This is a genomic window from Sphingobium sp. SA2 (assembly GCF_032227065.1).
Lineage (GTDB): Bacteria > Pseudomonadota > Alphaproteobacteria > Sphingomonadales > Sphingomonadaceae > Sphingobium.
This window is the reverse complement of the sequence record NZ_JAPMXX010000001.1, coordinates 552,220-605,000: the sequence shown is the minus strand read 5'-3', so window position 1 is coordinate 605,000 and position 52,781 is coordinate 552,220. Positions and strand designations below refer to the sequence as shown.

At 62.6% G+C, this 52,781-nt stretch carries 40 protein-coding genes and 1 pseudogene (2 of these 41 only partly in view); 29 read left to right on the top strand and 12 right to left on the bottom strand.

Annotation, left to right across the window (positions count from 1 at the left end; all coding sequences use genetic code 11):
* The 12 genes from OVY48_RS02995 to OVY48_RS02940 all read left to right on the top strand — a co-directional run.
* On the top strand, positions 1-1,241 hold the 3' end of the coding sequence (locus OVY48_RS02995; protein WP_313921810.1) for a TonB-dependent receptor. 1,726 nt of this gene lie to the left of the window's left edge; only the last 1,241 of its 2,967 coding nucleotides appear in the window; its start codon lies off the left edge, out of view; the stop codon is at positions 1,239-1,241.
* Positions 1,242-1,383: 142 nt separating this feature from the next.
* The gene (locus tag OVY48_RS02990; protein WP_037474257.1) at positions 1,384-2,106 is read left to right on the top strand and encodes a SapC family protein; all 723 of its coding nucleotides are present in this window, start codon (positions 1,384-1,386) and stop codon (positions 2,104-2,106) included.
* A complete protein-coding gene (locus OVY48_RS02985) occupies positions 2,099-3,127 on the top strand; it encodes a cupin-like domain-containing protein (RefSeq protein WP_313921809.1) in 1,029 nt (342 codons plus the stop codon). The genes OVY48_RS02990 and OVY48_RS02985 overlap by 8 nt, the downstream gene beginning before the upstream one ends.
* Positions 3,128-3,129: 2 nt before the next feature.
* Complete coding sequence (locus tag OVY48_RS02980; RefSeq protein WP_313922053.1) at positions 3,130-4,626, top strand: tryptophan halogenase family protein; 1,497 nt, start codon at positions 3,130-3,132, stop codon at positions 4,624-4,626.
* On the top strand, positions 4,623-5,549 hold the full coding sequence (locus OVY48_RS02975; protein WP_313921808.1) for a glycoside hydrolase family 16 protein: 927 nt from the start codon (positions 4,623-4,625) through the stop codon (positions 5,547-5,549). The genes OVY48_RS02980 and OVY48_RS02975 overlap by 4 nt, the downstream gene beginning before the upstream one ends.
* Positions 5,550-6,623, top strand: coding sequence for a LacI family DNA-binding transcriptional regulator (locus OVY48_RS02970; protein WP_313921807.1), 1,074 nt, complete (start codon positions 5,550-5,552; stop codon positions 6,621-6,623).
* Positions 6,613-7,797 carry an MFS transporter gene (locus tag OVY48_RS02965; protein ID WP_313921806.1) on the top strand — a complete coding sequence of 395 codons (1,185 nt, stop codon included), beginning with the start codon at positions 6,613-6,615 and terminating at the stop codon, positions 7,795-7,797. The genes OVY48_RS02970 and OVY48_RS02965 overlap by 11 nt, the downstream gene beginning before the upstream one ends.
* A gap of 113 nt (positions 7,798-7,910) precedes the next feature.
* Positions 7,911-10,331: a glycoside hydrolase family 3 N-terminal domain-containing protein gene (locus tag OVY48_RS02960; protein WP_313921805.1), complete on the top strand. Its 2,421-nt coding sequence runs from the start codon at positions 7,911-7,913 to the stop codon at positions 10,329-10,331.
* A 267-nt stretch (positions 10,332-10,598) separates the two neighbouring features.
* Positions 10,599-12,266 (top strand): glycoside hydrolase family 43 protein, encoded by a 1,668-nt coding sequence (locus tag OVY48_RS02955; RefSeq protein WP_313921804.1) that lies wholly within the window; start codon positions 10,599-10,601, stop codon positions 12,264-12,266.
* 12 nt (positions 12,267-12,278) lie between these two features.
* Positions 12,279-13,853: a glycoside hydrolase 43 family protein gene (locus OVY48_RS02950; protein WP_313921803.1), complete on the top strand. Its 1,575-nt coding sequence runs from the start codon at positions 12,279-12,281 to the stop codon at positions 13,851-13,853.
* Positions 13,850-16,189 (top strand): glycoside hydrolase family 95 protein, encoded by a 2,340-nt coding sequence (locus OVY48_RS02945; protein ID WP_313921802.1) that lies wholly within the window; start codon positions 13,850-13,852, stop codon positions 16,187-16,189. The genes OVY48_RS02950 and OVY48_RS02945 overlap by 4 nt, the downstream gene beginning before the upstream one ends.
* Positions 16,189-18,102 (top strand): NPCBM/NEW2 domain-containing protein, encoded by a 1,914-nt coding sequence (locus tag OVY48_RS02940; protein WP_037475523.1) that lies wholly within the window; start codon positions 16,189-16,191, stop codon positions 18,100-18,102. The genes OVY48_RS02945 and OVY48_RS02940 overlap by 1 nt, the downstream gene beginning before the upstream one ends.
* 55 nt (positions 18,103-18,157) lie before the next feature.
* On the opposite strand, the gene OVY48_RS02935 is transcribed toward OVY48_RS02940, so the two are convergent.
* From OVY48_RS02935 to OVY48_RS23835, 4 genes and pseudogenes are all read right to left on the bottom strand, one after another.
* Positions 18,158-20,062, bottom strand: coding sequence for a sialate O-acetylesterase (locus tag OVY48_RS02935; RefSeq protein WP_313921801.1), 1,905 nt, complete (start codon positions 20,060-20,062; stop codon positions 18,158-18,160).
* 210 nt (positions 20,063-20,272) lie between these two features.
* Positions 20,273-21,346, bottom strand: a complete 1,074-nt coding sequence (locus OVY48_RS02930) for an alpha/beta hydrolase (RefSeq protein ID WP_237748853.1) — start codon at positions 21,344-21,346, stop codon at positions 20,273-20,275.
* A gap of 22 nt (positions 21,347-21,368) precedes the next feature.
* Positions 21,369-22,388, bottom strand: coding sequence for a cupin-like domain-containing protein (locus OVY48_RS23840; RefSeq protein WP_037475528.1), 1,020 nt, complete (start codon positions 22,386-22,388; stop codon positions 21,369-21,371).
* A gap of 60 nt (positions 22,389-22,448) precedes the next feature.
* Positions 22,449-23,075 (bottom strand): annotated as a pseudogene (locus OVY48_RS23835) (SapC family protein); the annotation flags it as partial.
* A gap of 281 nt (positions 23,076-23,356) precedes the next feature.
* On the opposite strand from OVY48_RS23835, the gene OVY48_RS02920 reads away from it, so the two are divergent.
* Complete coding sequence (locus tag OVY48_RS02920) at positions 23,357-26,257, top strand: TonB-dependent receptor (protein ID WP_313921799.1); 2,901 nt, start codon at positions 23,357-23,359, stop codon at positions 26,255-26,257.
* Between the two features lie 64 nt (positions 26,258-26,321).
* A complete protein-coding gene (locus OVY48_RS02915) occupies positions 26,322-27,866 on the top strand; it encodes a tryptophan halogenase family protein (RefSeq protein WP_313921798.1) in 1,545 nt (514 codons plus the stop codon).
* A gap of 20 nt (positions 27,867-27,886) precedes the next feature.
* On the opposite strand, the gene OVY48_RS02910 is transcribed toward OVY48_RS02915, so the two are convergent.
* The gene (locus OVY48_RS02910; RefSeq protein WP_313921797.1) at positions 27,887-30,406 is read right to left on the bottom strand and encodes a glycoside hydrolase family 9 protein; all 2,520 of its coding nucleotides are present in this window, start codon (positions 30,404-30,406) and stop codon (positions 27,887-27,889) included.
* Between the two features lie 150 nt (positions 30,407-30,556).
* Here OVY48_RS02910 and OVY48_RS02905 point away from each other — a divergent pair, with 150 nt between their 5' ends.
* The 4 genes from OVY48_RS02905 (at position 30,557) to OVY48_RS02890 (ending at position 35,912) form a co-directional block, all read left to right on the top strand.
* Entirely contained in the window at positions 30,557-31,684 is a 1,128-nt protein-coding gene (locus OVY48_RS02905; protein WP_037478342.1) for a glycoside hydrolase family 43 protein, read from the top strand.
* A gap of 127 nt (positions 31,685-31,811) precedes the next feature.
* Positions 31,812-34,436, top strand: a complete 2,625-nt coding sequence (locus OVY48_RS02900) for a glycoside hydrolase family 3 C-terminal domain-containing protein (protein WP_037475539.1) — start codon at positions 31,812-31,814, stop codon at positions 34,434-34,436.
* 52 nt (positions 34,437-34,488) lie between these two features.
* Positions 34,489-35,415 carry an alpha/beta hydrolase gene (locus OVY48_RS02895; RefSeq protein ID WP_150125691.1) on the top strand — a complete coding sequence of 309 codons (927 nt, stop codon included), beginning with the start codon at positions 34,489-34,491 and terminating at the stop codon, positions 35,413-35,415.
* A 113-nt stretch (positions 35,416-35,528) separates the two neighbouring features.
* Positions 35,529-35,912, top strand: a complete 384-nt coding sequence (locus OVY48_RS02890; protein WP_037475544.1) for a c-type cytochrome — start codon at positions 35,529-35,531, stop codon at positions 35,910-35,912.
* A gap of 9 nt (positions 35,913-35,921) precedes the next feature.
* On the opposite strand, the gene OVY48_RS02885 is transcribed toward OVY48_RS02890, so the two are convergent.
* Positions 35,922-36,512: a TetR/AcrR family transcriptional regulator gene (locus OVY48_RS02885; RefSeq protein ID WP_313921796.1), complete on the bottom strand. Its 591-nt coding sequence runs from the start codon at positions 36,510-36,512 to the stop codon at positions 35,922-35,924.
* Between the two features lie 135 nt (positions 36,513-36,647).
* Here OVY48_RS02885 and OVY48_RS02880 point away from each other — a divergent pair, with 135 nt between their 5' ends.
* The 5 genes from OVY48_RS02880 to OVY48_RS02860 all read left to right on the top strand — a co-directional run bounded on the left by OVY48_RS02880 (position 36,648) and on the right by OVY48_RS02860 (position 40,839).
* Positions 36,648-37,493, top strand: coding sequence for a p-hydroxycinnamoyl CoA hydratase/lyase (locus tag OVY48_RS02880; RefSeq protein WP_313921795.1), 846 nt, complete (start codon positions 36,648-36,650; stop codon positions 37,491-37,493).
* Between the two features lie 117 nt (positions 37,494-37,610).
* Positions 37,611-38,738 carry a cobalamin-independent methionine synthase II family protein gene (locus OVY48_RS02875; RefSeq protein WP_313921794.1) on the top strand — a complete coding sequence of 376 codons (1,128 nt, stop codon included), beginning with the start codon at positions 37,611-37,613 and terminating at the stop codon, positions 38,736-38,738.
* Positions 38,735-39,124, top strand: a complete 390-nt coding sequence (locus OVY48_RS02870; RefSeq protein WP_313921793.1) for a nuclear transport factor 2 family protein — start codon at positions 38,735-38,737, stop codon at positions 39,122-39,124. The genes OVY48_RS02875 and OVY48_RS02870 overlap by 4 nt, the downstream gene beginning before the upstream one ends.
* Before the next feature lie 15 nt (positions 39,125-39,139).
* Positions 39,140-39,901: an IclR family transcriptional regulator gene (locus OVY48_RS02865; protein ID WP_313921792.1), complete on the top strand. Its 762-nt coding sequence runs from the start codon at positions 39,140-39,142 to the stop codon at positions 39,899-39,901.
* Between the two features lie 290 nt (positions 39,902-40,191).
* Positions 40,192-40,839: a glutathione S-transferase gene (locus OVY48_RS02860; protein ID WP_313921791.1), complete on the top strand. Its 648-nt coding sequence runs from the start codon at positions 40,192-40,194 to the stop codon at positions 40,837-40,839.
* A gap of 224 nt (positions 40,840-41,063) precedes the next feature.
* Here the strand turns inward: OVY48_RS02860 and OVY48_RS02850 are convergent, their stop codons facing one another.
* Complete coding sequence (locus OVY48_RS02850) at positions 41,064-41,900, bottom strand: MipA/OmpV family protein (RefSeq protein ID WP_313921790.1); 837 nt, start codon at positions 41,898-41,900, stop codon at positions 41,064-41,066.
* On the opposite strand from OVY48_RS02850, the gene OVY48_RS02845 reads away from it, so the two are divergent.
* Complete coding sequence (locus OVY48_RS02845; RefSeq protein WP_162182198.1) at positions 41,899-42,057, top strand: hypothetical protein; 159 nt, start codon at positions 41,899-41,901, stop codon at positions 42,055-42,057. The two genes, OVY48_RS02850 and OVY48_RS02845, sit on opposite strands and share 2 nt — an antisense overlap.
* 52 nt (positions 42,058-42,109) lie before the next feature.
* Here OVY48_RS02845 and desA read toward each other — a convergent pair whose 3' ends face one another.
* Together desA and OVY48_RS02835 are read right to left on the bottom strand one after the other, a co-directional pair.
* Positions 42,110-43,510, bottom strand: a complete 1,401-nt coding sequence (gene desA, locus OVY48_RS02840) for a syringate O-demethylase (protein WP_069064139.1) — start codon at positions 43,508-43,510, stop codon at positions 42,110-42,112.
* A gap of 43 nt (positions 43,511-43,553) precedes the next feature.
* Positions 43,554-44,285: an alpha/beta fold hydrolase gene (locus tag OVY48_RS02835; RefSeq protein WP_313921789.1), complete on the bottom strand. Its 732-nt coding sequence runs from the start codon at positions 44,283-44,285 to the stop codon at positions 43,554-43,556.
* Positions 44,286-44,383: 98 nt separating this feature from the next.
* On the opposite strand from OVY48_RS02835, the gene OVY48_RS02830 reads away from it, so the two are divergent.
* From OVY48_RS02830 to OVY48_RS02815, 4 genes are read left to right on the top strand one after another with little or no spacing between them, the layout of a single operon-like run.
* Entirely contained in the window at positions 44,384-45,253 is an 870-nt protein-coding gene (locus OVY48_RS02830; protein WP_313922052.1) for a methylenetetrahydrofolate reductase, read from the top strand.
* 26 nt (positions 45,254-45,279) lie between these two features.
* Positions 45,280-46,134, top strand: coding sequence for a formyltetrahydrofolate deformylase (gene purU, locus OVY48_RS02825; RefSeq protein WP_313921788.1), 855 nt, complete (start codon positions 45,280-45,282; stop codon positions 46,132-46,134).
* Positions 46,135-46,139: 5 nt separating this feature from the next.
* Positions 46,140-47,000, top strand: coding sequence for a bifunctional methylenetetrahydrofolate dehydrogenase/methenyltetrahydrofolate cyclohydrolase FolD (gene folD, locus OVY48_RS02820; protein ID WP_313921787.1), 861 nt, complete (start codon positions 46,140-46,142; stop codon positions 46,998-47,000).
* Positions 46,997-47,353 carry a dihydroneopterin aldolase gene (locus OVY48_RS02815; RefSeq protein WP_096062838.1) on the top strand — a complete coding sequence of 119 codons (357 nt, stop codon included), beginning with the start codon at positions 46,997-46,999 and terminating at the stop codon, positions 47,351-47,353. The genes folD and OVY48_RS02815 overlap by 4 nt, the downstream gene beginning before the upstream one ends.
* 184 nt (positions 47,354-47,537) lie before the next feature.
* On the opposite strand, the gene OVY48_RS02810 is transcribed toward OVY48_RS02815, so the two are convergent.
* The 3 genes from OVY48_RS02810 to OVY48_RS02800 form a co-directional block, all read right to left on the bottom strand.
* Positions 47,538-48,860: an MFS transporter gene (locus OVY48_RS02810; RefSeq protein ID WP_313921786.1), complete on the bottom strand. Its 1,323-nt coding sequence runs from the start codon at positions 48,858-48,860 to the stop codon at positions 47,538-47,540.
* Positions 48,861-48,945: 85 nt separating this feature from the next.
* Entirely contained in the window at positions 48,946-51,039 is a 2,094-nt protein-coding gene (locus OVY48_RS02805) for an acetate--CoA ligase family protein (RefSeq protein WP_313922051.1), read from the bottom strand.
* A 100-nt stretch (positions 51,040-51,139) separates the two neighbouring features.
* Positions 51,140-51,601: a MarR family winged helix-turn-helix transcriptional regulator gene (locus OVY48_RS02800; RefSeq protein ID WP_096062836.1), complete on the bottom strand. Its 462-nt coding sequence runs from the start codon at positions 51,599-51,601 to the stop codon at positions 51,140-51,142.
* 125 nt (positions 51,602-51,726) lie between these two features.
* Here OVY48_RS02800 and OVY48_RS02795 point away from each other — a divergent pair, with 125 nt between their 5' ends.
* A protein-coding gene (locus OVY48_RS02795; protein ID WP_313921785.1) for an aldehyde dehydrogenase family protein crosses the window boundary here: on the top strand, positions 51,727-52,781 show its 5' portion. The gene runs 364 nt beyond the window's last position; only the first 1,055 of its 1,419 coding nucleotides appear in the window; the start codon lies at positions 51,727-51,729; its stop codon lies off the right edge, out of view.

Below are 52,781 nucleotides of genomic sequence, written 5' to 3'. Positions count from 1 at the left end.
ATTGTCTGTCGAGCTTCACGGTCGATCGCCGAATCCGCGAACGCACCATCGCGCCTTACCTCCAGGCCAATCTGGCCTTCGACGTTGCCAACCGTCCGGCTCATTTCCGTGCGGGCGTGCGCTATGAAAAGACCAAGGTCCGTTCGTCCGCGCTGGTGCCGATCCCGACCGGCACGCAATGGGTGTCCGCCAACGAGTTCAACCTCACCTATGGCACTGGCAGCGACTTCACCACCTTCCGGGGTGATTATGACAATTGGCTACCCGCCATCGACGTCGATTTCGAACCGATCGAGAATGTGAAGCTGCGCGCAAGCTATAGCCATACCATTACCCGCCCGGACTATGCATCGATGCAGGGTGGTCGTACTGTCGATCAACTGTTCCGCATCGGCGGCGGCACCGGCAGCCAGGGCAATCCGGGCCTGCTTCCCTATAAATCGAAGAATATCGATCTGTCGGCCGAATGGTATTATGCGCCATCCAGCTATCTGTCAGTCGGATTTTTCGACAAGCGGGTGCGCAACTTCATTTCGAGCACCCGGATCGACACCGATGCGTTCGGCCTGACCAACCCGGCGGATGGCCCACGCTATCAGGCGGCCGTCGCGGCATTGGGCGCCAATGCCAGCACGACCGATCTGCGCAACTATATCTTCGCCAATTATCCGGCCTCGGTCATCGTCGACAGCTTCGATCCTGCGACCGGCAATTATACCGGCAAGATATTGGGGCTGCCCGAAGATGGTGCGGTGAATTTCCAGGTGTCGACCCCGATCAACTCGGATCAGAGCGCGCATCTCTATGGCTTTGAATTCGCCATCCAGCATAATTTCTGGGACACGGGATTTGGCACGATCCTGAACTACACGATCGTTCGTGGCGACGCGACATACGACAACAGTCAGCCGTCCAGCGTTCCGCAATTTGCGCTGACGGGCCTCTCGGACAGCGCCAACGCCGTCCTCTTCTATGACAAAAAGGGTATTCAGGCGCGTATCGCCTATAACTGGCGCGACAAGTTCCTGGGCGGAACAGGTCCCAACCCCTTCTATATCGAAGCCTATGGCCAGGTGGATGCCAGCGCGAGCTGGGAGTTCAAGAAGGGCTATACCGCCTTTGTCGAAGCCATCAATCTAAACGGCGCCAGCCGCCGTGGCCATCTGCGTAGCGAAAACAACGCCTTCTTCGCTTCGCCCGGCTATGCCCGATATGGCGCGGGCCTTCGCGTCAACTTTTGACGGGATGACTTGATTGAAGTCCGGCACGATGGGACAAGGCCGCACCTGAACCGGTGCGGCCTTGTCCCGCATCAGCCGGGTGGAGAGACAGCGGTGATGTGACGGGACACCGGCACCTCCGCCAAGGAGCCATTAGAGCGTCATGACCCAGCACCAGATCCTTGATTCCCTGACCCATCGCACCCTGCGTGTTCGGACCGACAGCGGAGCGGCATTGGGTGATGCCGTCATGGCCTGCCTGTTGATGCCCGCCGAATTCCGCCAGGCGCAGGCGCATTTTCCCATATTGTTCCGGCGCGACCTGGAAAGCGGCACCCTCTCGGCCGTGGCGTTGTTCGGCTTTGCCAATGGCGAAAATCTCTTTCTGGAAGCAGGTCATTGGGATGCGGCCTACAAACCACTGGCGCAGGCGGTGCAACCCTTCCTGATCGGCCGTTCGTCGGATGGCAGCAGGCCGCCGCAGGTCCATGTCGATATGGGCAGCCCCCGACTCATCCATGAAGGGAACGAAGGCGTTGCCCTGTTCGACGAGGCAGGGCAGCCCTCCCCCTGGCTGGACAGCATTGCGCAACGGCTCGGCGACCTGGATGCCGCCTTTCAGGCCAGCGCCGATTTCTTTGCTGCGCTGGAACGTCATGCGCTGCTCGAACCCTTTACGCTGGACGTGCCATTGGTCGATGGGACGCGGAACAGCCTGGTCGGCTTTCACATCATCGACGAGGAGCGGTTGCGCGCGCTCGATGCCGTCGCGTTGGATGAGCTGCACCGGGCCGGACATTTGATGCCATTGTTCATGGCGGTGGCGTCGATCGCGCAGTTCAACGAACTGGTCGCGCGCAAGAATCGTAGAGTGGCCGGTGGCTGAGGCGGCTCTGGTCGGCCTGCCTTCGGTCAGGGTGCTACAAGCCACCGACGATGCAACGCTGGATGCTTTGCTGCGGGAAGAAGATACGCCTTTTGTCGTGCGGGGACTGGTGCGCGACTGGCCGCTGGTGCAGGCCGGTCTGGAATCCGATAGCGCCGCCCGCGCCTTTTTGCTGGCCCATGCGCGTGACCGCGACTTTGTGGTGTCGATCGCGGAGCCGGATGCCAAAGGACGCCTGTTTTACGATGACGCCATGGCGGTCAATTTCCGCATGGGCAAAGGCAGGTTGTCCGACATCTTTGCACAATTGGATGCGGCCGAAGGGCGAGATGTGGCGCAAGGCCCCACCGTCTATCTCGGCTCCGTCGATATGCAGGCGTTTTTCGACGGACTGGCCGACGCACACCCCATGCCACTGGGTTCGCGCGCGCCGTTGACATCCCTATGGATGGGCAATGCCAGCCGCATCGCGGCGCATAACGACTTTCCCGATAATCTGGCCTGCTGCGCCGTGGGGCGTCGCCGCTTCACCCTGTTCCCGCCAGACCAGTTCGCCAATCTCTATCTTGGCCCGATCGACATCACCCCAGCGGGACGGCCGATCTCCATGGTCGATTTCGCGGCCCCTGATTTTGCAACCTATCCGCGTTTCCGCGATGCGCTTGCGGCCGCCCAGATTGCCGAACTGGAGCCGGGAGATGCACTCTTCATACCCTCGCTCTGGTATCATCATGTCGAAGGGCTGGCCGATTTCAACATATTGGTGAACTATTGGTGGCGCGACACGCCGCGTTATCTGGGCCAGCCCTATAATGCGCTGCACCATGCGATCATGACCATCCGCGACCTGCCCGAAGAGGAGCGCGCGATCTGGCAAGCGATGTTCGACCATTATGTATTTTCGGGCGGTGAGGCAGCCCGCGCCCATCTGCCGGAAAAGGGCCGTGGCGTGCTGGCCCCGCTCGACGCGGAATCTGCGCAACGTATGCATCATTTCCTGTTGAGGAGCCTGTCGCTATGAGCATGCTACCCCCGCCTCGTCGCATCATCGTCGCCGGTGGCGGCACGGCCGGTTGGATGACCGCCGCCGCACTCGCCCGCACGCTGGGACCAGTGGCGCAAGTCACCTTGGTCGAAAGCGAGCAGATCGGGACGATCGGCGTGGGCGAAAGCACCATCCCGCCGCTGGTCGCCTATAATCGCATATTGGGCATCAACGAAGCCGACTTCATGCGCGCGACCCAGGCGACGTTCAAGCTGGGCATCAATTTCGAAAATTGGCGTGTACCTGGCGAAAGCTATTTCCACAGTTTCGGCGGGACCGGCAAAGATCATTGGTCGGCGGGATTCCAGCATTTCTGGATGCACGGGCAAGCCCAAGGGCATGACGCGCCCTATGGCGACTATTGCCTGGAGTTGAAGGCGGCGGAGGCAGGCCGCTTTGCGCATCTGCCCGACGACCGGATGAACTATGCCTATCAGCTCGATTCGGGACTTTATGCCCGCTTCCTGCGGAGGATGGCGGAAGCGGATGGCGCCCAGCAGATCGAAGGACGCATCACCCAGGTCGAACTCGACAGCGAAAGCGGCGACATTGCCGCGCTGCTACTGGACGGCGATCGGCGGATCGAAGGCGATCTGTTCATCGACTGCACCGGCTTTCGCGCATTGCTGATCGAAGGCGCGCTGCATGTTGGCTATGACGACTGGACCCACTGGCTGCCTTGTGATGGCGCGGTGGCGATCCAGACCAGCAGCGTGCGGCCGCCCGTCCCCTATACCCGCGCCATCGCGCATGAGGCGGGCTGGCAATGGCGCATTCCGCTGCAGCACCGGCAGGGCAATGGCATCGTCTATTGCAGCAGCTTCCTGGACCCGGACGCTGCGCTTGAAAAGTTGCTGGCTTCGGTCGAAGGCGACAAGCTGGTGCAACCAAACCCGATCCGGTTCCGCACCGGAGCGCGGCGGCGGCAATGGCATCGCAACTGCGTGGCCGTTGGCCTGTCGGGTGGGTTCATGGAACCGCTCGAATCCACGTCCATCCATCTGATCCAGCGGGCCGTGCTGCGCATCCTGCGGATGCTGCCCGCAGGTGCCGTCAGCCCCCTCGATATCGCCGAATTCAACGATCAACAGATGACGGACATGGAGCAAATCCGTGATTTCCTGATCCTGCATTATAAAGCGACCGATCGGCGCGACACGCCCTTCTGGCGCCATTGCGCGGCCATGGCGGTGCCCAACAGCCTTGCCCACCGCATGGAATTATTCCGGCAGACCGGCCGCGTCTTCCGCAAGAATGAGGAATTGTTCGCTGAAAATAGCTGGGTGCAGGTCATGATGGGTCAGGGCATCATCCCACAAAGCCATCACCCCATAGCCAACAAGCTGCGCCCCGACGAACTGACCCATCTTCTGGCGTCGCTCAAGGACCAAGTGTCCCGCACCGTGGCAAACCTGCCAGAACATGCGGCCTATATTGCGCGCTATTGCAGCACGCAGGAGCCGGTGGCGGCATGATAGCGCGCCTCCTCATCGCGACGCTGCTGTGCGCCGGTGCCGAAGTAGCGGTCGCCGCACCGGAACAGCCGGGCTGGCACAAGGTCTGGGCGGATGAATTTGATGGTCCGGCACTCGACCCGCGCAAATGGAACCTTGCCGACAATTGCTGGGGCGGCGGCAATGAAGAGCGGCAATGCTACACCCCCTCTGCGGCCAACCACCGGGTCGCCAATGGCCTATTGGACATCATCGCGCGGCAGGAATCCCATGAAGGCCCGGCTTTCCCGCCGGACCAGCGCACGACGCCGGATAAGGCGCGCGCCACCCGCATCAAACCTTTCACATCGGCGCGCCTTTCGACCGATGGCAAGGCGGCCTGGCTTTATGGCAAGGTACAGGTCCGCGCGAAGCTGCCGCAGGGCCAGGGAACCTGGCCTGCCATATGGATGCTGCCCGAAGGATGGGATTATGGCGGCTGGGCGCAGTCCGGCGAGATCGACATCATGGAGGCGGTCAATCTGGGCACGCCCTGTGACACCTGCGCAGGACAGACAGAAGATCGTGTCCTGGGAACGATCCATTTCGGCGGTCTCCCGCCGCGCAACCGCTATATCGGCGACGAAACGCCCATGCCGACCCCGCTTGATGGCTTCCACGTCTATGAAATCGAGTGGGACGCCACCGGCATCGTCTGGCGCGTGGACGGCGTGGATTTTGCGCGGCGCGCGCCGCATGAATGGCACAGCCTGGGGTCCGACAAGCCAGGCGCACCGTTCGACCGCCCCTTCCATCTCATCCTCAACCTTGCCATCGGCGGCCACTTGCCCGAAGGACGCAACAGCAAGGGCGTCGATCCCACCGGCTTTCCCAAGACGATGCAGATCGATTGGGTGCGTGTCTGGCAGAAAGACGCCACTCCCCCGACGGAGAATGGGCAGTAAATGGCGCGACGGCGGCTGGCAGTCACGATCAAACATGTTGCGGCAGATGCGGGCGTATCCCTGCAGACGGTGAGCCGCGTCATCAACAGCGAACCCAATGTCCGCCCGGAAATGCGCGACCGGGTACAGGCGTCGATCGATCGGCTGGGCTATGTGCCGTCGATCGCGGCGCAACGGATGAGCGGATCGCGCTCCTACCTCATTCTCGCGCTCAATGACCGCGAACGCACGATCGCGGACTGGCGCGCGCGGCAGGGTACGGACTGGGTCGACCAGATGTTGCTGGGCGGCATGCTGGAATGTGCCGAACATGGCTATCGGTTGATCTTCGAGCTGGTCGATACCCATGCCGATCATCTGGAGCGCGAACTGGGTGCCGCCCTGTCGGCGCTGCAACCCGATGGGGCGATCCTGACCCCACCCCATTCGGACAATCCGCGCATATTGGCGACGCTCAAGCGCCACCATGTCCCTTATGCGCGTATCGGGGCGCAAGGGCGGGACGATGGCGCTCTGCCCGCGGGTATCCGCGTGTCGATGGATGACGAGGGCGCAGCGCGGCGCGCGACACGGCACTTGCTGGATCTTGGCCATCGGCGCATCGGCTTCATTTCAGGACCGGCCGAATATCGGCTGTCGGGCTGGCGCGTCGATGGTTGGCAGGCGGAAATGGCGGCGGCGGGCCTGCCTGCCGAAGCCCTGCTGGAAACGGGTGATTTCGGCTATGCTTCCGGCTTGCGGGCAGCGCAGGCGTTGCTGGCACGCGCCGACAGACCGACCGCCATCATCGCCAGCAACGACCAGATGGCACTGGCCACGATCGAGGCGGCGCGTGACGCGGGCCTCGCCATCCCCGCCGACCTGTCGCTGGTCAGTTTCGATAACACGCCGCTGGTCCGCTTCACGACGCCACCATTGACCGCGGTGGACCAGCCGATCGCCGAGACGACGGCCATGGCGGTGCGCCTGCTCATCACCGCGCCCAGCGTGACGCTTGATCCACCCGCCCCCGTCATCATTCCCATGGGCCTGGTCGAACGAGCTTCGACCGCGCCGCCGCCCGATGTCGCCTAAGCAAGTAGCAGCGGGCAGCGATCGCCGCTTCCTGCTCCTCTATGCGCTCGCTTGGGCGGGTGCCGCCATCGCCTACACCCCGCTTCTAACCATCCTGCTGCCGGTGCGCGTCGATCTGCTCGCGGGGACGGACAATGTGCGCTGGCTGGCTGCGACCACCTTCCTTGGTGCCATCGCCGCCAGTCTCGCCAATATCCTGTTCGGCTGGCTCAGCGACGTGACAGGGCATCGCCGCCTCTGGGTCGCAACCGGCTTGCTCTTGTCCAGCGGGCTACTTTGCCTGTTTTCCCATATCGAGCGATTGGGGCCACTGATCCTGCTGATTCTGGCGTGGCAAATGGCGCTGAACATGATGTTGGGACCGCTAGCCGCCTGGGCGGGCGATTGCGTCCCTGATAGGCTAAAGGGTCGGCTGGGTGGACTACTCGCCTTTGCGCCAGCGTCCGGGGCACTGGCCGGGGCCTTGGTTACAATGCCCGGCCTCGCCGATCCGCCTTGGCGCTTCGCGATGGTGGGCATGATGGCGATGGCTTGCGTCCTGCCGCCAGTGCTGTTGGGCCCATCGGGCGAGGTCGCCACACGGCGCTCGCACGGCGCGGCCATAGCCCCGCTACCCTGGTTGCGCGCGATGATCACGCGCATGTGGTGCGCCCGCCTGCTGGTCCAGATCGCGGAGGCCGCCCTATTTGCCTATCTTTATTTCTGGTTTCAGACGATCGACACACGTTTCGACGACGCCATTACGGCCCGCATCCTGACCATGGTCCTGTTCCTGGCGGCACCCTGTGCCTTGATGGCCGGACGCTGGGCCGACCGTCGCGATCGGCCGATAGCCCCGCTCTGCATCGCAGCCCTGATTGCCGCAATTGGCCTCACCGCCATGGCCCTGGCGCGTGGGCCAGTGGCGGCGATCGCCGGATTCATGCTGTTTGGCCTTTCCACCAACATCTTCCTGGCGCTGCATAGCGCGCAGACGTTGCGGGTGCTGCCCGACGATGGACGACGGGGCCGCAATCTTGGCCTGTTCAACCTCACCAACACCGTGCCCTCGCTGATCATGCCGTCGCTGACCCTCGTGCTGGTGCCGACGCTCGGCTTTTCAGGACTATTCGCAGTTCTGGCTTTGCTGTCCGCCATCGCAGCCATCTTGCTGCGCGATACAAAACGGCACTGACGACCAATCGGCGCAAAAGGCTTGATCATGCTCGCAAGCCATGACAAACATGCGTTGAGAACGTTCACAGAAAATTACGAGGAAGGATGCCGATGCGCTCAGCAGCGGGAATCATGATCATGGCGCTGGCCATTGGCGGCAATGTACAGGCGTCGGGGCAACCGCGGACATCCGCCAATCCCGTCGTTGTGCCACCGGAAGCGAAGGCAGACCCGTCAGTCTGGCCCGCGGCCCACAGCCCGGCCGCCATTACCGATCGCCAGACCGAAGCGGCCATCGACCGCCTGATCGCGCGCATGACGGTGGAGCAGAAGGTCGGACAGACGATCCAGGCCGACATCAGCGCGATCACTCCGGCCGAGCTTGCCCGTTATCCCCTGGGATCGATCCTGGCAGGCGGCAACTCCGGCCCATTCGGCAATGAGCGCGCCGACGCCGCGACCTGGATCAAGCTGGTCAGCGACTATCGCGCCGCGTCCGAAAAAGCGGGGGCTGGTGTCCCCATCCTGTTCGGCGTCGATGCTGTTCACGGTCATTCCAACCTGCCGGGCGCGACCATCTTTCCGCACAATATCGGCCTTGGTGCCGCGCATGACCCCGAACTGATCCAGCGCATCGGCGTTGCCACCGCAGCGGAAATTGCCGGGTCCGGGATAGAATGGACCTTTGCCCCGACATTGGCGGTGCCGCAGGATCTGCGCTGGGGCCGCAGTTATGAAGGCTATGCCGCCGACCCGGCGCTGGTGAAAGCCTATTCCAAGGCGATGGTGGAGGGTCTACAGGGCGACCTGCTGCCCGGCAAGCCGCTCGGTTCGGTCCAGGTCGCGGCAACCGCCAAGCATTTTCTGGCCGACGGCGGGACCGAAAATGGCAAGGATCAGGGCGATGCCCGACTGCCCGAAGCAGAGTTGATCCGCATCCATGCGCAGGGCTATCCCGCCGCCATCGACGCAGGCGCGCTCACCGTCATGGCCAGCTTTTCCAGTTGGAACGGCGCGAAGAACCACGGCAATCCGACGCTGCTGACCGATGTCCTAAAAAAGCGGATGGGGTTTGAAGGGCTGATCGTCGGCGACTGGAACGGTCATGGACAGATCCCCGGCTGCACCGTCACGGATTGCGCAGCCTCGATCAATGCGGGGCTGGACCTGTTCATGGCTCCCGATAGCTGGAAGGGATTGTTCGATGCCACGCTGCGCGATGTGCGCAACGGCACCATCCCGATGGCGCGACTGGACGACGCCGTACGGCGCAATTTGCGGGTCAAATATAAGCTTGGCCTGATGGGGCCGAACCGGATCGCGCGCGGTGACCCGGCACTGGTCGGGGCCGATGCGCATCTGGCGATCGCCCGCGAAGCTGTCGCCAAGTCGCTCGTTCTCCTCAAAAATGAAGGCTCATTGCTCCCCATCCGTCCAGGCGCGAAGGTGCTGGTCACCGGCCCCGGCGCCGACAATATGGCGATGCAGGCCGGCGGCTGGACCATCACTTGGCAGGGCACGGACACGAGCGCTGCGGATTTCCCCAAAGGAAGCACGATCGGCCGTACCATCATCGATGCCGTCAAGCAGGCGGGCGGCAGTGGGCAACTGGCACCCACCGGCGATTTTGCCGACAAGCCGGACGTCGCGATCGTCGTCTTCGGCGAACAGCCCTATGCCGAATTTCAGGGTGACGTGTCGAACCTCATCTTCCATGGTCAGGATGGCGAACGCGAACTGCTCGCCAAATTGAAGGCGCAGGGCATTCCGACCGTCGCGCTTTTCCTGTCGGGCCGCCCCTTGTTCGTCGGCCCAGCGTTCAATCTAGCCGATGCTTTCGTTGCCGGCTGGCTTCCCGGATCGCAGGGCCAGGGCGTTGCCGATGTGCTGGTGGCGGGCAAGGACGGCAAACCGCCACGCGACTTTACCGGTCGGCTGCCCTTTGCCTGGCCAGCGGACGCCCGCTCTCCTGTCACTGCGCCCCTTTTCCCGGTCGGCTATGGCTTGGATTATGCGCACCCCCATGCCCAAGGCCCCGTGAATGAAGATCCCCGCGTCGAACAGGGGCCAGCGGTCAGCGACAGCCTGTTCCTGCGCACCGGGCGGGTGCTCGATCCATGGCGGCTGGGTCTCGACAGCAGCGTGTCCATGCGCGCCGTCGACATCGCGGCGCAGGAAGATGCGCGCCAGTTCAAGTGGAGCGGCAAGGGCGATATCGCCATTGACGGCCCGGCCGTTGACATGTTGCGGCAACTCAATGGCGGCTTTGCCCTGCGCATCGACTGGCGGATGGATGCCCGTGGCACTGGGCCCGTTTCGATCGCGATGGGCAATGCGCGGCTGGATGTCAGCGCACTGGCGGCGGCAGCGCCGCTGGGCCAGGAAAGCAGCATCCAAATCCCGCTCCAATGTTTCAAGGATAAGGGTGCCGATTTCAAGGCGATCGGAACCCCGTTCCGCATGGGAGCGGATGCGCCGATGACGGTCAGCCTGCGCAATGTGCGGATTGAGGGCATCGGCACGCCTGTTCCCTGTCCCCCATCCCTCCCCTGACGCTGCGAATCACCGCGAGACGCTGAAGCCGTAAACGGCATCGCGACATGGCCCGCCTCTTCACCAGGAGGCGGGCCATTTTTTGATATTTGATGTTGGGCACGCGAAAACCCGGCGCTTGCGGTCGGCTCACCGGGTCAAACCGGCTCGCGCAAGCGGGTCGACAACGACATATGTTAGCGCTATCACATAGCGAAGCGATGGCGTGAGACGTTTCAAGGCGTCCACTCCATCATGCCGCGTCGGATAGAATGAGGAGAGGGATTGATGGATATTGGCCTGGGAATGATGGGTCGGCTGCTGCCATTTGCCGCATTGGCACTATCCAGCACGGCGGCGCAGGCCGAGCCAGCACGCTTCGAGCGCTTCACCTATGAAGGCCAATCGATCGAGCAAGTGAAGGCCGGGCCGGGCGAATATATCAATCCCATATTGTCGGGCTATTATCCCGATCCGACCATTACCCGCGTGGGCGACGACTATTATCTCGTCAACTCCTCCTTCGCCCATTTCCCCGGCCTGCCGATCTTCAAGTCGAAGGATCTTGTGAACTGGGTCCAGATCGGCAATGCGATCGACCGGCCGAGCCAGCTCGATTTTACCGGCCGCCGCACGTCGGAAGCCGTCTTTGCGCCAGACATCAGTTGGCATGATGGCGTCTTCTACATCGTCAACACCTGCGTCGCTTGCCGCAACAACTTCGTCATCACGGCCACTGATCCGGCCGGTCCTTGGTCCGACCCCATCTGGCTACCCTTCGAAGGGATCGACCCATCCATCTATTGGGAAGGGGATAAAGCCTATATCGTGAACAATCGCGCGCCCGATGAACCGCCGCGCTATGACGGGCATCGCGCCATCTGGATTCAAGAATATGACTGGCGCGCCGGCAAAATGGTCGGCCCCAGCACCCAGTTGATCAATGGCGGCGTCGACATCAGCAAAAAGCCGGTATGGATCGAAGGTCCGCATATTTTCCGCAAGGATGGCTATTATTATCTGACTGCAGCCGAGGGCGGCACCAGCGTCAATCACTCCCAGGTCGTGCTGCGATCGAAGAAACTGCGCGGCCCCTATCTCCCTTATGCGGACAATCCCATTCTCACCCAGCGGGATATGGACCCCAACCGGCCCAATCCGATTGGGTCCGCCGGGCACGCCAAGTTGATCCAGACGCAAAAGGGGGACTGGTGGGCGACCTTCCTGGCGGTACGCCCCTATGAGGGCGACTTCTACAATATCGGGCGTGAAACCTTCCTGCTGCCCGTAACATGGAAAGATGGCTGGCCGATCATTCTGCCCCGTGGCGAAAAGATACCCCATGTCGGCAAGGTGCCTGACCTGCCCGCCCAGCCTAGCCCTGCGCTGCCGATGAGCGGCAACTTCACCTACACCGATGATTTCGACGGCGATCGTCTGGCGATGCAGTGGATCGGCATCCGCACGCCCCACCAACCCTTCTATCGCGTGAGCAACGGCGCGCTGGAACTGGACAGTGGCACGCCGCTTGGCGATCTGAACGGAGTTCCGGCCTTCGTCGGACGGCGGCAGCAGCATGCTGTCGCCACCATGTCCACGACCATGCGCTTCACCCCGGAGAAGGACGGCGACACCGCCGGGCTGGCGGCGGTCCAGAGCGACCGCAGCCATATAGTGTTCGGCATTACCCAGGTTGGCGGTAAAAAGATGGTCGCGCTGACGTCGCGCGACAATGCCGATACCGATATGCTGGTCGCCTCCGCGCCGCTGACCGCCACCGGCCCCGTAACGCTCACCATCCGCGCCGATGGTGGCAAGATGGCGTTCGACTATGAAGTGGAGGGAAAACGGGCGACGCTCAAATCCGATCTGGACGCGACGCTACTGAGCACGCGCAAAGCAGGGGGGTTCGTTGGGACTGTCGTCGGTCCCTATCGCTACACCCCTGCATCCTGAAAAGGGCTTCTCATGACCATCAAGTCATCCATCGCCCTGCTGGGGCTGTCGCTGGCCGCCACTGCCCTGCCCGCGCAAGTCTGGCGCGCGGACCAAGGCGATGGCACCTATCGCAATCCCGTCCTCTTCGCCGACTATCCCGATCCCGACATCATTCGCGTCGGAGAGGATTTCTACTTCATCACCACCACCTTCGCCAATGCGCCAGGCATGACCATCCTTCATTCGAAGGATCTGGTGAACTGGCAGATTGCCGGCCATCTGATGGACCGGCTGGAGGGCAACCCCCGCTATGATCTGAGCGATGGCGGCGATTATCGCCGGGGCTTCTTCGCGGCCAGCATGCGCCATCACAAAGGCACTTTTTATGTGGCCGTCAGTCCGATCGGGCTCAACACGCGCATTTATCGCGCGAACAGCCCGACCGGCCCCTGGACCTATACCGAACTGGATCGCCACGCTTTCGACCCGGCGCTGTTCTTCGAGGATGATGGCCAAGCCTATCTGATGACGTCGATCGGGACGGACGGCACAGTGACATTGCTGACGATGAACGAGGACGTCACCAAGATTACCGCGTCCAAGGTCGTCCATTATAACAAAGGCGCTGAAGGATCGAAGATCATCAAGCGCGCGGGCTGGTATTATCTGTTCAACGCGCTCCCTTCCAAACTGGCGCTGAGCGTCTCGCGGGCGCGCAGCTTGCAGGGACCGTGGGAGACCCGTCCGCAGATCGACGACACCAGCGGCGGCCATCAGGGCGCATTGGTTGATCTGGCCAATGGCGAATGGGCCGGCTTTGTCATGGTCGATGCCGGATCGATCGGCCGGATGACCAATATCAGCCCGGTATATTGGCAGGACGACTGGCCGATATGGGGCACGCCCGACGCACCGGGCCGCGTACCCGACCGCGCGCCCAAGCCGATCATGGGCCACCCCTTTGCCGAACCGCCCGCATCGGATGATTTTTCCGCATCGACATTGGGCCTGCAATGGCAATGGAACCATAATCCCGATGACCGCCGCTGGTCTTTGCGCGAACGGCCAGGCTTCCTGCGGCTTCACGCAACCCAGGCCGACCGGCTGTGGACGGCACGCAATACGCTGACGCAAAAGGGGCAGGGGCCTCGCAGCAGCGCTATCGTCAAAGTGGACATGCGCGGGTTACGCTCAGGCGATGTGTGCGGCTTTGGCACATTCGGCAAGATCAGCGCGCAATTGTCGATCGTCGGAAGCGACAAGGGTCGCCGCGCCCTGACGATGATGGTGACCGATTCCACGGAGGATGGCCCCCGCACCGAAACCCGCGTCGCATCCGTACCCGTGTCTGGCCAGACGCTCTGGCTGCGCACCGACATGGACTTCGTCCGTGACGAGGGCCGCGTCGCCTACAGCAGCGACGGACGAAAATGGACTGGCGTAGGCGATCATATCCCGCTGAAATTCGACTGGCGCACCGGCACGTTCCAGGGGCAGCAATTCGCCCTTTCCTGCTATAATGCGCGGCCGGACGGCGGCTATATCGATATCGACAGCTTCACCCTGTCGCCCTTGCCCGAAGCGGTGGAGGAAGCAAGGCCATGAAATTCAGCCGTCGCGAGAGCGTTGCGGCGATAGCAGCGGGCACCGCTGCCCTCTCAACCGCGCGCGCGCGTGGGGCAGTCGCTCGCCCGCCCTCACCTCTTATGCTCTGGTATGAACAGCCCGCATCGGTGTGGACGGAGGCGCTGCCCGTCGGCAACGGGCGAATGGGCGCGATGGTCTTTGGTGGTATCCGTCAGGAACGATTGCAACTCAACGAGTCCACCCTATGGGCGGGCCAGCCCTATGACCCGGTCAACCCTGCGGCGCGGGCCGCGCTATCCAAAGTCCGCGCGTTGATCTTCGAAGGCAAGATTGCCGAGGCCGAAGCCCTGGCGAACGACGCCGTTCTCGCCACACCATCCACGCAAATGCCCTATCAGGCCTTTTGCGATCTCATGCTGGATTTCCCTGGCCTGGGGCAGACGTCTAACTATCGGCGCAGCCTGGATCTGGACAGCGCCATGACAACTACCCGATTCACCGCCGATGGCATCGATCATAAGCGCCAGGTGATTGCGTCGGCAGACGATCAGGTCATCGCAATGCGTGTGACGGCATCGGGCGAAGGACAGCTCAACGTCGATATCGGCCTGGCGTCCCCGCACAAGATCGTCGCGGTCGAAGCCGACGGATCGGCAAGCCTGTTGATGACCGGCCGCAATGGCGATGCCGCCGGCATTAACGGCGGCTTGCAGTTCGCCGCCCGCCTGTTCGCTTCGGCAGAGGGCGGGCGGATCGAGCCAGGTGCAGGCGGCAGATTGCTGGTGCGCGGCGCCGATGCGGTCACGCTGATGATCGCCATGGCGACCAGCTATCGCCGGTTCGACGATGTCAGCGGCGATCCCGTAGCTGCGACCCAAGCCACGCTGGATCGCGTGCGCGGCTATTCCTTTGCGCGGGTCGCGGCGGACGCGACCGACGCGCATCGGCGGCTCTTTCGCCGCGTGTCGATCGACCTTGGCCGATCGGCCGCCGCAGACCTGCCGACCGACAAGCGCATTGCCGCGTCGCCGACCCAGGACGACCCGGCGCTTGCAGCGCTCTATTTCCAATATGGTCGCTACCTGCTGATCTCTTCGTCACGGCCGGGTGGCCAACCTGCCAATCTGCAAGGCCTGTGGAACGATAGCCTCAGCCCGCCCTGGGGGTCGAAATATACGATCAACGTCAATACCGAGATGAATTATTGGCCTGCCGAGACCACGCATCTGGGTGAGTGCGTCACACCGCTGGTCGATTTGGTCCGCGACCTCGCCGTCACCGGCGCGCGCACGGCAGCGACCATGTATGGCGCACGCGGCTGGGTCGCGCATCATAATACCGACCTCTGGCGCGCCAGCGCGCCCATCGACGGTGCGCAGTTCGGGCTATGGCCGACCGGGGGCGCATGGCTCTGCACCCATTTGTGGGACCATTATGATTATGGCCGGGATCGTGCCTTCCTGACCTCCATCTATCCGCTGATGGTCGGCGCCGCGCGCTTCTTCCTCGATACGTTGCAGCCAGAGCCAAAGACCGGCTACCTCGTCACCAACCCGTCGATGAGCCCGGAAAACCCGCATGGCCATGGCGGCACCCTATGCGCTGGGCCGACCATGGACATGGCGATCCTGCGCGACCTGTTCGGTCAGACGATCGCGGCCGCGCAAATTCTGAACGTAGATGTCGGTTTCGTGACTGAACTGGAGGCGGCCCGGTCACGCCTTGCGCCCTATCAGGTTGGCCGACAGGGACAGTTGCAGGAGTGGCGGGAGGATTGGGATGCCGATGCACCCGAACAGGATCATCGCCATGTCTCTCATCTCTATGGGCTTTATCCCTCGCACCAGATCAGCGTCGAAGACACGCCGGACCTGGCCGCCGCGGCGCGCCGGACGCTGGAAATTCGCGGCGATCGGGCGACCGGCTGGGCAACGGCATGGCGTATCACCCTATGGGCGCGGTTGCGCGATGGCGATCATGCCCATCGCATATTGGGCTACCTGCTCGGCCCCGATCACAGCTATCCCAATATGTTCGACGCCCACCCGCCCTTTCAGATCGACGGCAATTTCGGCGGAACGGCCGGGATCGTCGAAATGCTGCTTTACAGCCGTGGCGACGTCATCGACCTGCTACCCGCTTTGCCAAGCGCATGGCCGGAAGGACGTGTCACCGGACTGCGCGCGCGCGGACGGTGCGGCGTCGATCTCGCTTGGCGCGATGAGCGGCTCACGCGCGTCACGCTGCACCCCGACATGGATGGCCAAAGGACCATAAGGCTCGGTAGTCGTCGCGCAACGGTATCGCTCAAGGCCGGACGCGCCCTCATGCTTGAAGATGGAGATTTTGCCTGATGACGAAGGTTTATGTCCGGGGCTTGCTGCTCGGCCTCACTGCCCTGGCGGCCAGCACCAGCTTGTCTGCCCAGACAGCCGATCCGCTCGCGCCGCAAGGCCGTTGGAGCGCCTATCAGGGGGGCAGTGCCGCCCTGCCGCCCATGGGGTGGAACAGTTGGAACGCCTTTTTCACCGAGATCGATGAGGAAAAGCTACTCGGATCGGCGCAGCGGATCATCGACAGCGGCCTCGCCAAGAAGGGCTATCAATATATCAATATCGACGATGGTTGGTGGCTCAAGCGCCGCACGAATGACGGCAAATTGCTGATCCGTTCGGAGAAATTCCCATCGTCCCTGCGCGCGGGCAAGGGCGACCCGTCTTTCCGTCCCCTGACCGACAAGCTCCATGCCATGGGGTTAAAGGCGGGCATCTATTCGGACCTTGGTCGCAACAGCTGTTCGCAGGCCTATTCGACTGGCGAAGCGCAATTACCCGAAGGGTCGATCGCTGAACGCGAGGTCGGACTCTATGGCCATATCGATCAGGATATTCGGCTCTTCTTCGCCGATTGGGGTTTCGATCTCATCAAAGTGGACGGATGCGGCATCCGCGCCTTCGGCGAGGGCAGCGCGCCGGTGAAATCCGGCAAGTATCGCATGCTTGCCCCCTTGATCGACCAGGCGTCGGTCACCCGCTCGGATGTTCCTGCGGTGCAGGGACTGTTCAGCCAGATCAACCAGTCGCTGACCCGTCATAACCCGGACAATGACTATCTGCTCTCGCTCTGCGTGTGGGGTAGCGCCAATGTGCGCGCCTGGGGCAAGGATTATGGCAATAGCTCGCGCACCAGCGACGATATCACGCCCCATTGGGCGCGGATGCTGACGAATTACGACAGCGCGGTGCGCCGGGCGCTCTATGCCCATCCGGGGTCGTGGAATGATCCCGACATGCTGTTCATCGGTCAGGGCGACTTCGACGCAGAGCATCTGACCGAAGCGCGCTCGCATTTTGCGCTCTGGGCGATGATGAACGCCCCGCTGCTGATCGGCGCGGACCTACGCAAGACCCCGCAATCCTTGATGGATGTTTTCGGCAATGCCGACCTGATCGCCATCAATCAGGATCCCGCGGGCCATCAGGCCATTGTCGCCTTCGACAGCGATTCATTGCAGATATTGGTCAAGACGTTGGCCAATGGCGACAAGGCGGTCGCGCTGTTCAACCGGGGCCTTGCGCCGGTCGATGCCATGCTGACGGCCGGTCATCTCAAATTCCGCGAAGACCAGGCCGTGGCTTTGACCGACCTTTGGACCGGTGAACAGAGCCGCTTCACCGGAGAGCAAGCTTTGAAGGTTGCGCCACGACAGACGCTCGTCTTCGTGGCAAAGGGCGATCGAACGCTTGCGGATGGCCTTTATCTGTCGGAGCAACCTGGCAATATCAACCCGGCCGTCGATGGGGTTACCGCCCCTGCGCCTGATCCCACGATCTTCCGCTCCATCCCCGGCTGGCGCAGCACGCGCGGGCTGGGCGAACGTCCCATCTATGCGGGTTGGGGCGGCGCGCAGCCCGACGCGACCCCCTATAATCAGCCGCTCGCCATTGCGGGCAAACCCTATGCATCTGGCATCGGCGTGCTCGCCAATTCCCGGCTGGAAATTCGGAACAAAGGCTATGGCCGCTTGACGGCCATAGCTGGGGTCGATGACAGTGCCGCAGACTCGCGCCATGGTGTCCGTTTCGCTGTCTATGGCGACGGCAAGCTGTTGACGCGCACGCCGCTTGTTCGCCGCGGCGAAACACCAACGCCGATTGCCGTCGATGTAAAAGGCGTCGCCCTCATCGAGATGGTCGCGCAAGCCGATGACGGGGTTCCGGGCGAAATGCTGCCCGTCAGTTGGGGTGACGCGGCCCTGCTACGCTGATCGCCATGATGGGTGGGCGGTGTAGTAATCCGCCCGCCCAACATAGCCTCATTCCCTAACGACCTGTACCGATCGGCAGCTCGAACGAACCGACCGGTAGAGGGGCCTCGTCATAGAGGTTGGTGACCGGCGAATCCGCCCAGCCATATCGCACCCGCACGGCTGGCTGACCATCACCTGCCAGCCGGATGCGCAATCCTTCCACCTCGCCGCCGACATAGCGACAGCTATCCGCCGCTTGCCCGCACAGCTCAAAGCCGATCGCCTGCGCGGCGCTACGCGTCTGAAGGGCGCCCGTTAGCCCTGAAAATTCGATCATGGCCCCGCCGTCCGGCGTAGCAATGGCCTTTGCCGCCTGCGGACCGCTAGCGGAATGCCGTTCGCCATAGGCAACCGCCCGCATCGACCGCGCGAGGCGGCGACCCAATTCCTGCTTCTCTCCGGGATGAATATCGAACGGATCGCCCAGATCGATCGCCGTGGCCAACGCCGCATTGGGGTCCGCTGCCACGGCCCGATATTGCGTATCGCGCATCCGTGCCCAGCCGCTCTCCGACGGTTTCGTCGTCGGCTTGCCATAGGCGGCGAGCTGCACGATGACGAAGGGCAGGTCGGGCGCGCGAAATTGTTCGCGCCATTCGGCCATCATTGCCGCCAGCCGATCGGCATAGCCAGGCAGATCGACATCGGACTCGCCCTGATACCAGGCAACACCCTTCAAGCCGATCGCACCCAGCGGCGCGATCATGCCATTAAAGAGCGTGCCCGCGCCGGTCACATCAGCCCATGGCACACGCGGCGCGCCGGGGGGCGATTTGGCTGCCACGGCATAGCGCCACTTGTCGCCCAACGGCACATCGCCCCCATCGGCAAACCGCAAGGCCATGTCGCTCGCCGGTCCCAGCAGCCCACCATTGGCATAATTATCCATCACATTGATGATCAGGACATTGCGACCCGCCTTCAACAGACCCGGTGGCACGGTCAGGCTGGTGGGCTGCCATGCCTTGGCGCTCATTCCCACGGGACTGCCATTGATCCAGACCCGGCCGACATCATCCATGGTGCCCAAGGACAGGGTCGCCGCCTCGGCTGCCTGCGCAGCCGTCAAAATGATTTCCCGCCGGAACCAGACCATGCCGTTGAATTCGGAGAGAGCACTGACGCCCCATTCTTCCCATGGCCCCAATTTCGGCACATCTGCCCAGCCAAGGGTACTGCCGGGCTGCCAAGGCTCTTGGCCGACAGCATCGCCGGTGGCTGCGCGCCACCAACCTTCCCATTCGGCGCTCGCCGCCCGTTCGGCTCCGATGGGATCGCTGGCGTGCAACTTCACCATGGCGGAGCGATCGGCGCGACCGATCGCGGCCTGGGCCACTTCCCCCATCCAGGGGCTGATCTGCGATCCGCCCCAACTGCTGGAGATGGCGCCGATCGGAACGCCCGCCGTCTTGCGCAGGTCTCGCGCCATATAATAGCAGGCAGCGGAAAAATCGGGCACGCTTTCCGGGCTGGCCGTCTTCCACGACACCGCACTGGCAAAGTCCTGCCGTGCCTGGTCCGCCGCTTCGCGCGGAACCGTAATCAGGCGCAGTTGCTCATCCGACGAATTGCGGATCTGCCCCATGGCATCCTGCGCATTGCGCACTTCCAATTCCATGTTCGATTGGCCTGAACATAGGAAGACGTCGCCCACGACCACGTCCCGCGCCGTCACCTGCCCCTTGTCGCTGCGCGCCGACAATGCGATCGGTCCAGCCTTGGTAAGCGCGGCAAACCCCGCTTGGAACCGCCCCTGCGCATCCGCCGTCACGACCTGGGTCGCCGCGCCCAATGTTATCGTGATCATCTCGCCTGGATCAGCCCTCCCACGGATCAGGGCCGGACGATCGCGCTGGATGACCGAATGGTCACCAGATAGCGCATCGAACACAGGTGCTGCAGCCGCAGGCATAGCCATCACCGGGAGGAATCCCATAGCTACAGCCGTGATATACCGATTTGAGCGCTTCATATGTGATCCTCCCGCTATGCAAATTGTGCCGTTCCGCGCTTGCAGAACATCCGAACGGCGCCGCTTAGAAGCGCCGATCAGGCTATTAATGTTAACGCTACCTTTTGGTGCCGTCATTTTCATTCGTTTGACAAACTGGAGGTCTGACCCGCCCGCTTATCGCGCGCCCTGAAAGGCGAGATGCGCGCTGAAGAAGGGCAGCAGCTTATCCTGAAATCGCCAAGCCACCCGGTTGGTATGATCGCCCTCATAGATTTCGAAACTGTTGGGAATGCCATAGCGATCAAGCACGCCATGCAGCGTCTGCGCATCAGCTTTCAATCCATCCTTGTCGCCGACATCGATGGCGATCGCGCGATAGCGGCGGAGATTGCCGATATATTGATCGACGAACGCCAGCGGCGCATTCGCTGCCCATTTGGCCACGACATCGGGTTGCACCACCCCGTCCTTGACCGGCATGTCCAGATAGAGGGGCGGCTTTTGCGGGTTGGGCGACCAGGCGGCAGCCGTCGCCAATTGCGCGCGCAACATGAAGGATAGCCCAGCCGAATCGGCGGGCGACTTTACCGATTCGAGCTGTTTGAACACGGCCGGATCGATCTGCGCCGGATCGCGCGGCGACAGGCAGCAGGGGCTCATCATATAAAGCGCACCGAATATATCGGCATGTTTCATGCCGATGCGGCTGGTCCCGTAGCCGCCCATGCTATGCCCTGCCAGCCCCCGGCTTTCGCGCTGCGCGATCGTTCGATAATGGTCGTCGATATAACGGACCAGATCGCGCGCCACGAAACTTTCGAAATCGCCGGTCGTCACCGAACTGGAATACATCGACCCATTATGGATCGTCTTGGAATCGGGCAGCACCAGGATCATCTCCTGCGCGTCCTTGGCGAAGGCGCCTTCCACGGTCCGGGGAATGTGGATTTCCTTCGCCCATTCCTCCGCGCCGATCGAATAGCCGTGCAGGGCATACACGACCGGATAACGCCGTGATGGTTCGCGGCCGTAGCTGGGCGGCAGGATCACCAACACATCGCGGTCGGCCGCTTCGCCTTCCAGATTGCCCTCGATCGTCGGAGCATGCACCTTGATGCGCTCGATCGTTACCGGCTTTGCCCCGGCGACAGCTGGCGGCGCACCCGTCGCCACCTGCGCCAAGGCAGGCATCGACGCCCCGGCCATCGCCAACGCCGTAACGACCATCATCCGTGTCTTGAACGTCATGCCAACCCCTCCATTTTCGTCGTCATTGTCCGCGCAATAGGCGCATCACCAGAGCGCGTATCCGCCCATAATTTCCTTGGCCGAGCGGCCCCAACACCCCATGCTGCGCGTCCGGCATATGGGCCAAAGGATGGCCATCGGGGCGAAAGACATAATGGTCGAAATAGGCGCGCCAGGCGTCCCGTTCTGCCGCTGGCCGTTCGGCAATGGCGATCATGGCGAGCAACATGGCGGTGTGCGGCGCATCCGGCCCGGCGCTGAAACCATCCCACCAATAATTGACCAGAATGTTGACGGGATCGAGCGCCTCGACCTGGTGCCACCATAATTTGGGGAGGTAGAGCGCGTCTCCGGGGGCCAACTCCACCATAACGGCCCTCGCCCGCGCGGCCGCAAAGCGAGGATATTGCGGATCGTCGCTCGCCGCCCCCGTGGCCAGCGATATCGGCTGGCCCGACAATGTATGGTCGATCGGCCCGACATAGAGATCGCCGATCGCATCGGGCGGATAGAGGGTGAAGCGTCGCCGCCCGGCTACTGCGCAGGCCAGATTATCATAGGTGTCATAATGGCAGGCAACGGTCGAGGCATTGCCGAGCCATATCCGTGGGCGGACGTTCGGCGGCAACAACGCGCATGGATTGGCCTCGGCGAAGCCGGGGAAATGATGATCGGTCGGCAGCGAGCCCAGATAGCCGATCTCGCCCGCATCCTGCGCATTGGCGGCGATACGCGCGATCGCTTGCCGAACGGCGATGGTTTCCCTGGCAAAGTTGAAGCCGCCAGGCCCATCGCCATAATGATAGCGCCCACATAAATTTGGCGGACCAGCGAAATATTCCGCTGTCGATCCGCTGTCGAATCGCGCCAGATAGGCAAGCACGGCGTCATTGCTTTGTACGCTCATCTGCATCGCAGGCCAGTCGCTACAGACTCCCCGAATCACAATGGGGCGACACGCCTGCGCCAAATGTCGCAAACCTTCGACACCCCCGATCTCCGCGGCGGTTCGTTCCGTGATTGGGACAGCGGCACTGGCCATGGGTCTGCCGAACCGCCCAAGCCTGTCGTTCCGCCGACGCGCCATCAGGCTGATATGCTGCAACGATCCGGCGATGGCGTAGGCAAGGCGCAGATGCCCGGATCGAAACAGCATCATGACGGCCGCATCGTCCAGATCATCGAGACTATCGAGGCTCACCGTATAGAGCCCATCCAGCCGCACCGTCTCCCCATCATCAAAGCTGAGCGCAATGTCGATCGGCTCGATCAGCCGGTGCGCAAGCAAGGCGGCGATGAAGGCTTCGGTCGCCTCCATCCCCGCAACCAAGCGGCTTAGCGCCTGTTGGACGACACGCAATTGTAGGGTGGGCTTCCCTTCCGCATCGAACAACGGGTCACCATCGCCGGATGCAAAGCGGGGATGATCCGGGTCGAAGGCGATATTCTCTTCTGCCGTGAAGAAGCCTTCGCGATCCGCCTCCATCGCCCGAAAGGCGGGACGATCATCGGGCGAATCCACCAGATGCTCGCCCGGCTTCAACCCAGTCAACGCCCCCAGATAGAATCGGCCCGTCTCGGCATGTTTGGAAAAAAGAATCGGGCAGGCAGCGGCAGCGGCCAGGATTTCACCAACGACGATTCGCACGAACGGACCAGATCCATGGTCCGGTGCCCGCATCCGCAAACCGGCGTGCGCCACATTATTGAGCAACTGAAGCGATTCCATACCCTCTCCTCCTGCGGCACATTCTCACGCTGCCGCCGCCCTGTCTGGACGCATTTTTCGTCTCCGACAGCCTAATCACACGGGGCGATATTTACACATACAATTTCGCTTGATTGCCCGTTTCGATAGCGCTACCATTTACGCCTAGAAAAGAAAAGGCTTGGGTGAGGATCAAATCCGTTCGTGCGACGGCCCCTCCCCCCAAAGTCTGAAACTGTGATCGTGCGTGACAATAGTGTCGCGACGTTCGGGCGAGAAGAAGTGGGAGTAAGGGGAGGATCATGAAGACAGATTTCGATCGCGCTCGTTTGGCGAAGCGCAGCCGCAAGAGCCTGGCGGCGACAGCCAGCGGCTTGGCCCTGGCAATCGCCTTTCCGGCCGTTGCGCAAGTGGCCGAACAGGCGACCATCACGAACCCTGCCAGCGAAGCGGACATCGTCGTCACCGGCATCCGTGGGTCGCTGCAACGCAACCTAGACATCAAGCGTAACTCGGCTGGTGTCGTCGACGTCATTTCGGCGGAAGATATCGGCAAGTTCCCGGATTCCAATGTTGCGGCATCGCTGCAGCGCCTTCCGGGCGTGTCGATCAACCGGTCCGGTTCGCGCGGCGAGCCCGATGGCATCACCGTGCGCGGCTTTGGCGGCGACTTCAACGAAACGCTGATCGATGGTCGCCGCATCTCCACCGCGACCGGTGGCCGTTCGGTCGACTTCTCCTCGGTCGGTGCCGATTTCGTCGGCCAGCTCGCCGTGCTCAAGACGCCTGACGTATCGCTGTCGAGCAGCTCGATCGGTGCGACCGTCAACATCTCCTACCCCAAGCCGTTCGACAGCCCCGGCACGCGCGTCGCGTTCAGTGCCGCTGGCTCGATCCAGGACGATGCGGGCAAGGTGGTGCCGACCGTCGGTGCCCTGTTCAGCAAGACCTTTGCCGATGACACGCTCGGCATCCTGATCGACGGCATCTACACCCGCCGCGATACGCAGGTGAACCGCGTCTATGTATCCGGTTGGCAGGGCGGCCTGTACGATCCTTGTCAGTTGGCAGGTAGCACTGCGACGGTTTGCAATCCTACTCCTGCCAGTAAGACTGTTGTCGGCTGGTACGGCCAGCAATATGGCGCCGATCAGCGCTATACCAAGGATGAGCGTATCGACGGCCGCATCGCCCTGCAATGGGCACCGTCCGACGACATTGTCCTGACGCTGGACGACAATTATTCGCGACAGAAGATTGTCACTGACATTTCCGGTTTCGGCGTCTGGTTCAACCAGGACTCAATGCGTAATGTCCAACAGGATGAAAACGGCACGACGATCGACTTCGTACAACAGGGATCGCCAACCGATTTCACCGCTGGCACCGATACCCGTGTGCTGGAAACCAACCAAATCGGTTTGAACATGGTGTGGGACGCGACGTCCAACCTCAAGATCGAGGCGGATGCCAGTTATTCGAAGAGCCGTCAGAACCCGGATGGTGAAATCAGCAGCGAAAATGGCGATATCGGCTATGGCGGCGCGCTGGGCACTGCAAACGGCATTCGCGTGTCCGGTAACAGCAGCAAGGCGTTCCCGGAACTGACGGCCTTTGGCCCCAATGGCGATGCTTCGCGTTGGCTGGACCAGACCATCATCGGCTCGCACGTCACCGTGCGGCAGCAGCAGGTCAACAGCGACGAGATCAAGCAGTTCCGCCTCGGCGCAACCTGGGAACAGGATAATCTGACCATCAAGTTCGGTGGCCGCTATATGGAGGATGAATTCACGCTCCAGAACAGCAGCACCTTCACCAATAACTTCTGGCAGGCTTATGCGGGCTATGGCGGTCCGTCCGGTCAAGGCAGTGGTGTTCTGATGCCCGCCAGCCTGATCCAGGGCGTGATTGGCACCAACAACTTCATCCCCGGCTTCTCCGGCGTCCTGCCACCCGGCCTGCTGAAATATGACGCTAAGGAATATCAGCGTATTCTGGAAGGCCTCGGCAATCCATATGCGCAGAATGTGCCGGGCTTTAACTATCCTCCCCCGACCGACCCTAACAACGGCCTGCTCAATTATCGCGGTATGTTTGATCTGTTGTTAGACCCAGGCAGCGTTCAGAATGTGCGCGAGAAGACCTGGTCGGCCTATGTTCGGGTAAATTTCGAAGCCGATGTCGCGGGTATGCCCTTCTACTTCAATGCAGGCGCGCGAGAAGAAATCACGAAGCTCGTATCGGCTGGCATTGGGCGATTGCCAACCTCGATCACAGGCAGCACAGCTGATCCAACTTTGCTCACGGTAGGCTTCGGTGAATCTCAGCCTATCTCCACGAAGAGCAGTTATTCCTACTTCCTGCCGAGCCTCGACATGAAGCTGGAACTGACCGACAGCCTGCACCTGCGTTTCGACGCTTCGCGCACGCTGACACGCCCGGCGCTGAATACGCTTACGCCGGTTCTTAACGTTGGCGTCGGCCAGCGCGTCGGCGCCCTGACGGCAACGGGCGGCAACCCCAACCTGAAGCCCTATCTGGCCGATAACTTCGACCTCGCGATGGAATGGTATTACCAGCGCAATTCCTACGCCTCCGTCAATTTCTTCCTCAAGGATGTGACGAACTTCGTGGTTGCAGGTACCCAGCGGCAGACGATCAACGGCGTCGTTGATCCGACCACTGGTGCGCCTGCGGTCTTTACCGTGTCGCAGCGGGTCAATGGACCGTCGGCCACAATCAAGGGCGTCGAACTGGCATGGCAGCATGTTTTCGGCGACAGCGGCTTCGGCTTCAACGCCAACGCCACCTTCGTCGAAACCAACAAGCCCTATGACGAAACCAATTTGTCGCAGAGCGGCTTTGCCGTGACCGGGCTTGCCAACTCGGCCAACCTTGTCGCCTTCTATGACAAGGAAGGCTTCCAGTTCCGTACCGCCGTCAACTGGCGCGACAAATATCTGCAGGTCTTTGGTCAGGCCCAGAACAACTCGGCCTTTGGCGCGGAACCGACCTTCGTCAATTCCAGCCTGCAGATCGATTTGAGCACCAGCTACCAGCTGACCGAACGGTTCAGCCTGTTCGGCGAAGCGCTCAACATCACCAACGAAACGGTCAGCACCCATGGCCGCTTCTCCAACCAGTTGCTTGATGTGTACGCTTATGGCCGCCGTTTCACGGCGGGCGCACGCTACCGCTTCTAACGGTTCTCGCCCTGGAGGGGATGTCGATTGACATCCCCTCCTTTTTAATGGTGATTTCTCTCTTATGGTTCATCCTGTCCGCAACATCGTAATCGTCGGCGGCGGGACAGCCGGCTGGTTGACCGCTGGCATCATCGCGGCCCGCCATCGCACCCGCATTGGCCAGGGTTTCAGCGTCACTTTGGTCGAATCCCCCAACACCCCGATCATCGGCGTGGGAGAGGGAACATGGCCGACGCTCCGCACCACGCTATCGCGCATGGGCGTGTCGGAGTCCGATTTTTTCCGCGAATGCGATGCCGCTTTCAAACAAGGCGCACGCTTCGACCGCTGGACCACCGGCGCGGTCGATGACGGCTATTATCATCCCCTGATGCTCCCGCAGAATTTCGGGCAGGTGAACCTTGCCCCGCATTGGCTGGCAAGCAATCAGGGCGAAAGTTTCTGCGACAGCGTCAGCGCGCAGGGCCGCATCTGCGACGACGGCCTGGCCCCCAAGACGATTGCGACGGCTGAATATGATGCCCTCGCCAACTATGCCTATCATCTCGACGCGGGCAAATTCGCGCCTTTCATCCAACGCCATTGTTGCGAAACGCTGGGTGTGCGGCACGTTTTGGCGGATGTCCAACAGGTGCTGATGCACGAGAATGGCGACATTCGCGCGATCCAGACAGCGCAGGCAGGCGAGATCGAAGGCGACCTGTTCGTCGATTGCACCGGCTTCAAGGCGCTGTTGATCGAAGGCGCGATGAATGTGCCGTTCAAGGACTGCAACGACGTTCTATTCTGCGATACGGCATTGGCCATGCAAGTGCCCTATGAGCGGCCGGATAGTGCGATTGCATCCCACACCATCTCGACAGCGCAGACATCAGGCTGGATCTGGGACATCGGCATCCAGACGCGCCGCGGCGTCGGCCATGTCTTTTCCAGCAGCCATATTTCCGACGAAGAGGCCGAACGCGAATTGCGCGCCTATATCGGCCCGGCGGCCGATGGGCTGAATGCCCGCAAGATCAAGATCCGTTCGGGCCATCGCGAAACCTTCTGGAAAGGCAATTGCGTGGCCGTGGGCCTGGCCGCCGGTTTCCTCGAACCGCTCGAAGCCTCCGCGATCGTGCTGATCGAATTGTCGGCCAAGATCATTGCCGAACAAATGCCCGCCTGTCGCGAGGTGATGGACATCATCTCCTCGCGCTTCAACGCGACGACCCACTATCGCTGGGGCCGCATCATCGACTTCCTCAAGCTCCATTATGTGCTGACAAAGCGCACCGACAGCGATTTCTGGCGCGACAATGTGCGCGATGAAACCATCCCGGATCGCTTGAAGGAATTGCTGCTGCTCTGGCGCTACCAGTCCCCCTGGTTCCACGACGAGTTCGACCGCGTGGAGGAAGTCTTCCCGGCCGCCAGCTATCAATATGTCCTGTACGGCATGGGCTATCATACCGAAGTCGATCCCGCCTCGCTCAGCCGGGATCATCGCCTGGCCGATCGCGCCCGCCGTGAAAATGCCGCGCTGACCGACAAATTATGCGCCGGGCTACCCCGCCACCGGGATCTGATCAACAAGATCGTCGCGCACGGACTGCCGCCGGTCTGACCGGCGGCAACCGTTACCGTTTACTGCGTCCCCTTGCTCAGATGGTTGGCCGCATTGGCCAGTTCGATCCACGCCGCGCCTTCTGGAATGACATATTCATTCTGGCCCCAGAAATAAGGCCAATCCTCGTGATTTTCGGGGAAGTCCGGCTTGATCACCAATATGCCCGGCACGACGCCCCCGGCAATGAAGGAAAAGTCCGCCCGGTTATTGCCATAGGCGACTTCCTTCGACACCGTGCCGACACCCGACACGAAGGATATGTCCGACGCAGGATGGTGGCCGGTCAGAAACGCCATGCCGTGAAATAGCGCGTCCGGCCCGACAATGTCGGGGAAAGCACGATGCAAAGCCTCGGCCGTCAGCGCATAGCCAAGGACGGTCCCTGACCCCGCCCAGCCGCCAGTGGTAATCGGGACGGCGAAGGGATTGGCGCGTGCGATCTCCACGCTCTGCGCCTGCCAACGGCGCACCGCCGGGATCATCCCGGTGCGATAGGAAGCGGGCATGTAGGGAATCGCCGCGACAGCCGTCTGCGCGTTGAAGCCAAAACCCTTTTCGATGGCGGGCCAGAGCGCCTGCACCTTGGCGGCATAGACCGGCTTGCGGGTGGTGCGCAGCAGTTCCACCGCCGCCGCGAACATCTCCGCATCAAGCGGCCCGCCGGTGGTGTTGCCATGGCTGAACAAATCGGGCGCCTGCCCCTGTTCCTGCTGCCAGACCCGTTCGGCGGTTGCCAACGCGCGTTGCGCCAGCGCATCATCCTGCCCACGCAACACGCGCACGGCGGCCGCCAGCCCGGCGATCGATCCATAGTTGAGCGCCGATGATTTGCTGGTGAAGGCCCAGCGATCGTCCGGCGTCCCGCTCCGTCCATTGCGAACCTCACCCGGTTTCAAGGCCGGGTCATAGGGCAGCCCATCCGTCTTGTTCACCGCATCGCCCAAATGCGTATATTGGGCGACATCCGGCTCCACGATGCCATGAATGGCGTGACCGACAGCGTCGAATTGGGCGAGCAATTGCAGGGTGCCATGCGCCACCTGTTGCACCATGTCGGGCTTTCCGTCGGGCACATGCATTTCGACATGCCGCCGCGCCTGATCGACGCTTACCGTATCGCGATCCAGCCGATACCGCTCCGCCGCATCGGCAAGCGAGCGCACCACCTGATATTGGGATTGGGTGCGGATATCGAAATCGCCGGCATCATACCAGCCGCCGACGTTGAGGCCCGGAATATGCTCGCCCGGCTTGAAGCGCGTATCGGTCGTCGGTCCCTGCCGGTACAGGTCGATATGTTCATGGTTCAGCGGTGCCTGACGCGCATCGTCGCGATGGGAATCGCCGTGCCAGCTGCGATAGGCTTCGTTGACCGACATATGGTCCATCGCGACCGGGAAATAGACATCGTTGGTCGGGTGCCAGGCATCGGCATAGACATCCTGCGCGATCCGAAATGGCGCGGTGCGGACATCGCCATATTCCAGCATGTAGAGCCCCGGTTGCTTAACGGCGCTGAAATCGAGTTGCAGATAATGATAGCGCAGATAGTCGCCCCAGGGTTTCACCGGCCCGGTCGCCACCGGCACCGCCGCGCCGCTGACGTCCAGGCGCAGCAATTTGAGCGGTGGCCGCCGCTTGTCATTACGGTCCAGTTCGACCGTGGCGATCTTGGGACCATCGGGCGCATAGCCGAGCTGCGAATGTGCGATAACGGGCGTCCGCAGCCAATCGGGGTCGGCCTGCGGCTTCACCGTCCACTGCAGCACCGTACCGGTCTTGTTTGCAGGCAGAATCGATCGCAACACGAACCAGCCATTTTGCGCCTGATTGCGCCCATCATAGAGCGCGATCGGCTGATCGCTGCTCACGCTGATCCGGCGCGCGGGGTCTTCCGGTGCCAGGACGAAGCGGCGGCCACTGGCCATCGGCAGGGGTTCGGCCCCCGGCCCTTCGCTCCGCCCGCTGGCCGCATTGCGCTCCGCCGTCCGCTCCATGGCGCTTGCCGGATAGATCGGGAAGGTGCCGGTACGCTCGTCCGCCATATAGGCATGGTGGAAATAGGCCGACGGCAGCAATTCCAGGTTGAAACCCGCCTTGCCCGCCAAGGCCTGCGGCACGGGCTTGTCGAGAATGATGCTCAGTTCGACCGTACCCCCGCGCCGCTCGGCGCGAATGACATATTGCCAGTCATGGGCGGCATAACGCAGCGTCGTTTCCACGACCCCGGCCTTGGCATCCACCTTGCGACCCACCAGCGCACCGATCGCATCCCATTGTCCGGGTGTCGCCGACAAGCGCACGTCGCCATTGGTCGCGGTGCGCATACCCTGCTGGATGATTTCGATACCGCTGATCTTTGCATCCGCAAACAGGCCGTCATACCAGTTGGAAAAGGCTAGCACATTGACCGCTGGGCCTTCGAAATAGCCCTTTTCGTTCAACTGCAAGGCGGGTTCGCCCGGCGTCTGCGCGATTGCCGCCGTGCTGCTCAGCAGCAGTGCAATCCCGACGCAGGAGGCTCGTAAACGCTTCATGTCTCTCTCCCTTGATTGCGCTACCATCATCCGGGCCGCAATTCTCACGCCTTATATCGCAGCGATTATAGATGGGCACAATATCCAATAGGCTGATTGCCATGCGCTTATGATAGCGCTATTAATCATCGAAATATGAAGGAGAGACTGATGCCCCGGACGCGACGGATATTGCTCGGAACCCTGCCCTTGGCGATGGCCCTTTTGACGGCCGGGTGCCAGCAGAGCGCGGACAATGCGCAGGAGCCAGCCGCCAATGCCGCAGACGCTTCGAAATATCTGTCCCAGCCGCTGGTCAAGGACATCTATACCGCCGACCCGTCCGCCCATGTCTGGGATGGCAAAATCTATGTTTACCCCAGCCACGATATCGACGGACCAACCGCCGAGGATGATCTTGGCAGCCATTTCGAGATGCGCGACTATCGCGTGCTGTCGATGGACAAGATCGGCGGGCCGGTAACGGTCGGGCCAGTGGCGTTGGACGTCAAGGATGTGCCGTGGGCGGATCGCCAGATGTGGGCACCCGACGCCGCGCGCAAGAATGGCATTTATTATCTCTACTTCCCGGCCAAGGACAAGGAAGGCGTGTTCCGCATCGGCGTTGCAACGTCGAAGGATCCGATGGGGCCGTTCAAGGCGCAACCACAGCCGATCAAGGGTAGCTATTCGATCGATCCCGCCGTCTTCACCGATGATGATGGCGCAAGCTATATGTATTTCGGCGGCATCTGGGGCGGCCAGTTGCAGCGCTATGCCAACGGCAAATATGATCCGAACGGGTCGAAGACCGACCTGGAGCAGGATGACAAACCGGCACTACTTCCCCGCGTGGCCAAGATGACCGGCGACATGCTGGAATTCGCCGAAACGCCCCGACCGTTGCAGATCGTCGATGAACAGGGCAAGCCTCTGCTGGGCGGCGACCATGATCGCCGTTTCTTCGAAGCATCGTGGATGCACAAATTTAACGGCAAATATTATTTCAGCTATTCGACCGGCGACACCCATTATCTGGTCTATGCCGTAGGCGACTCGCCCTATGGTCCCTTCACCTATAAGGGCCGCATCCTTGAACCGGTGGAAGGCTGGACCACCCATCATTCAATCGCCGAATGGGATGGCCGCTGGTGGCTTTTCTATGCCGACACACAGTTGTCGGGGCAAACCCGTCTGCGCAACGTCAAGGTTACCGAACTGCATCATAATGACGATGGCAGCATCCGCACGATCAACCCGCTCCTAAGCGGTGCAGCGAAGAAGAGCGCTGCCCAGTGATTACTACGGCCGGGGAAGCCATTGGCTTCCCCGGCCGCTGCTTGTGCAGCGACGACAATGCCCAAGGGCCACGCAGCCCTTTTCGACAAGACCGACGTCTCAACGACGCATTCAGGGAGACATGAGGATGAAGGCATCTTTGCTACGCTGTGCTGCGGGCGCGATGATCCTGGCCGGCTTTACTGCGCATAGCGTAGCTATGGCCAATGACAGTTGGAAAGAGGCGGATACCAAGGCGCGGGCGATCGTCGATCAATTGACGCTGGACGAAAAGGTCGAACAGCTCCTCAACGTGGCACCGGCCATCCCCCGGCTCAAAATCCCGGCCTATAACTGGTGGACCGAATCGCTGCATGGCGCGATGGGCGCGGTTCCGACCACCAATTTCCCGGAACCCATCGGCCTTGCCGCCACCTTCGATGCGCCGCTGATCAAGACGGTCGCGGCCACCATCAGTACGGAGGTGCAGGCGCTTCACACCCTCGGTCGCCAGACTGGGCATCTCGGCAAGATCGGCACGGGCCTCAATACCTGGTCGCCCAATATCAATCTCTTCCGTGATCCCCGATGGGGCCGCGGCCAGGAAACCTATGGCGAAGACCCCTTCCTAACGGCCCGAATCGGCGTGGCCTTCATCCAGGGGATGCAGGGCGACAATCCTGACTTGCCCGACATCGTCGCCACACCAAAGCATTTCGCCGTCCATAGCGGGCCGGAACCGAGCCGCCACACCGATAATATCTTCGCAACCAAGCGCGACCTGGAAGACAGCTACCTGCCCGCCTTCCGTGCCGCTATCGTCGAGGGCAAGGCCGGGTCGATCATGTGCGCCTATAACCGGGTCGACGGCCAACCCGCCTGCGGCAGTCCCATGTTGTTGCAGGATTATCTGCGCGATGCATGGGGCTTTACCGGCTATGTCGTGTCGGATTGTGACGCCGTAGTCGATATTTACGACAACCATAAATTTGCGCCCGACGCCGCAACCGGTGTCGCGGTCGCGCTGCGCCAGGGTGTCGATAGCGAATGCAATAATGCGACGCTCAATGGCCAGACAGGTCTGGGCGATCGCTACAAAGCCTCGCTCGCGCGCGGCTATATCGGCATGAGCGACATTGACACCGCACTCGTCCGGCTATTCTCCGCGCGCTATCGCAATGGCGACCTCCCCGGCCTGTCGAGCCGCAAGCCCAATGCCATGCCGGTCAAGATGATCGGAACGGCGGAACATCAGGCGCTCGCCCTGACCTCGGCGGAAAAGAGCCTGGTCCTGCTCAAGAATGACGGCATCCTGCCGCTGAAGGCCGGAACGAAGATTGCCCTGGCCGGCCCGCTGGCCGACGCCACGCGCGTCTTGCGCGGCAATTATTCATCGCCCCGCAGCGCCCCGCCCATTTCGGTAGCCGACGGCATCCGGCAGGCGATGCCCGGCTCTGCGCTGACCCTCATCCCCTTTGGCCCCTCCATTACCGATGGCGATCCTGTTCCCGGCACCGCGCTGTTGACCCCGGATGGCAAGCCCGGTCTGCGCGCCGAATATTTCAATGCCAGCGGGGATGACGGCTTCGAAGCCAAGCCCGTGCTGACCCGCGTGGAAAACACCCTCGTTTCCCGCGCGAGTGAATTCCAGCAGGTGTCGAAACGCTATAAGGTCGTCTGGACCGGCTATCTGGTCGCGCCGGAAACCGGGCTGTATCGCGTCGCACTGACCGGCGTCAAAGGCACCGTCTCGCTCGACGGCAAAGCCGTGGTCAGCGCCGAAGACTATTCCCGCTGGGCCGAACCGCTCGACCTGACCGAGGTTCGCATGACCAAGGGCCAGCGCTATGCCATCCGTCTCCAGGGGGAGAGCAGCATCGCGCCCAGCCCTACCATCTTCTGGAAACGCATTTCCGACAATGTCGATCGCGACCTGGCGGACGGCGCGAAGGATGCCGATGTGATCGTCGCCGTCGTCGGCCTGACGTCCGATATCGAGGGCGAGGAAATGCCGGTCAAGATCGAGGGCTTTATCGGCGGCGACAAGACCTCGCTCGACCTACCCCGCGATCAGCGCGCCTTTCTGGAAAAGGCCAAGGCGCTGGGTAAACCGCTGGTCGTGGTTGTCATGAACGGCAGCGCGGTCGATCTATCCTGGGCCAAGGATCATGCCTCGGCCATCGTCGAGGCCTGGTATCCCGGCCAGTCGGGCGGGTTGGCGGTCGCCAATGTCCTGTCGGGAAAGACCAATCCGGCCGGACGCCTGCCCGTCACTTTCTACAAGAGCGTCGATGATCTTCCGCCCTTTACCGACTATAGCATGGACGGACGCACCTATCGCTATTTCAAGGGCACGCCCGTCTATCCGTTCGGCCATGGGCTCAGCTACACGCAGTTCAGCTATGCAGCGCCCACGCTGGGCGCGACCGACGCCATTGCCAAGGACGGGCTGACCGTACGGACGGTCGTCACCAATAGCGGCGCACGGGCGGGCGATGATGTCGTCCAGCTTTACGTGACGCCCCCCGGCTTCGATGGCGCACCCCGCACCGCCCTGCGTGGCTTTGCCCGCGTATCGCTCAAGCCGGGCGAAGGGAAGGAAGTCGCCTTCACCCTGTCGCCCCGTGACCTGAGCTTCGTGACGCGAGACGGCGTGCGCGCGCTCATCCCCGGCGACTATCAATTGAGCATCGGCGGCGGGCAGCCGGGCACCGGCAGTCCGGTCCAGACCGTCGGCTACACCATCCGCGAGAGGGTCGACCTGCCAAAATGACAGGCGGCCATTTGGGACAGCTAAATAGATAAAAGGCAAAGGAGAGATGCAGATGAAACGCATAGTTGGTTTCGCCACAATGATCGGAGCAGCCACTTGGCTCATCACAGCGCCGATCGCGGCCCAGGCCCAGGACGACAAGATGGTGCCGATCGCCATCCCCGCCCAGCCGACCGCCATTGAACTCGGAACGCCCGCCCTCCCCGGTGCGACGGCCAAGGAGTCCTGGCACAGCCAATATGGCAGCCTGTTTGCCCGCAACGTCACGGTCGCAACCCTCACCCCCTTCCTGCCCGATCCCGCCAAGGCAACCGGCGCGGCCATCGTCGTGGCGCCGGGCGGTGGGTTTCGAACCCTGTCGATGAACAATGAAGGCTGGGATGTGGCCAAGGCGCTGGCCGATCGCGGCGTCGCGGCTTTCGTCCTGAAATATCGCCTGCGCCAGACGCCAGCGGACATGCCGGCCTTTGAAAAGTCGATGCAGGAGATGTTTTCTCCCGGCACTCGACCACCCCGCCCGGCCCCCGACCCGAATTTCGGCGACCTCTCGCCCCAGATCGCCGATGCCCGCGCCGCCTTCGCGCTGATCCGTCAGCGCAAGGCCGAATGGGGCGTTGATGCCGATCGGATCGGCATGGTCGGCTTTTCCGCCGGGGCCATGCTGACCATGGCGACGGCGCTGGCGGGCCAAGATGCCAAGCCTGCTTTCATCGGCAATATCTATGGCCCGCTATCCTCCATGAAAGTCCCGGCCGACGCGCCGCCGCTGTTCGTGGCCCTGGCCGCCGACGATCCTTTCTTCGCCAATGGCGGCATCGCCCTGATCGACGATTGGCGTGCCGCCAAGCGCCCGGCCGAATTCCACCTCTACGAACGGGGTGGCCATGGCTTTGGCATGTATCAGAAGGACACGACCAGCACCGGCTGGTTCGATGCCTTCGTCCGCTGGATCGGGACGCACGGCGCGCTCACGCGTTAGGCCTATTCATTCACCTACGCTCTGCGTCAATGTTCCACTACCGTTCAGGCTGCATGTTCGATAACGCTGGGCATGCAGCCTGCGAATCCGGGTAGAAGGACAGAGAGCGGATAATGACGATAGCGCGTATTTTTGCCGGATCTTTGCTTGCCTTGGCGACAATCACGCCTGTAGCGGCCCTCGCGCAGGCAGGCGATGCCGTGAAGGGCAAGATAGTATTTGCCCGTTGCGCGCTCTGCCATGACGTGAAGCCTGGCCCCAAGAAAATGGGTCCGGCGCTCAATGGCCTGTTTGGGCGGACGTCAGGAACCATCGCAGGTTTCACTTACTCGCCCGCCATGCAAAAGGCGAAGATACGGTGGGACGCCAAGACATTGGATGCCTTCCTCGCCAAACCCAGCGCTGTCGTTCCGGGCAATCGCATGGCCTTTGCCGGTGTGCCGCAGGCTGCGGACCGCGCCAATCTCATCGCATATCTCAAGAGCGCCACGAAATAACGTCCAGCGTCAGTCATGGCGGTAGAGACGGGCGATCTGCGCGGCGATGTCGCTTGGGCTCAGCCGCCCCGGACGATACCAGTCGGCGACGCTGTTGAGCTGCGACAGCAGCAGATTGCGATAGAGCGACCGGTCGATCTTAGCCGGTAGCGGCAGCGCGGCGACGATAGCGCGGAACAATTGTTCGAACCGGTCGCGCCGTTCGACCAGCGCCTCGCGCACGGCGTCGGGCACTTCGCGAAAATCATTCATCATCGGCATGGTCAGCGAATCGGAATCGAGCTGGACTTCCAGCAGCGCGCCGCAGGCTGCTTCCAGCTGCGCCCAAGGATCATCCTGCGCCGCCACGGCCGCTGCGATCCGGGCTTCGGCCCCATCCAGCGCAGCGTGATGCAGTTCGACGAACAGCGCGTCCTTCGATTTGATATGGTGATAGAGTGAGCCACCCAGCACACCGGCCGCTTCGCCGATGTCGCGCATCGACGTGCCGCGATAGCCCTTGCGCGCAAAGAGCTGCGCGGCAATCGCCAATATCTGGCCCCGCCGCGTGCCCGCGCCGTCCGTGTCTTCACCCTTGGCCTGTGCGTCTGTCCTGCTCATGCAGCGCGACCTAGCATATTCGATCGCGATAGATCATCCGCCTTGGCGTGTGCGGAAAGGGGCACTGCATTATTCACTTGCAACTCTCCCTCGGCTTACTGTATCCCAAGCATACATTCTATCGGGAGCAGGATCATGGAAAACCAAGAAGACGTCGTTTCCTTTGCGGTCGAGGACGGCATCGCCTGGGTGAATTTCAATCGCCCCGCCAAGCGCAACGCGATGAGCCCGACACTGAATCGCCGCATGATGGAGGTTCTGGACGAGCTGGAATTTCGTGACGATGTCGGCGTGCTGGTGCTGAGCGGCGAAGGCACGGCCTGGTCGGCGGGCATGGACCTGAAGGAATATTTCCGTGAGACCGAAGCCGACGGCCTGCGCGGCGTACGCAAGTCGCAGCGCGAAAGCTATGGCTGGTTCCGCCGCCTGCGCTGGTATCAAAAGCCCACCATCGCCATGGTCAATGGCTGGTGCTTTGGCGGCGGTTTCGGCCCGCTCTTTGCCTGCGACCTCGCCATTTGCGCCGATGAAGCGCAGTTCGGCCTGTCCGAAATCAACTGGGGCATCCTGCCCGGCGGCGGCGTGACCAAGGTGGTGGTCGACCTGCTGCCGATGCGCGATGCGATGTGGTTGACGCTGACCGGCGACTTGATCGACGGTAAGCAGGCGTCGGTGATGCGGCTGGTCAATGAAAGCGTGCCGCTCGACCAGCTCAAGGACCGCACCCGCGAGGTCGCCAACAAGCTGCTGGCCAAGAACCCGGTCGCGCTCAAATTCGCCAAGGATGCGGTGCGCCGGGTCAGCACCATGACCTATGACGAGGCGGAAGATTATCTGGTCCGCATGCAGGAAGCGGCCAATTTCCACGACAAGAGCGAAGGCCGCAAGGAAGGCATCCGCCAGTTCATCGACGAAAAGAGCTACAAGCCGGGTCTGGGTGCTTATGACCTGACCAAGGCGAAGGCACCGACCGAGGGCTGAGCAGCCCGATCGTCCTGAAACGCACCGGGGTCCGCCCCGGTGCGTATTTTCATGTTTGCGATATATCCACATCCATGAATTTGTGGCAGAATGTCCTTCAACCGGAGGAGGATTTTCATGCCCATAGCCACGACCCATGTCGGCAGCCTGCCGCGCGGCGACGCCCTGACCCCGCTGTTGCTGGCCCGCGACAAGGGCGAACCCTATGACGCACAGGCCTTTGACACGCAAGTTCAGGCCGCCGTTACCGACGCGGTGACTGCCCAGATCGACGCCGGCGTCACCATCGTCAGCGACGGCGAATTGGGCAAGGTCGGCTATTCTACCTATATGATCGAGCGGCTGACCGGCTTTGGCGGCCATATCGACCGCAGGCCCGCCGCCGACCTCGCCCCGCTGCCCGAATTGCGGCAGAAGCTGGCTGGGATCATGGGTTCCCAGGAATTTACCCGCGCGTCCTGCATCGGCCCGGTCCGACTGGTCACACTGGAGCCGCTGCATGACGACATCCGCCGTTTCAAGGCGGCGCTCGCGCCCCATGGCGAGGGCGTGCGCGCCTTCATGAATGCGGCGTCGCCCGGCCTCATCACCGCCTTCCAGGTCAATCGCCATTATCCCAGCCACGAAGCCTATCTGGCCGATCTGGTCGATGCGATGCGCGAGGAATATGAGACGATCGTGGCGGCAGGCTTCGACCTGCAACTCGATTGCCCCGATTTGGCGATGTCGCGCCACACCGGCTATCAGGATGCCAGCGACGAGGAATTCCTCAAGATCGCGTCCGCCAATGTCGATGCGCTCAACGCCGCCACCGCCAATATTCCGCCCGAACGGATGCGGATGCACATCTGCTGGGGCAATTATGAAGGCCCGCATGATCATGACATTCCGCTGGAAAAGGTGATCGACATCATCCTGCCCGCGCGCCCGGCCACCGTCCTGTTCGAAGCCGCCAATCCGTGCCACGAACATGAATGGGCGGTATGGCGCGACGCGACCATCCCGGATCACAAGATCCTGGCCCCCGGCCTGATCGATACCTGCTCCAACTATGTCGAACATCCCGAACTGATTGCCCAGCGAATCGAACGCTTTGCCGGGATCGTCGGCAAGGATCGAGTGGTCGCCAGCACGGATTGCGGCTTCGGCACCTTTGCCGGATATGGCAAGATCGACCCGGCGGTGACGTGGAAGAAGCTGCGTTCGCTCCGCGCCGGTGCGGACCTGGCGGACGCGCGGCTGTGAACGAGGAGCAGCGCCGCGCGATCGAGGCGGATTGCGCCAGGCTGATCGCCCGCTACGCCAATCTCAACGACGCGGCCGACTGGCAGGGCGTGGCTGACCTCTATGCCGAAGACGGACGGATGGCGCGCCCGACCGCGCCGGACGACTGGACGCGGGGGCGCGCGGCGATCCTCGCCGCCTTCCTCGCCCGACCGGCGCGGACGACGCGGCATGTCTGTTCCAACGTCGTGATCGACGTGACCAGCCCGACGCAAGCCGTCGGCGAAAGCGCGATGCTGCTGTTCACCGGCGAAGGCGCGCCCAAGGTCGGATCGTTCCACGACCGTTTCGTCCTGACCGCGGCGGGATGGCGCTTTGCCGAACGGCGCGGTAGCCTGACCTTTTAACGGAGGGCGCCCATCATGAATGCCACCACGCCATCCACCGTCAAATCGGCGATGCGGACCATCGACATCATCGAATATGTCGTGGCGCGCCCGGCCGGTGTGGTGGCGCAGGAGATTGCGGCGGGCCTCGCCATTCCGGTGAGCAGCCTGTCCTATCTGCTCGCGACATTGGTGGAGCGGCATTATCTGGCGCGGGAGGGGCGGCGCTACCTGCCCGGCCCGGCGCTGGCACGGCTGGGGTCGCCACGGGTCGCCCTGTCGCTGGCGGACAAGGTGCGGCCGCTGGTCAAAGCGCTGCGGACGCAGACCAACGAAACCGCCTCCTTCTTCGTGCGCGACGGCTGGCAATTGGTGGCGATCGTCACCGAGACGGCGGAACAGTCGCTGCGCTATTCGATCAGCGTGGGCACGCGCATTCCGATGCACAGCCTGGCGGCGGGCAAGGCGTTGCTCGCGAGTCTGGGCGACGACGAGATCGACGCCTATTTCGCGCAGGTGCCGCTGGAGCCGTTCACCCCGCAAAGCGTGACCGACGAGCAGGCATTGCGTGCCGAACTGGCGACCATCCGGGCGTCGGGCGTCGGGCGCACGCGCGAGGAATATACGCCGGGCATTTGCGGCCTGGGCATGGCGGCGGTGGTCGATGGCGTCGCGGTCGGCGCGTTCGCCGTCGCCATCCCCCTGCCCCGCTTCACCCCGGACCTGGAAACCCGCGCCGTCGCCCGGCTGGAACAGGCGGTCGCGCTCTTCACCGCTGCCGAAGCGCCGCCGGTTTAGCGACACAAGCGTCACAGCGCGAAGTTCACGATGTCGTCGGGTGAAAAGGCCCAATAGTGCGTCAATAGTCCCGGCAACGTACCGTCCAGGTAAGGCTGACGCCACTATTGGGTCACAGTGACGCGACGGCGACGCGCCAGTTGTGCGACACCGGCTATGCGTGGCTATGCCGTGCGTTGGGCGTGCTTTGGCGGGCCGGTCCATCTATCAGGATAGATCAGAGGAAATCCTACATTGGAAGGGGTTTTGATGCCGTGCCTATCCTTGGCTCCAACATGAGTGACCGGAGCATGCCAGCACCGATTCTCTACAGCTTTCGCCGCTGTCCTTATGCGATGCGGGCGCGGCTGGCGCTGGCGGTGAGTGGCGTGGAGGTCGAACTGCGCGAAGTGAAGCTGTCGGCCAAGCCCGACGCGATGTTGGCCGCTTCGCCCAAGGGCACCGTCCCTGTGCTGGTTCTGCCCAATGGCACCGTCATCGACCAGAGTATCGACATCATGCGATGGGCTTTGGCGCAGCATGATCCAGAGGATTGGCTGAGCCGCGACGATCCCGCGCTCGTGGCGGCCAATGATGGCGCGTTCAAACATGATCTGGATCGCTACAAATATCCCGACCGCCATGGCACGCAGGCGGAAACGCATCGCGCGAGCGGGTTGGCATTTCTGCTCGACATCGAACAACGGTTGGCAAGGTCCGCGCATCTATGCGGCCCGGCGCGCGGGTTCGCCGATGCCGCGATCATCCCGTTCGTGCGGCAGTTCGCCGCTGTCGACCCGGCCTGGTTTGCCATGCAGTCGCTGCCCAACCTTCGAAGCTGGCTGTCCAGCTATCTGACGTCGGACCTGTTCGGTGCGATCATGATGCGCGTTTCGCCGTGGCGGCCGGGGGATGCGCCTGTGCGTGTGCGCTGGCAGGCAAGCGACCCGGACCGATAGAGTATCCGTGATGGTCAAGCGCATGCTGTGGTCCAGAGACGATCTGCCCTGAGTAGCGCATTTGCGGTGACGATGAGCTTTCGCATGATGGCTGTGATGGCGATTTTGGCGGGTTTTCCGGCAGCGATGAGCTGGAATGATTGGCACAGCAATAGCGGTCGCCGCGATTTTAGTCATCTACGAATCATTCGCAGGGTAGCAGCGCACTCAGATGTTCAGAACCGTCAAAGGTTGAAGCGGAAGCCGTAACCGATGCCCAATGTGAACTGCACTCTCCGCCCGCGCTCGCGGACGAGCGGCGAATGACCGGCCTCGCTCCCTAATCGATCGAGGCTGGTAAACAGGGTGATGGCGCTTTGCCGGTTCAGCGGGCGAAGCGCCGAACCACCGACACCATAAGACAGCAAGCCGCCCTTTGGCGAATAGGCAGCAAGCCCGGATCGCAGCGACTGAATCGCATCGATGCCGAAATAGCTGTCCATATAGGGTTTGCCGACGACCGTGGCGCGCGGACCGACATTGATGATCGTGCGTCCGCTGCGCATCTGATACGATATCGCCCCGTCCGCTATCACGGCCTCATGTCCGCCAAAGCCGCGGCGGACTTCCAAACGGCCGCGCCAGGGGCCGATGCGTTTTTCAACGAAGCCGCCCAATTCGGCAGCAGCCGCGACATTGCCCATGCCACGCAGCCCGTCGCTTCCGCCCGTGATCAGAAAAGGCGATCCTCCGCGCTCTTCGTCACGTCCGAAGCGGACCTTGGCCAGCGGACCGGCCTTCCACCCGTTGGTGTTGACGGCGTTCCATCCCAATCCTTCAGGGATCGAAGCAAAGATCACGTCCCCATAATTGACCCGCAGATCGGGGAAGATCGACAAAGCCATGTCTCGCGACCCTTGCCACGCGGGGCTAAGGACCGGTGCCAGGCCGATCGTCACGCTCCATCCTGCTTCGTTTCCGTCCAAGGGCCGACCCGCTACCGTTGTCGGCTGCGTCTCTGCCGTCTGGGAAAAACAGGGCTGGCCCGCACCCAGGGCGGCGATGGCCAAGAGATAGCGCATGTTCATCCTTTTCTCGGCAACCGTCGATGATGCCCAACAATTCGCGGCGACGGCCTTTTCTAATCGATCATGCCATGAACGCCAGCCTTCGCAGGAGAATTTGGGTGAGACCCTTGCTTGCTTTCTGATTCAGACTGATTTTCCCGTCCCCAAATGAAAACGGGGGACGCCTTGCGGCATCCCCCGTTCCTACCGCTCACGAAAAGCGATCAGGCGTTCTTGGTGCGCCAGCCGTCGGCATAATTGTCGCGCGCGGCTTCCGAATAGGGGACCGAGGAAACGATCGCCTTGATTTCGGTCTGGACGTGGCGTTCGACGGTGGGCTTGGACGTGCCGCCATCGGGTTCGCCCCAGAGCAGGGTGACTTCGGTGCCGGGCTCGGCGAATTCGGCATCGACCATCGCCAGTGCCAGGAAGCGACCAGCGTTGATGGTGTAGCCGATCCAGGTCGACAGGCCGACCGTCTTGCCGTCCTTCAGCACCGCATCATAGGGATGCATGCAATAGACGGCGCTGGGGAATTCCAGGAACTTGGCCTTGTCGCCGGTCTGGAGCATCGAGCTCATGACGCGGACGATATCCTCATTGTCGAGCGCCAGCGTCACCTTGCGGCGGTGGGGCTGATCCTTGATCTTTTCCAGCGCTTCGCGGCCGATAAAGTCATGGTCGAACTTGACCATGATGCCATAGCCCAGCTCCCAGGGGTTGAGGTAATAATCCTCGATATTGTCGGAGACGAAGCTGCCGCCGAGCGAGCATTTGCCTTCATAGCTGTTTTCGCTCGCCCATTCGCGGAACGCCTTGGAGCCTTCACCGGTGTAGGTGGCGGGCAGCGGCGAGGGGATCCAGCCGGATTCCAGCGTGTTGGACGAATAGGTACGGCCACCGCACAGCGTCAGGCCATAATCCTTGCCCGCTTCGATCAGCGCATTGCGAACGGTGTCATAATCCTTCCAGGGGCCAAACAGCTCATAGCCCGGCTGGCCCGCCATGCCGTGACGCAGCGCGCGCACTTCGACGCCGGCGATCATGATCGGTGCCATGTGGAAGAATTTGAGGTCCGGCGGGGTTTCGCCCATCGCCTTTTCCAGCACCGGCATGGCGTTGGGGCCCTGCAGCTGGAAGCGATAATTGCGGCGATAGCCCTGCTGGTCGAGCGGACGGGCGATGGTGCGCTCGTCGCGTTCCACCTTGACGTCCCACTTGCCGGTCGAGGCCCAATATTCGACCCATTCGATCGACGGTGCGCGACCGACCAGCTCGAACTTTTCTTCTTCCAGGTAGAAGAGGATGACGTCGCCGATCACATAGCCTTCGGGCGTGACAGGCGCGAACTGCTTGGCGCGGTTCGGCACGAAGCCCTTGAAGCTGTTGGGGGCGAGGTAGGACAGCATGTCGAACGCGCCGGGGCCGGTGACGAGTAGGTCGACCATGTGGAAGCTCTGGTTGAACAGGACCGAGCTTTCCGCCCAGCTGCGCTGTTCGTCGCGCCAGTTGCTATATTCGCCAGGCACGCCCGGATAGGCGTTGGGACCGACCTGCTGGTTGCGCAGGAATTCGACGATGTCGCCCTTTTCGTCGAGCAGTTGCTGCAGGGATTTACCACTCATTCCATTCTCTCCTTAGACACGGAAAACATACTGAAATCGTCACTCATGCAAGCGGCCATGACAGCCATTCCCGCAATATCTGGTTGAACGCCTCTGGCGCTTCGGCGGGCATCATATGGCCCGCCCCTTCGACAACGCGCAGTTGCGCGCCGGGAATGGCGGCGACGATCGCCTCATGCTGGGCGACCGGCGACCATTGATCCTGTCGCCCGACCATGGCGAAGGTCGGGCAGGCGATGGTCGGCAGCAGTGCATCAACCGACGGGCGGTTGAGCAAGGCTTCGATCTGCGCCTCATAGACTGGCAAACCTGCAGAAACGGTCATGGCATAGAGGCTGTCCATCAGCGCTTCGTTGCGCAGGCCCGCAAAGCCGAGCATCGGCGGTAGCCATTGCGCCACCAGCGCAGCCATGCCCTGCGTCCGACCAAGGTCGCGCAGCGCATAGCGGCCTTCGCGCTCGCCGGACTTGGGCGTGTGGACGCCGGTATCGACCAGCGCCAGCCGCTCGATCCTTTCGGGGGCCTTGCGCACGACTTCCAATGCGATACGCGCGCCCATGGAATGGCCGAGCAGCGCCACGCGCGCGGGCATATGCGCCAACACATGGTCGGCCATCGCCTCGATCCGGTCCGCACCGCCATAATAGCCGTCGATCGCGCGGCTGCTTGGGACAGCGGCGAGCGTCGCGCCGAACATGCGCGAATCGCACATCAGCCCCGGAAGGATGATGAGAGGGCTGCCAGTGCCGTCCTGTTCAGATGATTTCGCACTCATGAAAATTTCATCTATACGAATGTAAGCAACTGCGCTAGAGGAAAATGCATCGAGGAAAGCCGCGTGGCCCAGCCCGAACACCATCATGGGAGAGAATGATGACCCTGCCGTCGATCCATCCGAACTGGGATCTGCCGCCCAAGGGCATGACCGATGGCTATTCGCTGGAGATCACCGCGAAGGACATCGACGCGCTGCGCGAGGCCGCGCCGACCATGGCGGCCGAAACGCCGGTGGCCGTCACCTTCCTGCCCGGCGAATCGCTGGAAGCGCGCATTGCTGCGGCAAAGTTGGTGCGGTCGCTGGGGTTCGAACCGATGCCGCATTTTTCCGCACGGCGGCTGGAATCGGGCGATGATTTCGAAACCTATCTGGCCGCGGTCGTGCGCGAAGCGGGTGTCCAGCGCTGCTTCGTGATCGCGGGCGACCCACCCGAAGCGGCCGGCCCCTATTCGGACAGCATGGCGCTCATTCGCACCGGCGCGTTCGAGCGCGCCGGGATCAAGGCGATCGGCGTTGGCGGCCACCCGGAGGGGCACCCCAATATGACGCCCGACCAGTGCTTTGCCGTGCTGACAGAAAAATGCGCGGAAATCGAACAGCGCGGCATGGCCCCGCTGATCGTCACCCAATTCAGTTTCGATGCGGCCCCGGTGCTAAGCTGGCTGGCGGAATTGCGCCAGCGCGGCATCGACGCGCCGGTGCGGATCGGCATTCCGGGGCCAGCGGGCATCAAGACGCTGATGCGCTTTGCCGCCCGATGCGGCGTCGGGGCATCCACATCGGTGCTGACCAAATATGGCATTTCGATCACCAAGCTGATCGGTACTGCCGGTCCCGACAAGCTGGTCGATGCGCTTGCCAGCGGCCTTGGCGACCAGCATGGCAAGGTGCGCCTGCACTTCTACCCCTTTGGCGGCCTGACCAAGACCGTCGAATGGATCAATGATTATACGGCCCGCCACTGAGCGCGCATGATTACCGGAGAAGCGATGTGAGTGAAATCTGCACCCTGACCCTGCAATGCGACGACCGGCCGGGTCTGGTCGCCGATGTCGCCACCCTGTTGACCCAGCAGGCCGGCAACATCACCGACGCGCAGCAATTCAACGACAAGCTGACCGATCGCTTCTTCATGCGGGTGGAATTCGAGATTGCCCCCAACGCCGTGGAAACGCTGCGGGCCGCTTTTGCCGGACTGGCGGATGAGCGGGGCATGGAATGGAACCTGCGCCGTCGCAACGAGCGGCAGAAGGTGCTGCTGATGGTCAGCAAGTTCGACCATTGCCTGGGCGACCTGCTCTATCGCTGGCGCATCGGCGAATTGAACATGGATGTGGTTGGCATCGTGTGCAACCATCCGCGCGAGGCGCTGACCATATCGCTGATCGGCGACGTGCCGTTCCACCATCTGCCGATCACCAAGGATACCAAGCCGCAGCAGGAAGCGCAGATCAAGGCGATCGTGGAGGAAACCGGCGCCGACCTCATCGTGCTGGCGCGCTACATGCAGATATTGAGCGACGATCTGGCGGGCTTCCTGTCGGGCCGCTGCATCAACATCCATCACAGCTTCCTGCCCGGCTTCAAGGGCGCCAAGCCCTATCATCAGGCCCATGCGCGCGGGGTCAAGATGATCGGCGCGACCGCTCATTATGTCACCGCCGACCTGGATGAAGGGCCGATCATCCATCAGGATGTCGAAGCCATCAACCATGCCGACACGCCCGACGACCTGGTGCGCAAGGGCCGCGATATCGAACGGCGCGTGCTGGCGACCGCTGTGCAGCATCATCTGCAGGGCCGGGTGTTCCGCAACGGCGCACGCACCGTCGTCTTCAAGGCCTGAGGCCCATGGCGCAGATCATCGACGGGCGCGCCATGGCGCGCGCCCTGTCGGACGAAACGGCGACGCGCGTCGCGGCCATCGTCGCGCAGGCAGGCCAGCCGCCCGCGCTCGCAGTGGTGCTGGTCGGCGACGATCCGGCAAGCCAGGTCTATGTCCGCCGCAAGATCAGCGAATGCGCGCGCGTCGGCATCCGGTCGGTCGAACATCGGCTGCCGGTCGATCATCCGCAGGATGCCCTGCTGACGCTGATCGACCAGTTGAACGGGGATCCGGCCATTCATGGCATTTTGATCCAACTGCCCCTGCCCCCCCATATCGACGCGGCGCTGGTCTTGGACCGCATCGATCCCGCCAAGGATGTCGACGGGTTCCATCCGGTCAATGTCGGGCGACTATCCACCGGCACGGGCGGGCTGGTGCCCTGCACACCGCTTGGCATCATGCGGCTGCTCGACAGCGTGATCGATGATTATCGCGGCCTCAATGCCGTGGTCATCGGCAAATCCAATATCGTCGGCAAGCCGGTCGCCATGCTGCTGCTGGAGCGGGAGGCGACGGTGACCGTCACTCATATCGAAACGCTGCACCTGCCCGACATTGCGCGCAAGGCGGACATCATCGTGGCGGCGGCGGGCGCGCCGCATCTGGTGCGCGGCTATTGGGTGAAGCCCGGCGCGATCGTGATCGACGTCGGCATCAATCGCATCGCACAGGCGGACGGATCATCGCAGATCGTCGGCGATTGCGCGACGCAAGAACTGGATCATGCCAAGGCGGTGACGCCAGTGCCGGGCGGCGTGGGTCCGATGACCATCGCCTGCCTGTTGCACAATACGGTGTTGGCGGCGGAAAGGGCGAGGGCATGACGGACAATATCTGCACGACCAAGGTCCGGGTGCGCGACCTGCCCCTACTGGCCGATATCGGCATCAACCCGGACGAGATCGGACGGCGGCAACCGCTGGTCATTTCGGTCGAACTGACGCTGGCGGTTGGTCAGGTCGAGGCGATCGGCGAGACGGTCGATTATCGCAAAGTGGCGCAGGCCGCCGAAGATCTGGCGCTGGTGCATATCCCGTTGATCGAGATGTTCGCGCAAAGGCTGGGTGCTTGCTGCCTGGCGATGAACGGCGTCGTCGAAGCGCGGGTCAGCGTCGACAAACCCTTCGCCCTGACCCGCGGCATGGCCGGGGCCGAAGTGACTGTCCGCCGGGGCTAAGCGCGCAGTCCTACTCAAAATATGTGACGTTACTCACCCCGTTCGTCCTGAGTAGCCATTGAGCGAAGTCGAAATGGCGTATCGAAGGATTAAGCGCATCGCTTGATGCTTCGATACGCGCCTTCGACAAGCTCTGTCGCTACTCAGCACGAACGGATGCTGCGCTATCTAACGCGGCTCTGCCCTAGCCATTTTCATCGGCGTTGCGCATCTGCACCGCCAGCAGCACGGCGGCAGCCCCCAGCGATCCCAAGCCCAGCAGCAGCGAGGTCAACCCGCGCCCGGCCCCGGCGGCCAGCAATTGCCCCGCGAGGAACGGGCCAAGCGCTGCGCCGAAGCGCCCGAAGCCGATCACCGCGCCCGTGCCCGTCGCGCGCAAGGTGGTCGGGAAGACATTGGCGATCAGCGCGTAGAGGCCCACGACCGACCCATTGGCGAGGAAGCCCAGTACGAAGGCGGCAATCTGCAACCACAGGAAGTCGCCCGGCACCACGCCGAACACGGCCACCGCGATGCCCGCGCCCGCCATGGCCAGCAGCAACAACCGCCGCAGGCCGAGCCAGGGCGACAGGAAGCCGAGCGTCAGCCCGCCGATCGCCCCGCCCATATTCATGAAGACCGACACGATGCTGGCGCGCGAAGGGTCGAACCCCAGATCGACCACCAGCGAGGGTGCCCAGCCCAGCGCGTAGTAGAAGGTCATCATATGCAGGCCGTAGACGATGATCAGCGCGATCGTGATGACCCGGTAGCGATCAAGGAACAGCGCGCGCATCGACGCCTTGGGCAGGTTCAGCGCGACCAGTTGCGCCGCTTGCGGTTGGCTCAGGCGACGCAGGATAGCGTTGATCTTCGCCAGCGCATCGGGCGCGCCGCGCGTCGCCAGCCAGCCGATGGGATCAGGCAGGAAGATCAGGACGAGTGGAATCATCAGTGCCGTCGCGCCCGCCCCGAACAGGAAGATCGCTTCCCAGCCGTCGGTGCGCAGCAATTGCGCTGCGCCCCAGCCGCCGATGATCCCACCGACGGGATAGCCCGCCGCCATGATGCTGACGGCCAGGTCGCGGCGGCGGCGATTGGCGAACTCGGCCGACATGGCATTGATCGCCGCCAGCATCGCGCCCAGCCCCAGGCCCGTCAGGATGCGCAAGATGCTGAGCATCACCACCCCTGTCGCGAAGGCGGAGGCGAGCATGCCGAAGGTCATGATGACCAAGCACAGTAAAATCTGCCGCCGCCGCCCGATGCGATCGGCCAATTGGCCGAGCGTCAGCGACCCGATCACCATGCCGACCAGGCCGGTCGATACGATGATGCCGATCGCGCTGGGTCCGACGCCCCAATCCTTGGCGATGCCCGGCGCGGCAAAAGTCACCGCCAGCACGTCAAACCCGTCGAGCGCATTGAGCAGGAAGCAGATGAAGATCGCCACCACCTGCGGCAGGCGCATCGGCCGGTCTGCCAGGATGCTGCGCGGATCATCCGCAGGCAGGGTTATGCTCGACATGGGGGACATTCTCTCCGGCGTTCGTCGCGCCATTGTATGCTGGCGAAACAATTTGCCAAGTCAAATCGCCGGTGCCTCGTCCGTGTCAGAGCGAGATCAGCGCGTCGAGCGCTAGCGCGCCCTTCCCCTGGGGATAGACGATCACCGGGTTGAGATCGACCTCGCGGATCGCCGGGGTCGCCGCGACCATCTGGCCGAGCCGCTGCACCACATCGGCGACCGCTTCAATGTCCATGACCGGCGCGCCACGGAAGCCATCGAGCAACGGGGCCATGCGTAGTTTGCGAATGCGCGCGATGATCGCGGCGCGCGGCAGGTCGGGCGGGAGCAGGCAGACATCGTGCAGCAATTCGGCCGCGACACCGCCAAAGCCGATCAGGATGGTCGCGCCCCAATGCGGGTCGTTGCGCGCGCCGACGATCAGTTCGACGCCCTTGTCCGCCATCCCCTCGACCAGCACGCCGTCGAGCATCAGGTCGGGACGCGACGCGGCCAGATTGGCGGCGAGCCGCGCCCAGCCATCGGCCAGCTCCTCGCGATTCTTGAGGCCGACGATCACGCCGCCGGCATCGCTCTTGTGCGGCAACTCAGGCGATTGCGCCTTCAGCACGACCGGATAGCCGAGGCGATCCGCTGCCAGCACCGCCTCTTCCAGCGTCTGCGCCAATGCGAAGGCGGGGAAGGCAATGCCGCGCGCGCCCATAATCTCTTTCGAGCGATATTCGGGGATCGTGCTGCCTAGCTGTGCCAGATCAGCGACAGGTTCGGCATTGAGTGGTTCAGCCGCGAAATCGCGCGCCGCCGCGCCGCTGATCCGCGCCAGCGCGCGGACGGCGCGCTCGGCGGTGGGGAGATAGGTCGCGCCCGCTTCGCGTAGCGCCGCAATGTCCGCGTCCAGCACGCCGCCGCCTTCATCGACGCCGCCGATGATGATCGGCCTGGTCGGACGCAGCGTCGCGAGGGCATCCAGCACGGCGGCAAATTTGATGTGCGATGTCGCAGGCGCGGTCTGGATCAGCGTCACCAAAATCGTACCGATACGGTCATCGTTCACCAAAGCGGACAAGGTGCGGCCATAGAGGCCCGGATCGACCAGCCCCTGCGCGGTGACGTCCAGCGGGTTGGTGACCGGCACGAAATCGGGCAGGGCCGCACGCAACGCCGGGCTGTCGGCATCGCTCAAGGCAGGCAGGTCCAGCTCGACCGCTTCCGACAGGTCGAGCATCATCGCCTTGAACGCGCCCGATTCCGCGATGACGCCGGTGCCGCCCGTGCCGATCACCGCGTTGCGCGCCAAAATCTCGACCACGTCGCCCAATTCTTCGAGCGAATCGACCAGGATCACCCCGGCGCGTTCGACATGCACCGCCATGACGGCATGATCGCCCGCCATCGCCCCGGTATGGGTAGCGGCGCTCGCCGCGCCAGCGGCGCTGCGGCCCGGATGCAGCAGCACGACTTGCTTGCCCGCTGCCCGCGCCGCGCGCGCGGCGGCAAGGAAACGGGCGGGGTCGCGAATATGTTCGGCGATCATGCCGATGACGGCGGTGTCGGGCTGATCGACCAGATAGGCGAGATAATCCTCGATCCCGCTGGCCGCTTCATTACCGGTGGAGATATAGCAGTTGAGCGGCACGTCGCGATGGATCATCGTCGTCGCCAACACGGCGGCCATCGCGCCGGATTGCGACACGATGCCCACGCGCCGGTCACCCTGCGCGCGCGCTGGCGGCATATCGATGAAGGTCAGCGAGACATTGTCGCGGAAATTGACAAGGCCCAGGCAATTGGGGCCTTCCACCACCATCGCCGCCTCACGGGCGATCCGGGCGATTTCCTCCTGGTCGGCCAGGCCCTGCGGGCCATCTTCAGCAAAACCAGCCGAAAAGATCACCGCTGCGCCCGCTCCGCGCCGGGCCAAGCCGCGCATCGCGTCCAGCACGCCGACGCGCGGGATCGCCAGGATCGCGGCATCGACGCCTTCGGGCAGGTCATCCACGGACGCGACGCAGGGCCGCCCACCAATCTCTGTACGCTTTGGGTTTACGAGGTGAATGGCCCCGGCAAAGCCCTGCCGCTCCAAATTGGCCAGCACCGATGCGCCGAGCGCGCCCGGCTTGTCCGATGCGCCGATAATCGCCACTGATCGCGGCCGCAGCAGCCGGTCCAGGTTCATCATGTCGGTCACGCGCGATCCTCCCCTACAGGCGGCAAGGCTTCGAATCAGCCGCCCAATGTTGGCAACATTGTGCGCCAGGGATACAATTTACGCAACCCGTTTAGGCGATACCAGTGTCCGCTTCGCTGTCCGATATAGGCTCTTCCCCGCTGATCTTGCGCAGCAGCGCCAGCAGTTGTTCAGCCTCTTCGCCGCTCAAACCCTGGGTCATCCGGGCATCGGACTGATGCACCGCTTCGATCATCGCGCCAATCTGAACTTCCCCTTCGGGCAGGAGAAACAGCGCATTGGTGCGAAGATCCCGTCCGGCCCGCCGTTCGACCAGCCCGCGCTCCTCCAATATGTTGACCAGCTTCATCGCACTGGACCGGTTGACGCTGAGCGCTCGGCCAAGCGCCGTCTGGTCGCAGCCCGGATTATCGCGGATCAGCAGCAGCGCGGTGAACTTGGCCGGCGACAGGTCGAACGGCGCCAGCGCGGCGCGGGCGTCCGCCCCCATGACGAGGTGCGCGCGCTGGATCTGATAGCCTATCAATCCGCGCAGATCGGTCCCTTGGTTCATCCGCTCCAATCATCCCTTGCCAATATTGTATCCTTAGCGCACAAATATATGCTACAACGCGCCAGCGCGGAAAGCGATAGCCAAGACGCAAGGCGCGTGACCGGATAATGCAGGAGAGAAGAGCGATGGACCATGATTTCCGCATGCTGATCGATGGCGAATTGACGCCCGGTGTCAGCCAGTTCGACGTCGTTAACCCCGCGACAGGCGCTGCCTTCGCCCAATGTCCCAAAGCGGACGAGGCGATGCTGAACCGCGCCGTCGCCGCCGCCAAGCGTGCCCAGCCCGGCTGGGCGGCTACCCCGATCGAAGAGCGTGCCGCGCTCGTCAACCAGCTCGCCGATGCGCTGGAAGCGCGAATCGGCGAATTTGCCAGCCTGCTGACCAGCGAACAGGGCAAGCCGCTCGACCAGGCCGGCTATGAGATCATGGGCAGCGTCTTCACCCTGCGGGCCTTTGCCGCGATGCGGGTCGAGCCCAAGGTGCTGAAGGACGAAGGCGGCAACCGCGTCGTCGAACATCGCACGCCGCTGGGCGTCGTCGCGTCGATCACGCCCTGGAACTTCCCGGTCATCCTGCTGATGAACAAGCTGGGGCCGGCTTTGGTCACCGGCAATTGCATGGTCGCCAAGCCCGCGCCGACGACGCCGCTGACAACCTTGTTGTTCGGCGAAATGGCGCAGGCGATCCTGCCGCCCGGCGTCCTCAACATCGTCTGCGACCAGAATGAGCTGGGCGCGCTCATCACCGGCCATCCCGACATTGCCAAGGTCGCCTTCACCGGATCGACCGCCACCGGCAAGAAGGTGATGGCATCCTCGGCCGGGACGGTGAAGCGCGTGACGCTGGAACTGGGCGGCAATGACGCCGCGATCGTGCTGGACGATGTCGATGCGCGGCAAGTGGCGCAGAAAGTCTATCAGGGCGCGATGACCAATGCGGGGCAGATCTGCATCGCGATCAAGCGCGCCTATGTGCCCGCCCCCATGTATGACGAATTTTGCGACGAACTGGCCAAGCTTGCCAAGGCGGCGATCGTCGATGACGGGTCGAAGCAAGGCACGACGATTGGGCCGATCCAGAACCAGATGCAGTTCGACAAGGTCAAGGCGCTGATCGACGACGCGCGGACGCGCGGCACCGTGCTGGCGGGCGGCGATGCGCTCGACCGGCCGGGCTA

Excerpts from the sequence above, each read along its gene's own strand:
- OVY48_RS02990 (WP_037474257.1), top strand. The coding sequence starts at position 1,384 with ATGACCCAGCACCAGATCCTTGATTCCCTGACCCATCGCACCCTGCGT.
- OVY48_RS02980 (WP_313922053.1), top strand. The coding sequence starts at position 3,130 with ATGCTACCCCCGCCTCGTCGCATCATCGTCGCCGGTGGCGGCACGGCC.
- OVY48_RS02975 (WP_313921808.1), top strand. The coding sequence starts at position 4,623 with ATGATAGCGCGCCTCCTCATCGCGACGCTGCTGTGCGCCGGTGCCGAA.
- OVY48_RS02970 (WP_313921807.1), top strand. The coding sequence starts at position 5,550 with ATGGCGCGACGGCGGCTGGCAGTCACGATCAAACATGTTGCGGCAGAT.
- OVY48_RS02965 (WP_313921806.1), top strand. The coding sequence starts at position 6,613 with ATGTCGCCTAAGCAAGTAGCAGCGGGCAGCGATCGCCGCTTCCTGCTC.
- OVY48_RS02960 (WP_313921805.1), top strand. The coding sequence starts at position 7,911 with ATGATCATGGCGCTGGCCATTGGCGGCAATGTACAGGCGTCGGGGCAA.
- OVY48_RS02955 (WP_313921804.1), top strand. The coding sequence starts at position 10,599 with ATGGATATTGGCCTGGGAATGATGGGTCGGCTGCTGCCATTTGCCGCA.
- OVY48_RS02950 (WP_313921803.1), top strand. The coding sequence starts at position 12,279 with ATGACCATCAAGTCATCCATCGCCCTGCTGGGGCTGTCGCTGGCCGCC.
- OVY48_RS02945 (WP_313921802.1), top strand. The coding sequence starts at position 13,850 with ATGAAATTCAGCCGTCGCGAGAGCGTTGCGGCGATAGCAGCGGGCACC.
- OVY48_RS02940 (WP_037475523.1), top strand. The coding sequence starts at position 16,189 with ATGACGAAGGTTTATGTCCGGGGCTTGCTGCTCGGCCTCACTGCCCTG.
- OVY48_RS02935 (WP_313921801.1), bottom strand. The coding sequence starts at position 20,062 with ATGGCTATGCCTGCGGCTGCAGCACCTGTGTTCGATGCGCTATCTGGT.
- OVY48_RS02930 (WP_237748853.1), bottom strand. The coding sequence starts at position 21,346 with ATGACGTTCAAGACACGGATGATGGTCGTTACGGCGTTGGCGATGGCC.
- OVY48_RS23840 (WP_037475528.1), bottom strand. The coding sequence starts at position 22,388 with ATGGCCAGTGCCGCTGTCCCAATCACGGAACGAACCGCCGCGGAGATC.
- OVY48_RS02920 (WP_313921799.1), top strand. The coding sequence starts at position 23,357 with ATGAAGACAGATTTCGATCGCGCTCGTTTGGCGAAGCGCAGCCGCAAG.
- OVY48_RS02915 (WP_313921798.1), top strand. The coding sequence starts at position 26,322 with ATGGTTCATCCTGTCCGCAACATCGTAATCGTCGGCGGCGGGACAGCC.
- OVY48_RS02910 (WP_313921797.1), bottom strand. The coding sequence starts at position 30,406 with ATGAAGCGTTTACGAGCCTCCTGCGTCGGGATTGCACTGCTGCTGAGC.
- OVY48_RS02905 (WP_037478342.1), top strand. The coding sequence starts at position 30,557 with ATGCCCCGGACGCGACGGATATTGCTCGGAACCCTGCCCTTGGCGATG.
- OVY48_RS02900 (WP_037475539.1), top strand. The coding sequence starts at position 31,812 with ATGAAGGCATCTTTGCTACGCTGTGCTGCGGGCGCGATGATCCTGGCC.
- OVY48_RS02895 (WP_150125691.1), top strand. The coding sequence starts at position 34,489 with ATGAAACGCATAGTTGGTTTCGCCACAATGATCGGAGCAGCCACTTGG.
- OVY48_RS02890 (WP_037475544.1), top strand. The coding sequence starts at position 35,529 with ATGACGATAGCGCGTATTTTTGCCGGATCTTTGCTTGCCTTGGCGACA.
- OVY48_RS02885 (WP_313921796.1), bottom strand. The coding sequence starts at position 36,512 with ATGAGCAGGACAGACGCACAGGCCAAGGGTGAAGACACGGACGGCGCG.
- OVY48_RS02880 (WP_313921795.1), top strand. The coding sequence starts at position 36,648 with ATGGAAAACCAAGAAGACGTCGTTTCCTTTGCGGTCGAGGACGGCATC.
- OVY48_RS02875 (WP_313921794.1), top strand. The coding sequence starts at position 37,611 with ATGCCCATAGCCACGACCCATGTCGGCAGCCTGCCGCGCGGCGACGCC.
- OVY48_RS02865 (WP_313921792.1), top strand. The coding sequence starts at position 39,140 with ATGAATGCCACCACGCCATCCACCGTCAAATCGGCGATGCGGACCATC.
- OVY48_RS02860 (WP_313921791.1), top strand. The coding sequence starts at position 40,192 with ATGCCAGCACCGATTCTCTACAGCTTTCGCCGCTGTCCTTATGCGATG.
- OVY48_RS02845 (WP_162182198.1), top strand. The coding sequence starts at position 41,899 with ATGTTCATCCTTTTCTCGGCAACCGTCGATGATGCCCAACAATTCGCG.
- OVY48_RS02850 (WP_313921790.1), bottom strand. The coding sequence starts at position 41,900 with ATGCGCTATCTCTTGGCCATCGCCGCCCTGGGTGCGGGCCAGCCCTGT.
- desA (WP_069064139.1), bottom strand. The coding sequence starts at position 43,510 with ATGAGTGGTAAATCCCTGCAGCAACTGCTCGACGAAAAGGGCGACATC.
- OVY48_RS02835 (WP_313921789.1), bottom strand. The coding sequence starts at position 44,285 with ATGAGTGCGAAATCATCTGAACAGGACGGCACTGGCAGCCCTCTCATC.
- OVY48_RS02830 (WP_313922052.1), top strand. The coding sequence starts at position 44,384 with ATGACCCTGCCGTCGATCCATCCGAACTGGGATCTGCCGCCCAAGGGC.
- folD (WP_313921787.1), top strand. The coding sequence starts at position 46,140 with ATGGCGCAGATCATCGACGGGCGCGCCATGGCGCGCGCCCTGTCGGAC.
- OVY48_RS02815 (WP_096062838.1), top strand. The coding sequence starts at position 46,997 with ATGACGGACAATATCTGCACGACCAAGGTCCGGGTGCGCGACCTGCCC.
- OVY48_RS02810 (WP_313921786.1), bottom strand. The coding sequence starts at position 48,860 with ATGTCGAGCATAACCCTGCCTGCGGATGATCCGCGCAGCATCCTGGCA.
- OVY48_RS02805 (WP_313922051.1), bottom strand. The coding sequence starts at position 51,039 with ATGATGAACCTGGACCGGCTGCTGCGGCCGCGATCAGTGGCGATTATC.
- OVY48_RS02800 (WP_096062836.1), bottom strand. The coding sequence starts at position 51,601 with ATGAACCAAGGGACCGATCTGCGCGGATTGATAGGCTATCAGATCCAG.